The organism is Tardiphaga sp., assembly GCF_028290495.1.
GTDB lineage: Bacteria > Pseudomonadota > Alphaproteobacteria > Rhizobiales > Xanthobacteraceae > Tardiphaga.
This window is the reverse complement of sequence record NZ_JAQGJT010000030.1, coordinates 1-56,467: the sequence shown is the minus strand read 5'-3', so window position 1 is coordinate 56,467 and position 56,467 is coordinate 1. Positions and strand designations below refer to the sequence as shown.

The window sequence follows — 56,467 nt, the reverse complement described above, 5'->3', positions numbered from 1 at the left end:
CGCGTCCGCGCGAACCTGAACATGGATACCCGCACCGCCACCGAATACGGCGTTGTTCGTACCTTCGTGAACACCCAGTTCCAGTGGTCTGACTCAACCGACGGCATCGCCGGCGGTAACAACGAAGTCGACTACGCCTTCATCCAGTTCGCTGGTTTCACCTTCGGTAAGGCCGTCTCGCAGTTCGACACCCAGTGGGTTCTCTCCCATCCGTCGATCTCGTCGGGCTTCACCGGCGGTTCGGATGACAAGACCGGTATCCCGCAGATCGCCTACACCGCTTCGCTCGGTAACGGCCTCTCGGCCACGATCTCGGCTGAAACCACGCGCCCCTACCGCACCGGCGGCATCTATGATGTCAACGATGCGTTGAACGTTCCCGGGACCACCATTTATTCCAGCTCGACCGCTGGCAACATGATGCCCGACATCGTCGCCAACCTGCGCCTTGATCAGGCTTGGGGTTCGCTGCACTTCGCTGGTGCGCTTCACCAGGTTGCAATGACCTACAACGGTGCGAACGAGACGACCGGTCACTTCGATGACAAGCTTGGCTACGCTCTGACCGCCGGCTTCGAAATCAAGAACCTGCCGACCGGCGTGGGCGACACCCTGCGCGGCGACATCACCTACGCGAACGGCGCAACCCGTTACGTGTTCGGTGGTACCTCGCAGGTCAGCGGTGCTGGCTTCGCTCTGTTCAACGGCAACAACGTCGCACTCGGCAACTACATGGACGCCGTGTTCGCGAGCCCGGTTGGCGGCGGCACCGGTACGGACCTGCAGCTGGCGACCGACTTCGGCGCACGTTTGTTCTTCGAGCACTACTGGAACCCGGCATGGCGCACCTCGCTCTGGGGCAGCTACGCACGTCACGAGAACACCGGTGCGGGTAACGCGCTTATGGTCGCTCGGTACAACTCGACGTTCGTTGGCAGCGCTCTCACTGGCGATGCCAACTTCTCGATCTCCGCTGTTGGTTCCCGTACCGCCTGGACCCCCGTCAAGAACCTGACGTTCTCGGCTGAAATCCAGTACGCCTTCGTTCAAACCGGCCTGTCGGGCACGCTCAACACCGCTGGCTTCACCAACAAGACCGGTCTCGCCTCCGTTGGCGGTCAGGGCACGTTTGTTGGCCAGGTTCAGGCTCTGCGCTCCTTCTAATCTGATCGTCTCACGACGGTTCAGCTAGAACAAAGACCCCCGGCAGGAAACTGCCGGGGGTTTTTGCTTTTGATGTTCAATGAAGGCCGTAGCCACAGGCGGATAAGCGAAGCGTACATGGCGGGCGCGTGTCCGCCTCGCGCCGCGAGCGCCGCGTTTGCTAAATTAGTCCTGCGAAAGATCGGTAGAGGTTGGCTATTCGGCGCTGCCGCGCTGCAGGTCGGCTTCGATCTGCAGCTTGGAGCCGCCGCCGAACCGGGCGCGGTAGACCTGCAGGTTTTCCATGATCCGCTGCACGTAGTTGCGGGTCTCGGAGAACGGGATCGATTCGACCCAGTCGACCGCATCGACCTTGGGATCCCTGGGGTCGCCGTAGCGCTCGATCCATTTGCGCACGCTGCCGCGGCCGGCGTTGTAGCCCGCGAAGGTCATGATGTAGGAGCCGCGATAGTCGTCGAGCAGCCCGCCGAGTTCGGCGGCGCCCAACGTGGCGTTGTAGACCGAGTCGGTCTTCAGCCGGTTGAGGTCGAAGGTGCCGCCGTGCCTCTTGGTGACGTATTGCGCGGCGCCCGGCGTGACCTGCATCAGGCCGTAGGCATTGGCCGGCGAGACCACCGCCGGATTGAACGCGCTTTCCTGCCGCGCGATCGAATAGACGACGGCGCGCTCGACCTCGGGGCCGATCGGCTTGAAGGGCGGGATGCCCATGGTCGGGTAGGCGTAGAAATCGAACGGCAGGCCGCGATTGAGCGCCGCCTTGCCGAGCAACAGCATGCCGCGGGCGTCAGAGTTGCGCGAAGCGAGTTCGCCCAGGCCCACCAGCGCGTCGGGATCGCCGTTCTCGCCCATGTCGCCAAAAATGGGAATCGCGATCTCGCGCTCGTCCAGCGCATAGAGCAACTGCACCGCACGGACGACTTCGAGCCGTTCGACGCTGCGGCCGCGCGCGCTTGGCGCGCCATTCAAATCGATCTGCGGCATGCCGAGCTTGGCGCGGGCGAGCTGACCGTAATAGCTGGTGGATTGCTCGGCGGCGGCGGCATAGGCCTGTCGCGCATCCGAAGGGCGGCCGGCGGCTTCGGCGGCGCGGCCCTGCCAGTAGCCGGCCCGCGCCAGCGCCGTCGGATTGACGCTGCCGACGCCGATTCGCGCGAAATGCTGCGCGGCGGTCGCGGGATCCTTCAGGAAGCGCAGCGCGATCCAGCCGGCGGTGAATTCCTGTTCGGTCTTGTAGATATCGCGGGCGGGCAGGGCGGCATCGCGCGCAATGATATAGGCTGAGCGGTGCTCGCCGACGTCCAGCATCTTGCGCGACAGCAGCCGACGCTCGATCCACCATTCGTCGAGATTGTACAACCGCGCGGGATCGCGCGGCGCCGCCATCATCAATCGCGCGGCCTCGCCGAAGTTCTCGTCGCGACGCAGCTGCTGGATTTTCGCGAACATGAAGCCGGGATCGCTGTGCAACTCGCTTGGCACCGCGCCCAGCAGCGCCTTGGCGTTCGGGGATTTCTTGGTGACGCCGATACGCGCACGCGCCAGTGCCATCTGGCCGCTGCCGAGCCGCTTGGCGGCGCGTAACGCCGCGTCGGTTTCGCTGCCATACAGCAGCAGGTCCATCCGCGCCTTGTGGTCGCCACCCGACAGCAACGCGCCGAACAGGTCGAGCGCGAGCGCTTCGGTATCACCGGACATCGAATCGTTGCGCCAGGCGTCGCGCACGTGCCGCTCGGCACTGGCGCGGTCGCCGCGCGCGATCAGTGCGCGCGCCAGCGAAAACTTGCCCTTCGCCGACAGCGGCTTCTCATCCCTGAAATAGGCCAGGACGGTATCGTCGTCGCGGCGGTCGTCCCACAGCGCTGCCTCGGCACGGCGGCGCAGGAAGGTTTGCGATGGCCAGCTCGGATTGGCGGCGAGGAAAGCACGGTAGCGCTCGACCGTGGCGCCATTGTCGTCGCTGCGCAGGATCAGCCATTCGGCCAGTTTTCGCGCGACGGGGTCGCCGATGCCCTGCGCAACCTGCGAGGCATCGACCGGTTTGCGCTTGCGGATCAGCTCGATGACGTTCTCGACCGCCTCGCCGTCAGCCTGCGGCGTGGAGGAGGTTGCGGCCATCGCGGCGGGTGAAATGGTGCGTTTTACCGCAGGCGGCAAAGCGGCATGCTGGCGCGTCGCCGGCTGGATCGCCGGCGCGCGGCTGGTCTGATCGACGGCCGTCGGGCGCGGGGGGGTAATCGCGGCTGTCGTTGCCGGCGCCGCGCTGCGCGCGATCGGCCGTGGCTTCGGCAGCGGAACCTTGGCGAAAGCCTCGACCGACAAAGCGCCGACGCTGACGCCCAGCATCAGGCTGGCGCCGAGCGCCGTCCATCGATGGGTGGAAATGGGGGCGAGTCGCTTCACGGCATTCCCTCGTGGCGAATCACAGCGACGGCCGTTCTTCACAGCTGTATTTGATTGGAAATATGGACAAAACGTCAATTTTTAACCGTAACGCCCTGTCTGCCCGATCACAGCGGCGAAATCGCGGCTGAAACGCCCGCAAAGCCGGATCGGCGGTCTTTCGCCTGACCCGGAGACCCGATAGAAGTTAGTGTTCGGTCCATCGGTTTAGCAGACGGCGCAGGCCGCATCGCGTTCGGAGAATGACATGGCAGCCAAGACAGATTTTCGGGGGTCGTACACTGCCTTGGTCACGCCGTTCAAAGATGGTGCGCTCGACGAGGCCGCGTTCCGCGCGCTGGTCTCCTGGCAGATCGAAGAGGGTACCAACGGCCTGGTCCCGGTCGGCACCACCGGCGAGAGCCCGACGCTGAGCCACAAGGAACACATGCAGGTCGTCGAATGGTGCGTCGATGAGGCCCGCGGCCGCGTGCCCGTGATTGCCGGCGCCGGCTCGAACTCGACCCGCGAGGCGGTCGAACTGGCAAAGCACGCCGAGAAGGCCGGCGCCGATGCCGTGCTGGTGGTGACGCCGTATTACAACAAGCCGACCCAGGAAGGCATGTACCAGCACTTCAAGGCGGTGAACGACGCGATCGGCATTCCGATCCTGATCTACAACATCCCGCCGCGCTCGGTCGTGGACATGTCGGTCGCCACCATGACGCGGCTGTTCGAGTTGAAGAACATTGCCGGCGTCAAGGATGCCACCGCCAACCTCGCCCGCGTCTCGCAGCAGCGCCACGCGATGGGGCCGGACTTCATCCAGCTGTCCGGCGAGGACATGACGGCGCTGGCCTATATGGCGGCGGGCGGCCACGGCTGTATTTCGGTCGTTGCCAATGTCGCGCCGAAGCCGTGCGCCGAGCTGATGGCCGCGGTGCTGAAGGGCGACTATGCCGGCGCCCTCCAGATCCAGGACCGTCTGACGCCGTTGCATGACGCCATCTTCATGGAGCCGGGCCTGGCGGGCGCCAAGCACGGCCTCAAGCTGCTCGGCCGCGTTCACGAGGAAGTGCGACTGCCGCTGTTGGCGGTAACGCCGCCGACCGGCAAGGTGATCCGCGACGCGATGGTCTATGCCGGACTGCTCAACTAGCTCATCGCGTTTTGCGATGGATGTAATTTTGACTGTTTTTGAAACGAGGAATTGCACATGCTGAAGGAATTTCGTGAATTCGCCATGAAGGGCAACGTGGTTGATCTCGCCGTCGGCGTGATCATCGGTGCGGCGTTCGGCGCCATCGTCACTTCGATGGTGGCCGACATCATCATGCCGATCGTCGGCGCCATCACCGGCGGCCTCGATTTCTCGAATTACTTCACCGGCTTGGCGAAGACGGTGACGGCGACCAATCTGGCCGACGCCAAGAAGCAGGGCGCCGTGCTGGCCTGGGGCAACTTCCTCACTTTGACCATCAACTTCGCCATCATCGCTTTCGTGCTGTTCATGGTGATCCGCTTCATGAACAAGCTGAAGCGCAACGATGCGGCAAAGCCCGCAGAGCCGGCCAAGCCGACGCGCGAAGAAGAGCTGTTGACCGAGATCCGCGACTTGCTCAAGAAGGCGTAAGCCTCCGCTTGAAGCGCGCGTTATCGACCTTATGTTTTCAAGATAACGCCGGGGCACCTGAAGATGGCTGAAAAGAAAGAGCGCCCGATCAAGGTGATCGCGGAAAACCGCAAGGCGCGATTCCACTATGCTATCGAGGATACGCTCGAGGCCGGCATTGAACTGACCGGCACCGAGGTCAAATCGATCCGCAACGGCAAGTCGACGATCGCGGAATCCTATGCCGACCCCAAGGACGGCGAGATCTGGCTGATCAACTGCAACATTCCGGAATATCTGCAGGCCAACCGCTTCAACCACGAGCCGAAGCGGCCACGACGGCTTCTGATGCATCGCAAGCAGATCAACAAGCTGATGGGCGCGGTGGAGCGCCAGGGCATGACCCTGGTGCCGCTCAAAATGTATTTCAACGAGCGCGGCCGGGTGAAGCTTCAACTCGCGCTGGCCAAGGGCAAGCAGTTGCACGACAAGCGTGCCAGCGAGAAGGATCGTGACTGGGGTCGCGAGAAGGGCCGTCTCATGCGGGCGCGGGGATAATGGAGCCGTCAGCATGACCCAACCGAGCCTGCTCGAAGTCGACTGGAGCAAGATCCCGGCGCCGGAAGACGACGGTGCTGCTGCCCATCTGGTCGGCATGACGATCCCGCCGGTCTCGTTGCGCGCCACCAACGACACTGCCGTCGTGCTTTCGGAGCTCAAGGGCCGTACTGTTGTGTTCGGCTATCCGCGCACCGGCGAGCCCGGCAAGATCGCCTTGGTCGACGACTGGGACATGATCCCCGGCGCGCGCGGCTGCACCCCACAGACCTGCGCATTCCGCGACCTGTTTGCCGAGCTCAAGGCGGCCGGCGCCAGCCACGTGTTCGGGCTATCGACGCAGAGCAACGACTATCAGACCGAGATGGCGTCGCGGCTGCATCTGCCGTTTCCGGTGCTGTCGGACGAGCAACTTGAGCTTGTGCATACGCTCGACCTACCGACCATGGATGTCGCAGACCTCACCATGATCAGGCGCATGGCCCTGATCATCGACGACGCCAGGATCACCCACGTGTTCTATCCGGTGTTTCCGCCGGACCGTAATGCCGGCGACGTGCTGGAATGGCTGAAGAACAATCCGGCCTGAAGCTGCTGATCCGGCCTCCCGTTGGGCCGGAATTCAACCGGGATCCTGCGCAAGTGCGTTGCGTCCAGGAAACGGGTCTATCCTTTTGCCAAATCCGCTTTTACCCGCGCGAACACGCTGCGGAACATGTCGGGGGTCAGCACCCGCGTGTTCGTGTTGTAGCGCGAGCAGTGATAGCTGTCGTAGAGCTTGAACCGGCCGGCGTCGTGCACCGCTCCGTGGGAGAACGGCGCGAGTACCGCGCGAATGCCGAGCGTCTTCAGCATCGTGTCGTGCGCGACACGGCCGAGCAGCACGATCGCGCGCAGCCGCGGCATCATCTCCATCGTGGCGATCAGGAACGGCCGGCAGGTGGTGATCTCGACGGGCAGGGGCTTGTTCTGCGGCGGCACGCAGCGCACCGCATTGGTAATGCGGCAGTCGTGCAGAATCAGTCCGTCATCGGGCCGCGCCTGGTAGGTACCGGAGGCAAAACCGTATTCCAGCAAGGTGGCGTAGAGCAGGTCGCCGGCATAGTCGCCGGTGAACGGCCGCCCGCTGCGGTTGGCGCCCTGTACGCCGGGCGCGAGGCCGACGATCAGCAGCGCCGCGCTGGAATCGCCGAATGACGGCACCGGCGCGTTGAAGCCCTGGGGATCGCGTTCCCGCACCGCGTGGCGATATTCGACCAGCCGCGGGCAGAGCGGGCAATTGCGGCCGGGATCGGTGGGAGTTCCGGCGGCAGCCGCAAGCGTTGTCGCCGGCACGATCTCAGTCTTCGAATTCGTTGTCAGCGGTGGTAGATTCGTTGCTGACGGGACGCTGCAGGAATTGCGGTGTCTGGTGGCGGGGCGCCGGACGTTCCGCCGGGTCACGGCCGAGCTTGGACTGCAGCTCCGTCAGGTCGGTGAAGACGTCAGCCTGGCGGCGCAGCTCGTCTGCGATCATCGGCGGCTGGCTGGCAATCGTCGAGACCACGGTGACGCGGACGCCCCGGCGCTGCACGGCTTCCACCAGCGAGCGGAAATCGCCATCCCCGGAGAACAGCACGATCTGATCGACATGCTCCGCCAGTTCCATTGCATCGACCGCGAGTTCGATGTCCATGTTGCCCTTGACCTTGCGGCGGCCCGACGCGTCGATGAACTCCTTGGTCGCCTTGGTGACCACGGTGTAGCCGTTGTAATCGAGCCAGTCGATCAGCGGCCGGATCGACGAATATTCCTGGTCCTCGATGATCGCGGTGTAATAAAACGCCCGAACCAGCTTGCCGCGGCTCTGAAATTCCTTGAGCAGGCGCTTGTAGTCGATGTCGAAACCAAGCGTCTTGGCGGTGGCATACAGGTTGGCGCCATCAATAAAGAGCGCGATCTTGTCAGATGTGGCGGACATCAAGTTTCTCACGTGGTTTGTTGTTGTTAATGTTTTTGGCGCGGGGATAATTCTTGCCGCGCGTTGCAAGCAGACATCCATCTGATCACGGTCGGATCGATTCGGTCCGGGTTACCCACTGGATGTAAAAACGGGCGATAGCTCTCTCCTTGCTCGCGCAATGAAGCCTTTTGGTGGTCGCGGCGCGGTTTGGCGGTCGGAGAAGAAGGGCACCTTTGCGGACCCCGATGGGGTACTATGATGGGGTATCAGATAGGGGGGAATTGGCCAATTGCCAATTTGCTTCTTGCAGAAACTGCAAAGCCCCTATACCTAGCACGCATAATCATCATTTCCCGGCCCCCACATAACGGAGCGACAGTTAATGGCGCGCGTCACCGTCGAAGATTGCATCGATAAAGTCGATAACCGGTTCGATCTGGTTCTGCTGGCGGCGCACCGCGCCCGCATGATCTCGTCGGGGGCTCCGCTCACCATCGACCGCGACAATGACAAGAATCCCGTCGTGTCGCTGCGCGAGATCGCCGATTCGACGATTTCGCCGGAAGACCTCCGCGAGGAGCTGGTGCATTCGCTGCAGAAGTTCGTTGAAGTCGACGAGCCGGAGCCGGACACCATTCCGCTGATTGGTTCGGCCGGCGCCAGCGTCGATGCCGACGACACCGAAGTCGCGGTCGAGCGCATGACCGAAGAAGAACTCCTCAAGGGCCTCGAAGGCCTGGCGCCGCCGGAAGAGCAGCCCGAGGAAGACGAGTAACGGTGGTATCTGCATCGTTCGCTTAACCTTCGCGAACATCAATTCTTCGACAAGGCCCGGACAGATTGTCCGGGCCTTTGCTTTTGCGGACACTTTCAGGGCAAACTTGATATGCACAATGAGTTCGCGCTGGCGAACGTGATGAAACGAGGGATCGATGGCGACGCGCCGTAGTTCACGGCAGATGCAGGCGGCTAGCGACATCGTCGCAGCCGAGGCATCGGCGACGCCTGTCGCGCCCGGCACAGTTGCGGTCAAGGCGCCGCGCGCGTCACGCGCACGGATGATACGGCAGTACGATCTCGTCGAGCGGGTGCGTTCGTATAATCCTGACACCGACGAGGACATGCTCAACCGCGCTTACGTCTATGCGATGGTCGCGCATGGCGAGCAGACGCGTGCGTCGGGCGATCCTTACTTTACCCATCCACTTGAAGTTGCAGCGATCCTCACCGACCTCAAGCTCGACGACGCCACCATCGTCGCTGCGCTGCTGCACGACACCATCGAGGACACCGAGGCGACCCGCGCCGAGATCGACCGGCTGTTCGGCGCCGAGATCGGCGCGCTGGTCGAGGGCCTGACCAAGCTGAAGCGGCTCGAACTGGTGTCCCGCGAGGCCAAGCAGGCAGAGAACCTCCGCAAGCTGCTGCTGGCGATCGCCGATGACGTTCGCGTGCTGCTGATCAAGCTCGCCGACCGCCTGCACAACATGCGGACGATGGAGTTCATGCCGCCAGCGTCGCGTCGCCGTATCGCCGAGGAAACGCTCGACATCTATGCGCCGCTGGCCGGCCGCATGGGCATGCAGGAAATGCGCGAGGAGCTCGAGGAGCTGTCCTTCAAGGTGCTCGATCCCGAGGCCTATACGGTGGTGATGGCGCGGCTCGACGCGCTGGCCGAGCGCAACCGCAACCTGATCGGCATGATCGAAAGCCAGCTCTCCAATAATCTGGAGAAGAACGGCATCCTTGCCCGCGTCAGTGGCCGGCGCAAACGGCCGTTTTCGATCTGGACCAAGATGAAGCGCAAGTCGGTCGGCTTCGAGCAATTGTCCGACATTTTCGGCTTCCGCGTCGTCGTGAAGGATACCGAGGCCTGCTACCGCGCGCTCGGCGTGGTGCACACCACGTGGCCCGTGGTGCCCGGTCGATTCAAGGACTACATCTCGACGCCGAAGCAGAACGATTATCGTTCGCTGCACACCACGGTGATCGGGCCGGGCAACCAGCGCGTTGAGCTTCAGTTCCGCGACGAGGACATGAACCAGATCGCCGAATACGGCATCGCCGCGCACGCCTTCTACAAGGATGGTATCGGCTCGCCGACCGAGATGCTGAAGCGCGAATCCAACGCCTTCTCCTGGCTGCGCCATACCATCGGCATTCTGTCAGAAAGCACCAATCCCGAAGAATTCCTCGAGCACACCAAGCTCGAACTGTTCCACGATCAGGTGTTCTGCTTCACACCGAAGGGCAAGCTGATCGCGCTGCCGCGCAACGCCAACGTGGTCGATTTCGCCTACGCTGTGCATACCGACGTCGGCAACAGCGCGGTGGGCTGCAAGATCAACGGCAAGTTTGCGCCGCTGTCATCGGAGTTGCAGAATGGCGACGAGGTCGAGGTGCTGACCTCTGCCGCGCAGCAGGCGCCACCCTCGGCGTGGGAATCGCTCGCCGTCACCGGCAAGGCCCGCGCCGCGATCCGCCGCGCGACGCGCACCGCGGTGCGCGACCAATACGCCGGGCTCGGCCGCCGCATCGTCGAGCGACTATTTGCGCGCGCCAAGATGGAATACGCCGACGACCAGCTCAAGGGCGCGTTGCCGCGGCTGGCGCGGTCCACGATCGATGACGTGATGGCCTCCGTTGGCCGCGGCGAACTGCGCGCCTCCGACGTCGCGCGTGCGATGTATCCGGACTACAAGGAAGAGCGCATCGGCCGCTTTGCCACCAGCAACAGGAAGGCCACGGCGGACAGGGTCAAGACGCCCGACGGCGCCGCGCGCTTCACCTCGATCATTCCCATCACCGGGCTGGATTCGAACCTGCCGATCAAGTTCGCCCCCAATGGCGGCGCCGTGCCGGGCGACCGCATCGTGGGCATCATTTCGCCGGGCGAGGGCATCACCATTTATCCGATCCAATCACCGGCGCTGAAGGATTTCGAGGAAGAGCCGGAGCGCTGGCTCGACGTTAAATGGGACATCGACGAATCCTCGCCGCAGCGCTTCCCGGCGCGTTTGTTCGTGCAGAACGTCAACGAGCCCGGCAGTCTCGCGCAGATTGCCCAGGTCATCGCCGATCACGACGGCAACATCGACAATATCAGCATGCATCGCCGTTCGCCCGATTTTACCGAACAGAACATCGATATCGAGGTCTATGACCTCAAGCATCTCAGCGCTATCATCAACCAGTTGCGCGCCAAGGCCGTCGTTGCCAAGGTCGAGCGCGTCAACGGATAGCGTCTTCTTGAAGATCCCCGGAATGCCGTCATGACCAAGCTTTTGCCGTTGCGCCTCGGCGTCAACATCGATCACGTCGCCACCTTGCGCAATGCGCGGGGAGGGCTGCGTCCCGATCCCGTGCGCGCCGCGCTGGCGGCGATTGAGGCCGGCGCCGACGGCATCACCGCGCATCTGCGCGAGGACCGCCGCCACATCCGCGACGACGACATGATCCGGCTCAAGGCGGAGATCTCGAAGCCGCTGAATTTCGAGATGGCGGCGACGCCGGACATGGTGCGGATCGCGCTGGCGACCAAGCCGCACGCGGTCTGCCTGGTGCCGGAGCGGCGCGAGGAGCTGACCACCGAAGGCGGGCTCGACGTTGTCGGCCAGCGCGAGTCGCTTGCGCCATCGATCGCCCGCTTCGGCGATGCCGGCGTCCGTGTCTCGTTGTTCATTGCGGCGGATCCCAAACAGATCGAGATGGCCGCCAAGCTCGGCGCGCCGGTGATCGAACTGCATACCGGCGCCTGGTGCGACGCCATCACCGATGGCGAGACGGCTAAAGCTGCCAGCGAATGGCAGCGCATCGTCGCCGGCGTCGAACTGGCGCGGTCGGCCGGGCTCGAAGTTCATGCCGGCCATGGGCTGGATTATGCGACGGCCGAGACCATCGCTGCGTTGCCGCAGATCCGCGAGTTGAACATCGGCTACTTCATGATGGGCGAGGCGCTGTTCGTCGGCCTCGGCGAGACCGTGCGCCTAATGCGCGCGGCGATGGCGCGGGGGCGGGGGTGACTGGCCGTCACGTGGCTGCGCCCTGCAATTTTAGCCCGAACAAAGGCCGCAGCCAGCGCGCTCGCCTGACCATTTCGTAAGTCAGCGCGCAACTGGCGGCGGTGGCCGAGATAATGAAGGTCGCTTCCTGGGCGGCGGTGAAGCCTGAATCGCGCAACGCAAAGGCGACGCCGACGATCACCGTTTGGTGCACGACGTAATAGGGAAAGATGGCGTCCGTCAGGTAGCGCCGTGCGGCGGAATCCCGGGTAATCCAGCGCCGTCCGAAGCCCAGCACAGCGACAATACAACTCCATTGATAAAGCCCGTAGGCGGTCCCCTCGTAGAATCGCCAAGCACCGCGAAGCGCGCCGGGCGGCCATTGCCAACGCGCGAGAAGATAGCTGGCGAAGACGGCTACGGAAATCCCCAGCGCTGTCCAGCGCTGCTTGACCATCAAGTCCCACACCGGTTCCGCGCGGGCGATCAGGTAGCCGAGCGTGAACATCGAAAGATACAGGGCGTGGTTGTACCAGTCGCCGACCAGCGCATTGTTCGGGGGGAATAAAGGAAGTAGCGCCAGACGGTACGTCCCGAAAACCATCGCCGGTAGAACCATCAGTCCAACCCCTGACAGCCCACGCACGAGCGCCGATTCTGTGCGTAGCACGCCGCCGGGAAACAAGGTGACGAGCAGCATCGCGATGAGCGTGTAGATCCAGAGATAAGCAACGAACCACAGGTGGTTCCAGGTTGGCAGTATCAGGCAAGGGCCGCTGCTGCAGAACTGCTTGGCGAATGCGAGATAGTGTTGCGTGTAAAATGCCACGAAGTCGTGCGCGTAAAGCTGGCGCGCCACGACCTCCCAGTAGGATTGCGGCGGCACGATCACGAGCATGCCGAACAGTAGCGGCGGCAGCAATCTCAGCGACCTGCTGGCGGTGAGGGCACCCGGCGTCGCATTCGCCGCCATGAACCGGGTCGCGGCGCCGGCAACCACGAACAGCAGGCCGAGTCGCCAAGGGTTAAGCGCGAGCATGAACGGCAGCAGTGCGGGGACCAGATGTGTGCTCTTGACGTGATAATACCACGGCACGAAAACCATGCCGACGTGGTACAGGATCAGCAGGCCGAAGGCGGCGATGCGGATCCAGTCAAGATCGACCCGCCGCTCGACGCGAACTGACTGAACGACCATGCTTCCCCCTGCCGCGCTATCGTAAAGCAGCAAACCGTCTGATGTACACACGTTGAAGAGGCACGCATGATTATCGGTATCGGCAACGACCTGATCGACATCACGCGCGTCGCCAAGGTGATCGAGCGCCACGGCGACCGTTTCCTCGACCGCATCTTTACCGATGCCGAGCGGGCGAAGGCGCAGCGCCGCGCCAAAAACGAGAAGATGCTGGTCGCGACCTACGCGAAGCGTTTCGCTGCGAAGGAAGCCTGTTCCAAGGCGCTCGGTACCGGTATTCGCCAGGGCGTCTGGTGGCGCGACATGGGCGTGGTCAATCTGCCCGGTGGCCGCCCGACCATGCTGCTGACCGGCGGCGCGCTGACCCGGCTGCAGGAGCTGACCCCGGCCGGCTTTGAGGCGAGGATCGACCTGACCATCACCGACGACTGGCCGCTGGCGCAGGCGTTCGTGATCATTTCGGCGGAGATCGCCGTTTAGGGCTGAACCGCGCCACCACCGGCCGAAATTGCCCGATCAGCTTAAATTTCATCGATTTATCATAACTTTAGCCGGTTTTACCGAACCGGATAACGGTTCCGTTGATTGCGGCGCAGCCAACAAACCGCTAAAAGCTGGCATCTGCCTGCAGCCGGGTCGAATGCGTCTGGACCCTCTGGGTTTGCGCCGCCATTCGCTCTAAACATCAGAATCATAGCCTTTTCTCATCGCGTCGCCATTTTCGCGTGAGACACATCACCAGCGGCGCGGCGACCGCGACGGAAATCGGGAAAGCCATGAGTGTGACATCCGGAACCAAGACCGAAGGCGGCGTCGGCGAGACCATCCGCGTCGTCATTAACGCGCTGCTGATTGCGCTGGTGATCCGGACTTTCCTGTTCCAGCCGTTCAACATCCCGTCGGGCTCGATGAAGGCCACCCTGCTGGTCGGCGACTACCTGTTCGTCTCGAAATATTCCTATGGCTACAGCCATTATTCGATCCCGCTGTCGCCGCCGATCTTCTCCGGCCGCATCTTCGGCTCCGAGCCTTCACGTGGCGACGTCGTCGTATTCCGGCTGCCCAAGGACGACACCACCGATTACATCAAGCGCGTGATCGGGCTGCCCGGCGACCGCATCCAGATGAAAGAGGGGCTGCTCTACATCAACGAGAAGCCGGTGCAGCGCGAGCGGCTGTCCGACTTCGTCGGCGAGGATCCGTGCGGCTCCGACGCCACCGCGCGCGTCAAGCGCTGGAAGGAGACGTTGCCCAACGGCGTTACCTATGAGTCGCTCGATTGCGTCGACAATGGATTCTACGACAACACCAACATCTACACCGTGCCGCCCGGCAACTTCTTCATGATGGGCGACAACCGCGATAACTCCACCGACAGCCGCGTGCTGTCGGCCGTGGGCTACGTGCCGTTCGAGAACATCGTCGGCCGCGCCCAGATGATCTTCTTCTCGATCGCCGAGGGTGAGCAGGCATGGCAGATCTGGCGCTGGCCGACGGCGGTGCGCTGGAATCGCATCTTCTCCATCGTGCGATGAAGGACGACAGCAACATCCCCAACGATACCGCGCCGAGAGCCGACGAAGCGAGTCTGCCTGTCGACGCCATCCCGGAATCCGCCGCGGCGAAAAAGAAGCGCAAGAACGCTGCGCTGAAGGTCGCCGCCGCCGAGATCGAAATCCGGATCGGCTACGTCTTCAAGGACGCCACGCTTCTCTCCACCGCCTTTACCCACGTCTCGGCGCTGAAGTCGGCGCGCAACCGCGGCGACAGCTACCAGCGGCTTGAATTTCTCGGCGATCACGTGCTCGGCCTCGTGGTCTCCGACATGCTGTACCGCGCCTTTCCGGCCGGCGACGAAGGTGAACTCTCCAAACGGCTAGCCGATCTCGTTCGCAAGGAAACCTGTGCCGATGTCGCGCGCGCGCTCGGCCTGCTCGACGTCATCAAGCTCGGCAGCGTCGGCGCGGGCGCCGGGGCGAGATTGCGCAAATCGGTGCTTGGCGACATCTGCGAGGCGGTGATCGGCGCGATCTTTCTCGATGGCGGCTATCCCGCGGCGGAAGAATTCGTGCAGCGCAACTGGGTCGAGCGGATGCGCAAGCCGGTGCGGCCGTTGCGCGACGCCAAGACGGTGTTGCAGGAATGGGCGCAGGGCAGGGGCCTGCCGACGCCGGTGTATCGCGAGGTCGAGCGCTCCGGCCCCCACCACGATCCGCATTTCAAGATCGCGGTGGATGTCAAAGGCCTCGATCCAGCCGAAGGTGAGGGCGGCAGCAAGCGTGCCGCCGAGAAAGCAGCCGCGCAGGCGATGATCGCGCGCGAAGGCGTCGCCAGTGGCGGCAATGAAGGATGATTTTGTGACCGAAGCCGAACACGACGACGAATCCCACACCGAGGCGCATGAGGAAGCTCACGCGATGCCGGCAGACACCCGCTGCGGCTTCGTCGCGCTGATCGGCGCGCCCAATGTCGGCAAGTCCACGCTGGTCAATGCGCTGGTCGGCTCCAAGGTCACGATCGTGTCGCGCAAGGTGCAGACCACGCGCGCGCTGATCCGCGGCATCGTCATCGAGGACCACGCCCAGATCATCCTGGTCGATACGCCCGGCATCTTCCTGCCGAAGCGCCGGCTCGACCGCGCGATGGTCAAGACCGCCTGGAGCGGCGCGCATGACGCCGACCTCGTCTGCATCCTGCTCGACGCCCGCGAGGGTATCGATGAGGAGGCAGAGGCGATCTTCTCCAGGCTCGAACAGGTCAATCATCCGAAATTCCTGGTCATCAACAAGGTCGACATCGTTTCCAAGGAGAAGCTGTTGAAACTGGCGCAGGCCGCCAACGAGCGCATGAAGTTCGTCGAGACTTTCATGATCTCCGCCATGACCGGCGACGGCGTCGACGATCTGCGCAAGCGGCTGGCGAAGGACGTGCCGGACGGCCCGTATCACTACCCCGAAGACCAGATGTCGGACGCGCCGATGCGGCATCTCGCGGCCGAAATTACCCGCGAAAAGATATTCCGCCAGCTGCATCAGGAATTGCCGTATCAGTCGACGGTGGAGACCGACAGCTGGACCGAGCGCAAGGACAAGTCGATCCGCATCGAGCAGACGATCTTTGTCGAGCGCGAAAGCCAGCGCAAGATCGTGCTCGGCAAGGGCGGCGCGACCATCAAGTCGATCGGCGCGGACTCCCGCAAGGAGATCGCCGAGATCGCCGGCGTGCCGGTGCATCTGTTCCTGTTCGTCAAGGTGCGCGAGAACTGGGGCGATGACCCCAACCGCTACCGCGAAATGGGCCTCGAATTCCCGAAAGAATAGCAGTCAGACCTGATGGCGATTTCCAGCAATAATGGTCCGCACAGCTCGTCGAAGAACTTGCCGAAAAACGTCTTCTATTTCGAAGTTCTGCTGTATGCGTCGCTGACGCTCGACGCGGTGTCGATCGCGTTTCAGGACCGTACGAGCGATGCGGGCATGAGCGAGAGCACCGTTCTGGCGGCGAATATCGTCGCCGCCAGCATGCTGCTGCTGTTCGTGTTTCTGGTGAATCTTGCAGCGCGGGGCCGCAAGAGCTGGCCGCGCTGGATGCTGACGGCGTCATTGGTGTTCTCGGTGCTGTCGCTGCTGCAGATTCTGGGCATCTATGGCCTGCAGTTCGACAGCGTGATTGAGATCATCTCCTGCGCGCTGACGGGAGCAGGGCTGTATTACGCCTTCACCGGCGACGCGAAAGACTGGTTCAACGCGTAATCGCCGGCCCTCGCGCAAGGACCGTTCCGGCCTCGCAGCTTTGCCCGCAAGATGGTAAAAGACGGTCATGGAATGGACCGACGAAGGCATCGTGCTAGGGGTGCGCAAGCATGGCGAGTCCTCGGCCATTGTCGAGCTGCTGACCCGCGACCACGGCCGCCATCTCGGCATGGTGCGCGGCGGCGCGGGGTCGAAGATGCGGCCGATGCTGCAGCCCGGCAACAGCGTGCGCGCAACCTGGCGGGCGCGGATCGACGAACAGCTCGGCTATTACCTGATGGAAGCTACAAGGATGCGCGCTGCCACCGTGCTGGCGTCCGGCCATGCGGTCTATGGCGTCACGCATCTGGCGTCACTGGCGCGGCTGCTGCCGGAGCGTGATCCGCATGAGGATATTTACGAGATGCTGGAACGCATCCTGAATGATTTCGACGATGTCAGCGAGGCCGCGATTCACGTTGTGCGCTTCGAGCTGGCGATGCTCACCGAACTCGGCTTCGGGCTCGATCTGGAGAACTGCGCCGCCACGGGCGCCACCACCGATCTGATTTACGTCTCACCAAAGTCCGGTGGCGCGGTGTCGCGGATCGCCGGCGAACCCTGGCGCGACCGCCTGATGCGGCTGCCGCCGTTCTTGCGCGAAAGCGGCGGGGGCGGACAGAACAGCTGGTCCGACCAGGACCTGCAGGACGGCTTCGACCTCACCGGCCGCTTTCTGCTGCGCAACGTGCTGGAACCGCGCGGGAAGGGGCACTCCGATGCCCGCGACGGGTTCATCAATACCGTATTCAGGCATCTGGCGCGTTCGGCTGCTATTTGAACCAAAATGTTGTTCGATTCATTTCTTGCCCCGTAGGCCATCTGACGCTAACCCCTGCGCATGGGAAAAAGACTGATTCCGCCGGAGCCGGCTGAGATCCACGAGGTGATGCTGCGCGACGCGCTCGAGGAGCGTTATCTCGCTTACGCGCTCTCGACCATCATGCATCGCGCATTGCCGGACGCCCGCGACGGGCTGAAGCCGGTGCATCGCCGCATCCTTTACGGTATGCGGCTGCTGCGGCTGGACCCCGGCACGCCGTTCAAGAAATCCGCCAAGATCGTCGGCGACGTGATGGGCTCGTTCCATCCGCACGGCGACCAGTCGATCTATGACGCGCTGGTGCGTCTGGCGCAGGACTTCTCCTCGCGCTATCCGCTGGTCGACGGCCAGGGCAATTTCGGCAATATCGACGGCGATAGCGCTGCGGCCTACCGCTACACCGAAGCGCGGATGACCGATGTCGCCCGCCTGCTGCTGGAGGGGATCGACGAGGACGCCGTCGAGCTGCGCCCGAACTATGACGGCCAGACCAAAGAGCCCTCGGTGCTGCCGGGCGGCTTCCCGAACCTGCTGGCGAACGGATCGCAGGGCATTGCCGTCGGCATGGCCACCGCGATTCCGCCGCACAACGCCGCTGAACTGTGCGACGCCGCGCTGCATCTGATCGAGAAGCCGGACGCCAAGTCGAAGGCGCTGCTGCGCTGGGTCAAGGGTCCGGATTTCCCGACTGGCGGCATCATCATCGATTCCAAGGAGAGCATCGCCGAGGCCTACGCGACCGGGCGCGGCTCGTTCCGCACCCGCGCCAAGTGGCACCTGGAGGAGGGCGCCCGCGGCATGTGGACCGTGGTCGTCACCGAGATCCCCTGGCTAGTGCAAAAGTCTCGGCTGATCGAGAAGATCGCCGAATTGCTCAACGACAAGAAGCTGCCGCTGCTCGGCGACATCCGCGATGAGTCCGCCGAGGACGTCCGCATCGTCATCGAGCCGAAATCGAAGACGGTCGACCCCGAACTGGTGATGGAATCGCTGTTCCGGCTCACCGAGCTCGAGAGCAAGATCCCGCTGAACCTCAACGTGCTGGTCAAGGGCCGCATCCCCAAGGTGCTCGGCCTCGCCGAAGTCTTGCGTGAATGGCTCGACCACTTGCGCGACGTGCTGCTGCGCCGCTCCAACTACCGCAAGGGCCAGATCGAGCACCGCCTCGAAGTGCTCGGCGGCTATCTGATCGCGTACCTGAACATCGACAAGGTGATCAAGATCATCCGCACCGAGGATGAGCCGAAGCCCGTGCTGATGAAGGCGTTCACGCTGACGGACATCCAGGCCGAAGCGATCCTCAACATGCGGCTGCGCAGTTTGCGCAAGTTGGAAGAATTCGAGATCCGCACTGAGGACAAGAAGCTTCGCGACGAGCTGAAGGGCATCAACGCGATCCTGAAGTCCGAGACCGAGCAGTGGGGCAAGGTCGGCGAGCAGGTGCGCCGTGTGCGCGACCTGTTCGGGCCGAAGACGCCGCTCGGCAAGCGCCGCACCATGTTTGCGGACGCACCGGAGCACGATCTGGCTGCGCTGGAAGAGTCGCTGGTCGAGCGAGAGCCGGTCACGGTGATCATTTCCGACAAGGGCTGGGTGCGTACGCTGAAGGGCCACGTCGCCGACACGTCCGGCCTCGTGTTCAAGACCGACGACAAACTCGACAAGGCGTTCTTTGCCGAGACCACCTCCAAGCTGATGCTGCTGGCCACCAATGGCCGGTTCTACGCGCTGGATGTGTCGAAGCTGCCTGGCGGTCGCGGCCATGGCGAGCCGATCCGCATGTTCATCGACATGGAAGGCGACGCCGCCATCGTCTCGCTGTTCGTGCACAAGGGCGGCCGCAAGTTCCTGATCGCCAGCCATGACGGCCAGGGCTTCATGGTCAACGAGGATGATTGCGTCGGCAACACCCGCAAGGGCAAGCAGATCCTCAATGTCGAGATGCCGAACGAGGCGCGGGCGCTGACGGTGGTCGCAGAAGGCAGCGACCAGGTCGCCGTCATCGGCACCAACCACAAGATGGTGATCTTCCCGCTCGCTGACGTGCCGGAGATGACGCGAGGCCGCGGCGTGCGGCTGCAGAAATACACCGGCGCGGGCCTGTCGGACGTCGCCACCTTCAATGCGAAGGAAGGTCTGAGCTGGAAGGATTCAGCGGGTCGCGAGCGCTCGATGACCTGGAAGGAACTGGCCGACTGGCGCGGCAATCGCGCCGATGCCGGCCGCATGGCGACCGGACTGCCGACGTCGAACAAGTTCGGCCGGGTGATCGAGTAGACATCGCCCGCGATGACGATCACCATCTTTCACAATCCGGCCTGCGGGACATCGCGCAACACGCTTGCGATGATCCGGCAGAGAGGGGTGGAGCCGATGGTGGTCGACTATCTGAAGTCCCCGCCGGATCGTGAGCAACTGGTTGCGCTGATCGACGCCATCGGTGGCGGCGCGCGGGCACTGTTGCGCGACAAGGAGCGGATCTATGGCGAGCTTGGGCTCGGCGATCCCTCGCTCGGCGACGACGCCCTGATCGACGCCATCCTTGCGCATCCGGTCCTGATGAACCGGCCGATCGTCACGACACCGAAGGGCACGCGACTGTGCCGCCCGGCGGACATGGTGCTTGAGCTGCTGTAGCTACAAGGATTGTGTCCCGGACGCGGTGCGGCGCTGTTGGCGCCGCTCCGCAGAGCCGGGTACGGGCAGACGTCGATCACCCCACCGGGGCAAATTTGAACAGTCGTTCCGGGTTGGTCACCAGCAGCTTGCGCTGGACCGCGGCGTCCGGCGCATAGAGCGGGATCAGGTCCACCAGCGTGCCGTCATTGGGCATGATCTTGACATTCGGATGCGGCCAGTCGGTGCCCCACAGCACGCGGTCGGGCGCGTTATCGATCAGCTGTTTCGCGAACGGCACGGAATCGTGGAACGGCGCGCCGCCGGCCGAGGCACGTTCGAGGCCGGTGATCTTCATCCAGCACTTGTCGTCGCTGGCCTGCAGTTCGAGCAGCGCCTTGAACTCGGGATCGTCGAGCCCCTTGGCGGCGCTGATGGTGCCCATGTGATCGACCACGTAGGTGACCGGAAGCGCCTTCAGGATCGGCGTGAATTCGCGGATCGTTCCGGCTTCCAGATAGACATCGACGTGCCAGCCGATCGCGGCAACGCGATCGACCAGGGTGCGGAACACCTTCATGTCGCCGACGCCGCCCAGCCGTTTCACGAAGGCGAAGCGGCAGGCGCGGATACCCGCTTTGTCCAGCGCCAGCAGTTCGGCATCCGTCATCGCGTTGTTGACGTTGGCGACGCCGCGATACTTGCCGTCGCTTTGCGCGATGGCGTCGGTAACGACGCGGTTGTCGAAGCCGTGCACGGTCGCATTGACGATGACAGCGCGCTCGACGCCGATGTCGGCGTGAAGCTTGCGAAACATTTCCAGCGAAGCATCGGGCGGCGAGTAAGGGCGGGTCGGCGAAAACGGATAGACCGCGGCGGGGCCGAAAATATGCGTATGGGTGTCAACGCTTCCAGCGGGCGCGCGAAATGTCGGCGGCGTCGTATTGAGATCCGGGCCGGCGATCTTGGGAATGGACGCCTCGTCAGCGGCGAAAGAGTTCCGGTTGCCGATGGCAGTTGTCAGGCCGAGCGTCGCCATGCCGGCGAGTACGTCGCGTCGAAGCATTCCTCATCTCCCTTGGTGTACCTCGAACGCTTTGGAGCCTGCACAACACCGCAGACGGTGAGCGGCAGCCTGAGCGTTTCGCTTGAGGCAGTCTTGTTGCTGACCGCTGCACCTGATGCGCAACGGCCTTTATGCGGGCAGAGGTAGCGGGGTGCTATTTATGAGGCAAATGAAATATCTTGGATAATAATGCGGTCGTCTTCATATGTGATGGGTGCGTGCTTTGAATGAGGCGATGCGCGCCTCACCCCAGCGCGATTTCCTCCGCGTGGTTCGCCAGCACCTTGTCGATGCGGCGGCCGTCGAGATCCATCACTTCGAAACGCCAGGCGTGAGCCACAACGTGGTCGCCGACATCGGGGATCTTGCCGAATTCCTGCAGCAGGAATCCCGCGAAAGTCTGGTACGGCCGCTGCTGCAGCGGCAGTTCGATGTTGAGCAATGCGGCGAATTCGATCGCCGGCATCCAGCCGGAGATCAGGTAACTGCCGTCTTCGCGTTGGTGAAAGGCGGGTTCGGCCGGACCATCCTCGGTGTGGAACGAGCCGACGATCGATTCCAGGATATCGGCCGACGTCACCACGCCCTGGAACACGCCGTATTCGTCGTGAACGAGCCCCATATGCACCGGCGAGTCCCTGAGGATTGCGACAACGTCGCGGGCGTCCACCGAATCCGGGATCACCGGCGCTTCGCGAACCAGCGCGCGCAAGTCCGGCGTCTGACCGGTGAGGTAGACATCAAGCACGTCCTTGGCCCGGATGATGCCGATCGCGGAGTCGCCATCGCCGTCGAACACCGCGAAGCGCGAATGATTGCTGCCGGAAATCACCGCATGGATGTCGGCGATCCCGTCGGCAAGGTCGATCATGGATACTTCGTGGCGCGGCGTCATCATCGCGCCGACCGGGAGATCGCCGAGCCGCATCACGCCGGCGATCATTTCCTTCTCGCCGGGCTCGAGCACGCCGGCGGTCTCCGCCTCCGTGACCAGCGTGCGGATTTCATCCTCGCTGATTTTTTCCTCGGCCTCGCCGCGGTGCCCGAGCAGCCACAGAAGCGCCTTGCCGGATCTGTCGAGCAACCACACCAGCGGCAATGACACTTTCGCCAGCATCACCATTGCGGGCGCAACGCGTACTGCTACGGCCTCCGGATCGCGCAGGGCGATCTGCTTCGGCACCAGTTCGCCGACGATGAGCGAGGCGTAGGTGATGATGCTGACCACGATGCCGACGCCGAGCGTATCGGCTAGCGTTTTGGATACACCGAGTTCGAGCAGCAAGTCGGTCAGGCGCAGCCCCAGCGTGGCGCCGGAAATCGCGCCGGACAGCACGCCGATCAGCGTGATACCGATCTGCACGGTGGATAGGAACTTGCCGGGATCGGACGCCAGCGCCAGTGCGCGGCGCGAACCCCTGACGCCTTTCTCGACAAGGCCGGCGAGCCGGGCCGGGCGGGATGACACGATCGCCAGCTCCGACATCGAGAGCAGGCCGTTGACGACGATCAGGACCGCGACGATCCCGAGTTCGAGAGATAACACGCGTTTTCCTTTATGGATGAAGGGGCTGCATCCTAGCGTATTATCCGGCCGCTGCCCACGGGTCGGCTTCGCGCTCCTGACGCGCGCGTTTGCAGCCCAGGCGACCAGGTTTGTTTCAAATGCTGCGGATCGCCCCATTGTGCGCAAGCACAGGTCGGTTTGGTGGCGCTGCATTATATTTGTACTTGAAGCAGGCCGCAGATGTACCAATATCAATGTTCACCGTGCGCTAGCGTTAGCGGGGGTTGTGTTTTGGAAAATTCCGAGAAGCTGTCACGATTTCGTGACGACGCTATTCGACGTTGTGGGCTATCGCCGGGTGCTATGGTGCTGGCGCTGTTGATGCTCGCAGGCTGCGGCAAGAAGGAAGAAGCGGCGGCGCCCCCGCCGCCGACCGTGACGGTCGCGCCGCCGACCAAGCGCCTCACCACCGACTGGGATGAATTTACCGGTCGCTTCGATGCGGTTCAGCAGGTGCAGGTGCGCGCGCGCGTCACCGGTTTTGTCACCAACGTGGCGTTTGTCGATGGCGCGGTCGTCAAAACAGGCGATCTGCTATATGAGATCGACCCTCGGCAATATGAAGCCGCCGCCGAACAGGCGCAGGGCCAGCTCGACGACGCCAAGGCCAAAGTACTGCTGGCACAGCGCGAGCTCGACCGCGCTGCCACACTGATCAAGACCCAGGCCATCTCCGAGAACATCGTCGATCAGCGCGCCCAGTCGTTGTCCGCTGCGCAGGCCTTGGTGCTGCAGGCCGACGGTGCGCTGAAGCAGGCGCAACTGAATGTCGAATATACCAAGGTGGTCGCGCCGATCGATGGTCGCGTCAGTCGCCATCTGGTCTCCGTCGGCAATCTCGTGCAGGGCAGTGAATCCGGCGCGACGCTGCTGACGTCGATCGTCTCGATCTCGCCGATCTATGTCTATTTCGACATGGACGAGACAACCTATCAGCGCAACAGCCGGCTGTGGTTCGAAGGCAAGCGGCCGAGTTCGCGTGATACGCCCAATCCCGTCGAGATCACGCTGGTCGGCGAGACCAAGCCGTCGCACACCGGCGAGATGGACTTCCTCGACAACCGCCTTGATGCCGGCACCGGCACGTTGCGTGGTCGCGCTGTCGTCGACAACACGGACCAGTCGATCCTGCCCGGCCAGTTCGGGCGCATCCGCGTGATTGCCAGTGGCCAATACGAAGCGCTGTTGATTCCAGACGCCGCGGTCGCCACCGACCAGTCGCGCAAGATCGTGATGGTAGTTAAGCCTGACGATACGGTGGAAGCGCGGCCGGTCACGCTCGGCCCGCTGGACCGCGGCCTGCGGGTGATCCGCGACGGCCTCAAGCCCGATGACCGTGTGATCATCGATGGACTGCAACGCGCGCGGGTCGGCGCCAAGGTGACGCCGAAGGCGGCTGCCCAAGCGACGCCTGCCGCGGCCGCTCCAACCGCTGGCGCCAAGCCATGAACCTCGGCAGCCTCTCCATTAACAGGCCTATCCTCGCGATGGTGCTGTCGATCGTGCTGCTGATCGTCGGCGCGCTGGCCTATACAACGTTGCCGGTCGCGGAGTATCCGCAGGTGGCTCCGCCCACCGTGGTGATCACCACGCAATATCCCGGCGCCTCCGCGCAGACGGTGTCGGACACCGTCGCGACGCCGATCGAGCAGGAGATCAACGGCGTCGAGGACATGCTGTACATGTACAGCCAGGCCACGTCGAACGGCCAGCTCAACATCACCGTGACTTTCAAGCTCGGCACCGATCTGGACAAGGCGCAGGTGCTGGTGCAGAACCGCGTCGCGATCGCGCAGCCGCGGCTGCCGGAAGAGGTGCAACGCGTCGGCGTCGTCACCCGCAAGAACAGTCCGGACCTGCTGATGGTCGTGTTCATGCTGTCGCCCGACGACACCTACGACCAGCTCTACATTTCCAACTACGCGCTGCGTCAGGTCCGCGACCAGTTGCTGCGGCTCGACGGCGTAGGCGACATCACCATCTTCGGTGCGCGCGACTATTCGATGCGGCTTTGGCTCGATCCCGACAAGATTGCCACGCTCGGCCTGACCGCGGGCGAGGTGATCGCCGCGGTGCGTGCGCAGAATTTGCAAATTGCCGGCGGTCAGATCGCCGAACCGCCGATCACCGATCGCGCCTTCGCACCGAACCTGATCTTTACCGGCCGTCTGAAGGATATCAGGCAATTCGAGAACATCGTCATCAAGGCAGGCGCTGAGGGCCGCACCACGCGGCTGCGCGATGTCGCGCGCATCGAGCTCGGCGCGCTGGCTTATGCCACCAACAGCTTCCTGTTGAAGAAGCCGGCGATCGGCCTCGCTGTCTCGCAGCGCCCGGGATCGAACGCGCTTGGCACGGCCAAAGCGGTGTCCGACACGATGGCGCGGCTGAAGCAGGATTTCCCGAAAGGGCTTGAATACAATATCGGCTACAACCCGACCGAGTTCATCGCGCAGTCAGTCTCCGAACTGATCAAGACGATCTACGAAGCGATGGCGCTAGTGGTCGTCGTCGTGCTGGTCTTCCTGCAGGGCTGGCGTCCGGCGATCATTCCGATCATCGCTATCCCGGTGTCGCTGGTCGGTACCTTCGCAGTCATGGCGGCGCTGGGATTTTCGATCAACAACCTCACTCTGTTCGGCCTCGTGCTGGCGGTCGGCATCGTGGTCGACGACGCCATCGTCGTGGTTGAGAATGTCGAGCGGCATTTGTCGGAAGGCAAGAGCAGGCGTGACGCGGCGTTGCGGACGATGGAGGAGGTCGGCGGCGCGCTGGTCTCGATCGCGCTAGTGCTGTGTGCGGTGTTCGTGCCGACTGCCTTCATCGGCGGCATTTCCGGACAGTTCTTCCAGCAATTCGCCATCACCATCGCGGTCGCCACGGCGATCTCCTGCTTCTGTTCACTGACGCTGTCGCCGGCATTGGCGTCGTTGATCCTGACGCCGCATCACGAGAAGCGCGAACCGGCGCGCTGGAATGTTCTGGCGCGTGGCTGGGGTGCCTTCACCGGCGCGTTCAATCGCGGCTTTGACAGACTGTCGCACGGCTACGGCACCGCCGCGGGGTGGGTCATCAAGCATTCGGCGGTCATGCTGCTGATCTATGTGGTGCTGATCGGTTCGGCCGGCTGGCTGGTCTATTCGACGCCGCAGGGCTTCATTCCGGCGCAGGACCGCGGCTACGTCATCGTCGTCGTGCAATTGCCCGGCGCGTCGTCGCTGACCCGTACTACCGAGATCGTCCGCGAGATCGAGCGCATCGCGCTGGAGGTGCCGGGTGTCGTCAGGGTGCCGTCCTTCGCCGGCTTCAACGGCGCGACGCGTACCCAGGCCAGCAATGCCGCTGCCTTGTTTCCGGTATTCGACGATGCCGAGGAGCGCGCCAAGCATGGCCTGACCGCCAACGGCATCACCGCCGAATTGCGCAAGCGCCTCGCTGCGATTCAAGGTGCGGTCGTGATCGTGGTGCCGCCACCCGCGGTGCCGGGCATCGGCACCGGCGGCGGCTTTGCGATGCGCATCCTCGACAACCAGGGCAGGGGCGCCGACCTGCTGGCGGCGGCGACCGACGAACTCGTCAACGCCGCACGCAAGGCGCCCGGCCTCACCGCGGTGTTCTCGCCTTTCACCGCCAATACGCCGCAGGTGTTCGTCGAGGTCGATCGCCAGAGGGCGCAGATGCTCAACGTGCCCGTGCAGAACGTCACCGACGCGATCGAGACCTATTTCGGCTCCTCCTATGTCAACGACTTCAACATCCTCGGCCGCACCTATCACGTCACCGCGCAGGCCGACTTGCCGTTCCGCAAGGAGACCTCTGATCTGGCGCGACTGCAGACCCGCAACACCGACGGCAACATGGTGCTGCTCGGCAGCGTCATCAATTTCAGGGATACTGCAGGTCCGGACCGTGTGGCGCGCTACAATCTCTATCCGGCGTCCGAAATCCAGGGTGACACGCTGCCCGGCGTCTCGTCTGCGACGGCGCTGGCGACGATGAAGAAGCTCGCCGACGACACGTTGCCGAGCGGATTCACGTTTGAATGGACCGACCTGTCGTACCAGCAGGCCACCGGCGGCAATTCCGGGCTCTACGTGTTTCCGATCTGCGTGCTGTTCGTATTCCTGGTGCTGGCCGCGCAATATGGCAGCTGGTCGCTGCCCTTCGCGGTGATCCTGATCGTGCCGATGTGCCTGCTCGCCGCCACCATCGGCGTCCGCATCATGGGGCAGGACATCAACATCCTGACCCAGATCGGCTTCGTTGTGCTGGTCGGCCTTGCCGCCAAGAACGCGATCCTCATTGTGGAATTCGCGCGCGACATCGAGTACGAGGGCAGGCCACAGCTCGAGGCCGTGATCGAGGCCTGCCGGCTGCGCATTCGGCCGATCCTGATGACGTCGTTCGCTTTCATTCTCGGCGTGCTGCCGCTGGTGATCTCGTCCGGCTCCGGCTCCGAAATGCGTCAGGCGGTCGGCGTCGCGGTGTTCTTCGGCATGCTCGGCGTGACGTTGTTCGGACTGATCTTTACGCCGATCTTCTACATTCTGATCCGCCGGCTGTTTCCGGGCTCGGTGGTGATTAGCCAAAAAGGGAGGGGCGAGCATATCTGAGCCAACGCGCGCCCCAGTCTCCATCCAGGCGGCGCGCTCTTGTGCGCGTGTCGAAGGATGGGTGTAGGGTATGCAATCCTTCATCCTGATGGTTCGGGACGGCGCGGTGACGCTGCCTTACCTTGGGTGTGCGTCCGGAATGATTGATGAACACGATACGACGCCTCGAATTGATGAACTGGCTGGCCAGCGCCGGGCTCACCGCGTTGCCGGAAAACGACCTGATCCGCGGCTTTTGTGAGCGCGCCCGCGACGGCGGCGTGCAGATCTCGCGCGGCCTTGTCTTCATCGACACGCTGCATCCGATTTTCGAGGGGCGCGGCTTTCGTTGGAACGACACTGAGACCAATGAGAGCGACGCCTTCGAATACGGATCGACCGACCAGGGCGAGGCGGCCGCCAATTGGCGGCGCTCGGCGTTTTTCTACATGCTGGAAAACGGCCATGACGAGCTGCAGATCAGCGTAGCGGACATCGACAGTCAGCAATTCTCGATCATGGGGGACTTCGTCAACAGCGGTCACAAGCACTGTATCGCCTTCGTGCACCGTTTCGGTGAGGCCGGCTCAATGGGCCAAATGGATTGCCTGTATTCGTACTGGGCGACGCGTCGCGACGACGGCTTCAGCGCGCCGGAACTGGCGGCGCTGCGTGATCTGGTCCCTGTGCTCGGCCTCGCTATCAAATCCGCTGCGCAGGCAGAGATCGCGCGCACGCTCGGCCGTGTCTATCTCGGCCGCGACGCCGCCGAACAGGTGCTGCGCGGAAAAATCAGCCGCGGCGTCACCGAGCGCATCAAGGCGGTGCTGTGGTTTTCCGACCTGCGCGGCTCCACGGGGATCAGCGAGAAGATCGGTCCCGACGAAATCATCCCGTTCCTCAACGACTATGCGGAAGCCTCGATCGCCGCGATCCACGATTCCGGCGGCGACGTGCTGAAGCTGATCGGCGACGGCGTGCTGGCGATGTTCACCCATGAGGACATGGGCCATGCCAAGCACTGCGCGCTGCGCGCCGAGCACCAGTTTCGCCGCAATATGATTGAGCTCAACGAACGGCGCGAAGCCGATGGCCGCCCGGTCACCACGGCCTATGTCGGCCTGCATGTCGGCGAGGTGTTCTACGGCAATATCGGCAGCGACGACCGGCTGGATTTCACCGTGGTCGGGCCTGCGGTCAACGAGGTCAGCCGCATCGCCTCGATGTGCTCCTCGGTCGATCGGCCGCTGCTGGCTTCGGAGGCTTTTCGCGGTGGCCTCGATGCCGCCGGCCGTGCGCATCTCGTCTCCACCGGCCGGTTTGCGCTGCGCGGCATCGGCGGCGCGCAGCATCTCTACACGCTCGATCCCGACATTGCTGCAGATGAGGTGGTGCGCGGCAAATATGAGCGCTATCTGGCGGGTTAGGGCCGGGCGTCGCTGTCCGGCGTGGCCTTCGTCCGCGGCGGCCTCGTGCGCAGCAGGCACAACGCGAGTAACGCGGATAGGCTCAGCGCAGAGGACACGATTAGCACGCGGCTGCCGATCACGTCGATCAGCAGGCCGAACGCCAGCGGCGCTGCCGCCTGCGCCATCCGCGCGGGGGCGCCAAGCAGGCCGAGGCGATAGCCGTAATTTTCGGAGCCGAAGATCGCCAGCGGCAGCGTGCCGCGTGCGATCGTGAGGATGCCGTTGCCCGCGCCGTGGAACAGCGCGAACACGCCGGCTGCGCCGCCGCCGGCCAGTGCGAGGATGCCGACGCCAACAGGGTGCGTCAGGCAGGCCAGTCGCGTCGAGACCAGCGGATGATAGCGACTGAGGAAGCCGGCCTCGATGATGCGCGCCAACACCTGTGCCGGGCCGATCAGCATGCCGGCGGTGATCGCCTGCAGCGGCGTCGCGCCAGCGGCTTCCATGATGCGCGGCAGATGCGCCGCCATTGCGCCGGTGACGCTCCAGGCTGCTGCGAAGGCGAAGGCCAGCAGGATCATGCTGCGGTCGATCGGCAGATGAGGCTTCACCGCGACGACCGCGGCGGCCTTGGCGCCCTTCACCGCGGGCAGGAAGATCAGGTTGAGCGGAAGCCCGATCAGGATATGGGCGGCGGCCCACGCAAAGCAGGTCTCGCGCCAGCCGATGGTTTGCAGGCCCCAGGCGGTCAGCGGCCAGCCGATCGTGCTGGCCAACCCGGCGAGCAGCGTGATCCCGGTGATCGAGCGCCGTGCCTGATCGCCATAGATACGGCCGAGGGTTGCGAAGGCGGCGTCGTACAGTCCAAGCCCCATGCCGACGCCGAGCAGCAGCCACGCCACGATCAGCACCGGGATCGAGCCGGCGAGGCCCAGCACGGCCAGTCCCGCCGCCAGGATGATGTTGGATGCCGACAGCACCTGACGGCCGCCGAACAGGTCGATCTGCCGGCCGACGCGCGGACCGAGCAGCGCCGAGATCACCAGCGATGCGGAAAACGCCGCGAACAGCCAGTTGCTGGAGATACCCAGATCATGCGCGATCGGATCGGCGAGGATCGCGGGCAAATAGTAGCTCGACGCCCAGGCCAGCGTCTGCGTGGTGCCGAGGGCGAGGATAATGGGTAACTGGCGCGGGGGCATTCGGTCGTAATTCCTGTCGTCCGAGTCGGGTTAGATTGACAGCTAAATCATATATCGATAATTCTGGATATATGGAATCAGATGAAATCATTCTCTCCCTGACGGCGCTGGCGCAGTCGACGCGGCTCGACGTGTTTCGGCTGCTGGTGAAGCACGAGCCGGAAGGCCTTGCGGCAGGAGATATCGCCACGGCGTTAGCCGTGCCGCAGAACACCATGTCATCGCATCTGGCGATCCTCTCCCGTGCCGGGTTGGTGATCGGCGAGCGTCACGGCCGCTCGATTGTCTATCGCGCGGCGCTGTCGCATCTCGGGGACGTCGTCAATTTTCTGATCGCGGATTGCTGCGGCGGCCGCATGGATATTCGTGCGCCTCTGGTAGAGAGTCTCAGGTCATGCTGCGAGCCGGCCGTGAAGAAGCGGTCCCGTGCCGGTGTTTGACCTGCGCCGCCGTCTGGTCGCGGAGACCCTCGGCACCGCGCTTCTGGTTGCCACTGTGGTCGGCTCCGGCATCATGGCGGAAAATCTCACGCGGGACATGGCGCTCGCGCTGCTTGCCAACACGATGGCTACCGGCGCGATCCTCGTCGTGCTGATCAGTCTGCTCGGGCCGATATCCGGCGCGCATTTCAACCCGGTTGTGACGCTGGTGTTCGCGTTCAATCGCGAGCTGCCGGTGCGGGATGCCTTGCTTTACGTCGTGGCGCAGATCTGTGGCGGCATTGTCGGGACCCTTGTCGCGCATGCTATGTTTGAACTGCCTCTGCTGCAGAGTTCGCTGAAGATCCGCAGCGGCTATGCGCAATGGCTTGCCGAGGCAGTCGCGACGTTCGGCCTGATCGCGACCATTCTTGCCGGGCGGCGTTTTTCCCGCGCGTCCTTGCCGGCGCTGGTCGCGCTCTATATCGCGGCGGCCTACTGGTTCACCGCATCGACCAGCTTTGCCAATCCGGCGGTGGCGATAGCGCGGTCGTTGAGTAATACGTTTTCCGGCATACGCATGCAGGACGTGCCGGGTTTTATCGCTGCGGAGTGTTGCGGCGCCGTGATCGCGTGGGCGCTGCTGAACTGGTTGTTGCGTGAACCGGTCATGGAAGAAGCCACCAAAGGAGCGCGCATATGACGGTCACGATCTATCACAATCCCGGCTGCGGCACCTCGCGCAACACGCTGGCGATGATCCGCGCCTGTGGCGAGGCGCCCGTCGTGATCGAATATCTAAAGAGCCCGCCGGATCGCGCGCGTCTCGCAGGTCTTGTTCATGCGATGGGCGTCTCCGTTCGTGCGCTGTTGCGCGAAAAAGGCACGCCCTATGCGGAGCTTGGCCTCGCCGATCCCTTGCTGAGTGACGACCAGTTGATCGACGCGATGCTCGCCCATCCGATCTTGATCAATCGGCCGATCGTCGAGACACCGAAGGGAACGAGGCTCTGCCGGCCTTCCGAACTCGTCCTCGATTTGCTCGAAAATCCGGTTTCATCCTTCGTCAAGGAAGACGGCGAGGTAGTCGTCAGAGTAGTTTCACATGATTGACCTGCCGAATATCGATTCAGATTGTTTTGCAATTCCCGATGTGGGGTCTCTGCGTCCGCCCATGTTTCGGCACCGGCCGCGAATTTTGCTGCTCTATGGCTCGTTGCGCGAGCGCTCGTTCAGCCGGTTGCTGACACAGGAGGCGGCGCGTCTTCTTGAGGCGCTTGGTGCGGACACCAGGATCTTCAATCCGTCAGGGCTGCCATTGCCAGATGATGCGCCGGTGGATCACCCCAAGGTGCAGGAGTTGCGCGCGCTGTCGGCGTGGTCCGAAGGCCAGGTCTGGTCGAGCCCGGAGCGTCATGGCGCGATGACCGGAATCATGAAGGCGCAGATCGACTGGATCCCGCTTTCGCTCGGCGCGGTCCGGCCGACCCAGGGCAAGACGCTGGCGGTGATGCAGGTCAGTGGTGGCTCGCAATCGTTCAACGCTATCAATCAGCTACGTGTGCTCGGCCGCTGGATGCGGATGATCACCATTCCGAACCAATCCTCGGTCGCCAAGGCCTATGAGCAGTTCGACGATCACGGTCTCATGAAGCCATCGGTCTATTACGACCGCGTTGTCGATGTGATGGAAGAACTGCTGAAGTTCACCCTGCTGACACGGGACGCATCCGCGTATCTCACCGATCGCTACAGCGAACGGAAGGAAGACGCCGCACGGGCGTCAGCGCGGGTGCGTTTGGGCGCGCATTGATAAAAAACGCCTTAGGCCGACTTCGCCCGCAGCGTATAGAGCACGCCTGCCAGCAAGGTCGCCAACACCAGCACGATGCCCAGCGCCAGTGAGGCTTGCGGCACGATGGCGGCAGCGAGGCCGACGCCGATCGCGGCGCCCATCATTTGCCAGAAGCCGAGCAGGGCCGACGCCGCGCCGGCGTGGCTGCCGAACGGAGACAGCGCCTGCGCCGTGCCGAGCGGATTGACGATGCCCATGCCGAGCAGGAACACGCAATTCGCAATGATGAAGGCGACGACATTGCCGTGGAAATACGCGACCGCGAGCACGGCGACGCCCCCGATGAAGGCCAGCCACAATCCGATGCGGATCGCGCGGTCGAGCCCGATGCGCGGCGCCAGGCGCGCTGCCAGCATGCCCGAGCCGAACACCATCACCACGGAGCCCGCGAAGAACAGCCCGAGCGCGATCGGTGTGAAGCCGAAGCCCTCGATCAGGATGCGCGGCGCGGCGGAGAACATCGAGAACAGCCCGCCCATGATCAGGGCCACGGTCGCGGCCGGAATCAGGAAGTGGCGGTTGATGGAAAGCTTGCCATAGGTCTTGCCGATCGCCAGCGGATTGAGCGGGATCCGCGTCGAAATATGCGTCTCGCCGAGCACCAAGGCGAACGCGCCGGCCGACAGCAGCGCGAAGATGCCGACGAACACGAAATCAGCGCGCCAGCCGAAATAGTAATCCAGCCCGCCGCCGAGCAGCGGCGAGAAGCCGGGAGCGGCGGCCTGCGCGATCATCACCAGCGTCAGAGCACGCGCCAGCGCCGGGCCGGTGAACAGGTCGCGGGCGATGGCGCGCGACAGCACCGAGGTGGAACAGGCGCCCGCCGCCTGGATCGCGCGGCCGACCAGCAGCGTCGGCAGGTCGTATGCCATTCCGCACCAGATGCTGCCGGCGATGAAAACCGCGAAGCCGGCCAGCACCGGCACCCTTCGGCCGTAGCGATCGGAGATCGGGCCGACCAGCAATTGACCGAACGCGAACACCAGAAGGAATACGGTGATCGAGGTGGTTACTGCCGGGGTGGTCACACCTAGCGACGCCGCCATCTGGGGCAGCGAAGGTAGCAATATGTTGGTCGCCAGCGTGCCGATCGAGGCCAGCGCCGCCAGCACTGCGATCTGTATCCCCGTGGAAGTCGCCTGCGGCGCGGCCGCCGTCGCGTCGATGGTTCCGTCGGTCATGCTGTTGCACCTCGTGATTTATAAGATGATGTACATCATATTAATCGGGTTGGGAAGGCCGCGGCAGCCCTGGCGCGCCGCTCGCGATCAACCGGAGGCCTCGCCGACCATCTCCGGCTGCCGCGCCAATACCGCTGCTGGCGATTTCAGGATGACCACGGCCTGCCAGGCGAAGCCCGCAACTGCGAGGTAGAGGCAGGCTTCGGCGTTGTAGAAGCCGCCGACCAGCGCCGCGAGGCCGGTGCCGACTGGGCGCGCGCCGTAGCTCAGGATGTTGATCGCCGAGACCCGCCCGAGCAGGCGCGGCGGCGTTACCGATTGACGCAAGGTGACGGTTGAGATCACCCAGATGATCGGGCCGACGCCGAGCAGGAAGAAGCTGAATCCAGCCAGCGCCGGCGAGGGCAGCCAGATGGTCAGCACCATCACCAGCGAGGCGACGAGTCCTGTGACCGGACCGAGTGCGACGACAATGCCGAACGGCAGCCATCGCATCACGCGCGTGGCTGCGAGCGCGCCGACCACCATGCCGACGCCGTACATCGCCAGCGTCAGGCCGATGCCGGAGGCGCTGAGGCCGAGGTGGCGGACGGCGTAGGGCACGAACACCGCAAGGATCATGAAGGCCGCCGCGCCAAAGATCAGTTGCGTTACAAAGACCGGCCGCAGCAACGGATGACCGGCGACAAAGGCCAGTCCCTCCGCGATGTCCTGTAGCGGCTGTCGCCGCGCGACTGTGGCGCGCGCGGGTTCATGGATGCCAGACAGCAGTGCCACAGCGACGATCGACAAGGCCGCCGCACATCCGAATGCCGGAGCAGCACCAAGGAAGCCGACCAGCGCGCCGCCGAGCGCCGGCCCGCCGGCAAAGGCGATGGTGCGCGCTAATTCGATCCGCGCATTGGCTGCGGACAACAGCGAGGAGGGTACCAGCGAGGGCACCAAGGAGGGTGCGGCGACGCTGTACATCACGGTGCCGCACACCGCGACGAAGCCGAGCAGCGCCAGCAGCGGCAACGTGAGCAGGCCGCTCCAAATCAGCGCCAGGATCACCAACAGAGACATCGCGCGCAACGCTTCCGCCAAGGCCATCAATCTGCGCCGCGAGATGTGGTCGGCGAGCAGTCCGGCCGGGATTGCAAACAGCACGAAGGGTAGCGTCAGCGCGGTCTGCAGCAGACCGGTCTGGCCTTCGCCGACGCCGAGCAGCAGCACGGCCACGATGGGCGCCGCGGCCAGAGCGATCTGCTCGGCCGATTGCGCCGCGAGGTTGGACCAGGCGAGGCGGTTGAAGGTGGTGGGCAGTTGGTCGTTGGATGAGTGAGGCATGATGGTTCCTGTATTTGAAACCACCCTCTCAGCCGGAAGCCTGCGCCGCCACCCGATTTCCGGGCGATGAAGTCATGCGAATGGGAGGCGATGCGCATGAAGACGTTAAAACAGGAGCGCTTGAGTCAACGAAACCGCAATGAGCGACTGCTGGAATAGTATGCACGCACAGCGGGTGCGAAGGGCCTGGAGCCGTGAGTATAGACAACAAGAAGCCCGAGACCTCGCTGGATCATCTGTTCTCGTCCGCAGGCGTGGTGCGCCGTCGTGATTTTCTGGTGGCCGGCGCGGCCACGCTCGCATCTGTTGGCGTCGGTGCCGGTGATGCGTTGGCCGCAACGTCGAAGGTCGCAAGGGCGCCACCATGTTCACCAGCTGCGAATGCTGCCCGATGTGCTGTGCGACTGCCTATTGGGCGCGGATCGGCAAGATCTATTACGCGGCGTCCTGGACGGACTATGCCGACCTGTTCGACGACTCCAACATCAACATCGACATGAAGCGCCCCTATGCGAAGCGCACTGCCCGTCGCCCAGATGATGCAGAGCGATGCGCAGAAAGTCTGGCTGGAATATCGCAAATTGCCGGAGAAGACCAAGTACTGAGCCGAGGGAGCAAGTCCCGCCTGCGCCGTCCCGGATTTTACGGGGCGGCAGGGTTTTCATGAGCGAGCTCGGCCTTCGCCACGCGCAGGACCTCTACACTCGGTCCTGACATCGCCGCGGAGGAGGCAGATGGAGCGCTAGTTTCTGCGCGATTTTCGGGCCTCTGGATGGGTCACGACAATCGTGCCGGGGCCAGGGCTGGCGGGCGCAAACAACGCGTCGCAGACGTAGTCCCCGAAGGTGGTCGTGCCGTCGTCGGTATAGGTCTGGCCTTCGGTGATCGGATACTCCGAGTCGAAATCGATATCGATCAGAAGCGAGCGTTTCGCGATCCACGTTTGGTTGGGCATCTCTTGGACTCCTGGTCTTCCGGCGGTTCGGGCTTGCTCTGTGATCCGGCGCTTCTTCGCGCCGCGCAGCATGACGCCATGCGTCCCCGGTTCCAGGCGCGATGGCGGCCTCGCGCCCCTCAGAGCTGTCTTGTTCACCGGACCAATGGAGGTTCGACGCGAAGCTGTAAAGACCTCTCCGATGAGACCTTGAACGGTAGGCCTGCCGCCCGCGAATGATCAGGAGCCATCCGCTCCGCCGATCCTTGGAATCGAAATTCGTTCCTTTATGCGAACCCCAGATGCAGTTGCAAGTGAGTTGCAATAGGCCGAAAGATCGGCCATCCTGGTGAAATGGATGCAAAAACGCCTGCCATCACCGTCGATCCCGCTCCCGGGCTGAACGAGTTCGTCGGCCAGCCCGGCGGCTGGCGTACGGAACGCGGCGACCCGTCGCTGCTGGGCATGTTCGGCTCGGTCCGGACGGTCAAGAACGGCTCGTTCTGGCGCAAGCTGCTGGCGTTCCTCGGGCCGGGCTATCTGGTCGCGGTCGGCTACATGGACCCCGGCAACTGGGCGACCTCGCTGGCGGGCGGCTCCAAGTTCGGCTACGCGCTGCTGACCATCGCGCTGCTTTCCAACCTGATGGCCATCGTGCTGCAGTCGCTATGCGCGCGGCTTGGCGTCGGCGCCGGGCGCGATCTGGCGCAGGCCTGCCGCGATGCCTATCCGCGCATGGTGTCATGGGCGCTGTGGCTGTCGGCGGAGATCGCGATTACCGCCACCGACCTCGCCGAGGTGATCGGCACCGCGATCGGGCTGAACCTGCTGTTCGGCATTCCGCTTGAGATCGGCGTCATCATCACCGCCGCCGACGTGTTTCTCATCCTCGCGTTGCAGGCCTTCGGCTTCCGCTGGATCGAGGCCTTCGTGGTGACGCTGCTTGGCGTCATCGCGGTGTGTTTTGCGGTGCAGATTGCGATGGCCGATCCCGACTGGGGAGAGGTGATCCGCGGCTTTGCGCCGACCACCGAGATCCTGCGAAACCGTGAGATGTTGTTCCTTGCGCTCGGCATTCTCGGCGCAACGGTGATGCCGCATAATCTCTATCTGCATTCCGGGCTGGTGCAGACTCGCGGCTATGGCGACAGTGTTGCAGAGAAGAAGGAAGCGATCCAGCTTTCGACTTGGGATTCCACCATCGCTCTGTGTCTGGCGCTGACCATCAACGCCTCGATCCTGATCCTGGCTGCTGCGACCTTCCACAAAATAGGCAAGACCGACGTCGCCGAACTCGATCGGGCGCACGCCTTTCTGGCGCCCTTGCTCGGCTCGTCGCTGGCGCCGACCTTGTTCGGCATAGCGCTGCTGTGTTGCGGGCTGAACTCGACGATCACGGCGACGCTGGCGGGCCAGATCGTGATGGAGGGGTTCATCAATCTGCGCGTTGCGCCGTGGCTGCGCCGCATGATCACGCGGATGATCGCGATCGTGCCGGCGGTTGGCGTCACCATCTGGTTCGGCGAGAAGGCCACCGGGCAGTTGCTGATCCTCAGTCAGGTCGTGCTCAGTCTGCAACTGCCGTTCGCGGTGGTGCCGCTGGTGCTGTTCACGGCGAGCCGGCGCAAGATGGGCCCGTTCGTGGCGCCGCGCTGGGTCACCGCATTGGCGGCGCTGACTGCGGCGATCATCATCGCGCTGAACCTGAAGCTGGTGGTGGATTTCTTCGGCGGGTGAAGAACCCTCATGGTGAGGAGGCGCTGTTGCGCCGTCTCGAACCATGAGCTGGTTGGCGCATCCTTCGAGACGCCGCGCAAGTGCGCGGCTCCTCAGGATGAGGATGGAGTCAGTCCTGCGGCTCGCTCAGGCTTTCGCCTGACGCGTCCACGCGCAGCCAGCCGGAGGGCGCCAGCCGCTGCTGCGGCAGGTAGCGCCCCTTGTAGTCCATCTTTTTGGAGCCTTCGATCCAGTAGCCGAGATAGACGTAGGGCAGGCCGAGCCGCCTCGCGCGGGCGATGTGGTCGAGGATCATGAAAGTGCCGAGCGAGCGGCTTTCCTCGGACGGCTCGAAGAACGAATAGACCATCGACAGCCCGTCGCTGAGAACGTCGGTCAGCGCCACCGCGATCAGGTCCTCGCCGCGGCCGGTGATGCCGCTGTCAGGGCCGCGGCGGCGATATTCGATCAACCGGGTCTCGACATGGCTGTCCTCGACCATCATCGCATAGTCCAGCACGGTCATGTCGGCCATGCCGCCGTTGCGATGGCGCTGGTCGAGATAGGCGCGGAATACGGAGTACTGCTCGGAAGTCGGCACCGCGTTGCGCTGTTCGCTGATGATGTCGGCGTTGCGCGCCAGCACCTTCTTGAAATTGCGCGACGGGCGAAATTCGTTGGCGATGACGCGGATCGAGACGCAGGCGCGGCACTGGTCGCACGCCGGGCGGTAGGCAATCGACTGGCTGCGCCGGAAGCCGCCATGGGTCAGCAGGTCGTTGAGATCGCCGGCCTTGTCGCCGACCAGATGGGTGAACACCTTGCGCTCGTGCCGGCCCGGCAGATAGGGGCAGGGCGACGGCGCTGTCAGGTAGAATTGCGGCGTGTCGCGGGAGTGCTGGGTCACGGTTGGTGTCAGTCTCCGAAGCAGGTGTGGCCAGCATCGCGCTGCCCGGGCCGACGGTCAATCCGTCGGCCGCTCTGTCAAAAAGTTCTTCCGGCCGGCTGCGCCATCTGCATTTGCGCGGAATTGTTGACGACGACGGTGCCGAGCACGAGGTCGTGCAGCAGCTGGCGGCGGCCGTTGAGCAGGCCGACCACCAGCACCAGCGGCGTCAGGAACGACACCGAGGCCCAGAACAGCACGGCATGGGCGCAGCCGAGCACGAAATAGCCCGGCGTGCCGGAGAAGGTGCGCATCTGCAGGTTCATCACCCGCATGCCCCAGGTGGCTGAATGCGGGCCGCCGAGCGACATGCCGTAATAGATGATCGGCCAGATCACCGTGGCCGGCGAGACCAGCCAGAACAGACCCCAGCCGAGCCCCAGCGTGACCAGTCCGAACACCGCGATGAAGATCACCGCCAGAACCACCGGGATCGAGATTACGAGGAGATCGATCAGGAACGCGAAGGTGCGCCGCGTCAGCACGCCGCTGAACAGCTGCGGGTTCGTCCACGGGTCGTATGCGCCGCCCGGTGCCGGGCCGCTGCGCCAGGTGGTGTTCGACGTGCCGTTTGAATTGTTGTCAGACATCACGACTCCTCCGCCTGCACCATCACAGATGCAGCACATGGATATCACCGAACCCCGTTGCAAGTGTCAGGAATTGCAACAGACTGAACAGGATGGGCATCGAGCAGCGAGAAATCAGCGCTGCTGGCGAAGCTTTTCGGCGGCGGCGGGGGCGAAGTAGCTCAGCACGCCGTCGGCGCCGGCGCGCTTGAAGGCGAGCAGGCTTTCCATCATCGCGCGGTCGCCGTCGATCCAACCGTTGTTGGCGGCTGCCATGATCATCGCGTATTCGCCGGACACCTGGTAGGCGAAGGTCGGCACCGCAAAGGTATCCTTCACGCGCCGCACGATATCGAGATAGGGCATGCCGGGCTTGACCATCACCATGTCGGCGCCTTCAGCGAGATCAAGTTCGACCTCGCGGATCGCCTCATCGGAATTGGCCGAATCCATCTGGTAGGTGCGCTTGTCGCCGGTCAGCGTTTTGGCCGAGCCGATCGCGTCGCGGAACGGGCCGTAGAATGCCGAGGCGTATTTTGCGGCATAGGCCATGATCTGGACATCGAGGAAGCCGGCGTCGTCCAGCCCCTGGCGGATCGCGCCGACGCGGCCGTCCATCATGTCGGACGGCGCGATGATGTCGCAGCCGGCCTGCGCCTGCACCAGCGCCTGCTGCACCAGCACCGCCACGGTCTCGTCGTTCAGAATCCGGCCGTCGCGGATCAGCCCGTCATGGCCGTGGCTGGTGAACGGATCGAGCGCTACGTCGCAGAGTACACCGAGATCCGGGAATTCCTTCTTGATGGCGCGCACCGACTGGCAGACCAGGTTGTCGCCATTCCAGGCTTCCGAACCGATGTCGTCGCGCAGCGACGGCTCGGTATAGGGGAACAAAGCGATGCAGGGGATGTCGAGCTTCATGGCGCGTTCGGCGTCGCGCACCGCCTGGTCGATGCTGAGGCGCTGCACGCCGGGCATCGAAGCTATCTCGGCGCGCACGTTGTCGCCGTCGATCACGAACAGCGGCCAGATCAGGTCGTCGGTGGTGACGACGTTCTCGCGCACCATCCGGCGCGCCCATTCCGACTTGCGGTTGCGGCGCGGGCGGCTGACCAGATCGAGCGGCGGGGCGGTATAGACGGAGGGGCGCGGGGGGGCGTCACGCATTTCGATGGGACGCCCGAATTTGATGGCCATATGACCTGTCTCCCGAACCGGTAGATTTGATTTGTTCCAGTCTAGCATCTCCACGCCGCTTCGTCACCGCGCGCGGGATATGGCTGGGTGATTGATTTTGCGGCCCCGAAGGCTCACAAAACGCTCCATGAATCGCCCCATCCCCACATCGCGCCCGGCCGGAGCGCACCGGCATGTCTGAGCCCGCAGCGCGCGACCCGTCGTCGCGGGACCATGCCATCTCGGTGGCAGCGATCTCGTCGGAGCGCGAGATCTCCGAGGAGAACGTCTGGACGCGCCGGCTGGTGCTGTTCCTGCGCATTATGGCCGTGATCTCGATGGGCCAGGGGCTGTACCACTGGGCGCAGGTCACCGGCTTCGTCGGCACCGAGGACGAGGCCTTCGAGGTTCAGACGATGGCCTGGCAGACCGCTACGGTCTATTTCGCGGTCATCGAACTGGTCGGCGCGGTCGGGCTGTGGCTCGCGACGCCGTGGGGCGCCGTGGTCTGGCTGACCACCGTGGTCTCGATGGGCGTGATCGAGCTGATGTTCCCCAACATCTACGGTGGCAATCTGGCGATCGTCGGGCTGCAGGCGGCATTTCTGGCCGCCTATCTGGCGCTGGCCTGGATGGCCGCTCGCGAACGGCCGCCATAGCGCGCGCCCGCTGCCATTACGCAAGAGCCTCGAAGAAGGCCGTGTAGAACCATCAGGGAGGATACCATGAACCCGCTTTATTCCGGCGGCACCGCCGGCAGTCTGATCGTCAGCGCGATCGCCCGCCACGGCGACCAGCCCGCGCTCGCCGACGGTACGGTGCGCTGGAGTTACCGCGAATTCGGCGATGTCGTCGCCCGCCTGATCACCCTGTTTCGTCAGATCGGCCTGAAAAAGGGCGATGCACTCGCCATCCTGTCGGGTAACCGCGCCGATGCCTGGGCTGCGATATCGGCCTGCATGGTGATGGGGATGCGCTACACGCCGTTGCACCCGATGGCCGCGGAAGATGACCATGCCTTTATCGTCGAGGATGCCGGGATTGACGCGCTGATCGTCGAGGCCGGCAAGTTCAGTGCTCGTGGCACGGCGATCCGGGCGCGCGTTCCCGGCCTGACGCATCTGCTGTCGTTCGGTGCGATGCAAGGCGCGCGCGACCTGCTGGCGGAGTTGCCGAACGCCGTGCCGGCGCCGCTGGTCGACGACAGCGCCGTCGATGACATCGGCTACCTCGCTTACACCGGCGGCACCACGGGGCGCTCGAAGGGCGTGATGCTGCCGCACCGCGTGCTGGTGGCAATGTCGCTGGCGATCGTCGCCGACTGGGACTGGCCGGCCGAGATCCGCTTTCTCGCCGCAACCCCGATCAGCCACGCAGCGGGGATCACGCTGTTTCCGGTGATGCTGCGCGGCGGCTTCAGCCGGCTGGTGCAGGGATTTGACGCGGAGAATTATTGCCGCGCCGTGCAGGAAGATGGCATCACCGCCACCTTCCTGGTGCCGACGCTGATCTATGCGCTGATCGACGCGGCGCAGCTGCGCGAGAAGTACGATGTGAGCAGTCTGAAGACCATCGTCTACGGCGCCGCGCCGATGTCGCCGGACCGCCTGCGCGAGGGCATCGCGATCTTCGGCAATTCCTTCGTACAGCTCTACGGCCAGACCGAAGCGCCGCAGATCATCACGACCATGCGCAAGATCGATCACGACGACAGCAAGCCCGGGCGTCTGGGCTCCTGCGGCCGCGCCAATCCGATGGTCGAGGTGAAACTGTTCGACGCTGACATGCGCGAGGTTGCGGTGGGCCAGCCCGGCGAGATCTGCGTGCGCGGCTCGCTGGTGATGGATGGTTACTGGAACAGGCCGGACGCCACCGAGGAAGCGTTGCGCGGCGGCTGGCTGCACACCGGCGATGTCGCGGTGAAAGATGCCGAAGGCTATTTCTACATCGTCGACCGCACCAAGGACATGATCATCTCCGGCGGCTTCAACATCTATCCCCGAGAAGTCGAGGACGCGTTGATGTCGCATCCCTCGGTTGCTTCCGCTGCGGTGATCGGCATTCCAGACGACAAATGGGGTGAGGCGGTGAAAGCCTTTGTCGTGCTGAAGCCCGGCGCCAACAATGCCGCGGCCGAATTGCAGGCGCATGTAAAAGACAAGCGCGGCGCGCCGTGGTCGCCGAAGACGATCGACTTCCTGGCGGAGATTCCGGTCACGGGCCTTGGCAAGCTCGATCGCAAGGCGTTGCGCGCGCCGTATTGGGAGGGCAGGGGGCGCGGCGTCGCGTGACGCGTGCAGATTTTTTCCGTCAAACTGTCGAAAAATTTTCGGCGTTTTTCCGGTAAGGATTGAGTCACCCTAACGCTGCGGTCATCTCCGTTACGGCAACCTTTAAGATTTGAACGATGCTGTTTCGCAATGCGACAGAATTCGCGGACAAAGCTGGAACACGGGCGTTTCAGCGTGAATCAAAACTTGCGAAAAGCCCTTTATTCATTGGCTTAATACGCGATTCACTGTCTCGAATTCATGATCTCTTTATTGTCTTATTTAAGCGGTTCTTCAAACGCGACGCTTAGGTTGGCCCTATCAGACGGGACAAAAGTTTCGTCGAATAAGTCGCAAAAAACGACAACAGGGGTTAGTGTCATGATGAAAGCCGTATTGACGGTTGAGAACGTGGATCTTGTTCCCGGACAGGCACCGGTTCAGCCATTGTATCTCGAAGCTCTCACGCTGGTGGAGCGTCTGCATCGCCGCCTGCTCGATGTCATCAAGGACGAGTTCGACCGCCGCGGTCGCGCTGATATCAACTCGGTTCAGGCGCTGCTGCTGTACAACATTGGCGACAAGGAATTGACTGCCGGCGAACTGCGCACCCGCGGTTACTATCTCGGCTCCAACGTTTCCTACAATCTCAAGAAGCTCGTCGAACTCGGCTTCCTCGATCACCAGCGTTCGCGCGTCGATCGCCGCTCGGTTCGTATCCGCCTCACCGACCAGGGCCAGGAAATCCGCCACATCGTCGATGCGCTGTATCGCAAGCACGTCAAGACCGTGGAGCAGGTCGGCGGCATTTCGAACGAAGAATTCGCCACGCTGAACAAGTCGCTGCACCGCCTCGAGCGTTTCTGGACCGACCAGATCCTGTATCGCCTTTGAGAATGAATTGAGGAAGCGCACCAAGGTGTCCGCGCGGCGATGCACCGCAGCGACGGGCTCCGGCCACAAGGCCGGCCACGTGCCGCTTCCTCCCTGTTGCCCTCGATGATCGACAACACGCCGGCCAACGGCGGACGTCTCCTGCGATTGACCTTGATCGGCCTTCTGGAAACAGCGGGCCGATTTTCTTTTGGAGGTCGCCTTGAACGCCCGCCGGTGCGTGAAGCGACACTCGGCAAATTCAACGACAGGTGTACGATAGTCTTTGCCGGGAGGTTTCTTTCAGGGAGGTTTCAATGCCTCGTTTGATAGCCATTTTCCTGCTTGGAACGACTGCAGCCGCCCACGCTCAGGTTCGAACTGAACTGAAATGGTCCGACCTGACCGGCACGAATATGGAAATCGTTGCCGTGGAGGTGAAGCCTGGCGAGATGCTGGCGAGACATGTTCATCCGGGAGAAGAGATCGTCTACGTCCTTGAAGGTGCGACTCTTGAACTGCCTGATGGCACAGAGCGCCCGTTTCCGGCAGGAGCGGTGGTGATCAACAAGCGCGACATCCCTCATGCTGGATTCAAGATCGCGGGGGACAAGGTCCTCAAGATGCTGAATGTGTTCGTCGTTGATAAGGGCAAACCACTCACCGAAGCGGTCAAATAGCAAAAAGCCCCGCCGAGCTTGCTCGGCAGGGCCTTCGCGACGGGAGCAGGGGCGGGCTCGACCGTCAGAATCCTGAGGTAGTTGTCTTTGACCGGGTTTCAAGTGGGCTGATAGCAGCCAATGGCTGGCGCCTCCAATGATTGCCTCCCTGATCGGCCGGCTGGAAACAGCGGGCCGATTTGTCGTTGAGGCCTCCAAGACGATGACGGGTTTGCCGCGCCCGCAAATAAGTCTGCGCCGATGGAACTTGTGGCCGACCCCGCGCTTTATCGTTGCAACTGGAGAGACTTGCTATGTTGGTCGAGCGCGGATTGCAGGTAATGAACGTCGAGGTGGTGGGCGACGCCTATGCCATCGCCTCCAATTATCTGCGCAGGACTGGCGCTATCCCGGAGACCTATCTCACCCATGATCGCCTGCTCGAAATCATCGTGCAAATGTTTGACCGCGGTGAGGTCAACAGGATCCGCCTTGCCAACAAGGCGATCGCTTCGTTCGAAGCTTCCCGGCTCGCAACTGATGTCTGAAGGAGAAGACCGTCTTATGCAGACCACCATCGACCGCATCATGAAGACCTACGAGATGATGTTGAACCAAACCCATGCCGCCAATGAGGAAGCCCGGATCAAGGTGTCGGCCTACGTGCAGTCGCTGTTCGACGGCGGCGAAACCGATCCACACCGCCTGACCGTGTGTGGTTTGACCTACCTGCGCGAACTCGACGGCAGCAATGATCCCGTGAAGGCGGGCTTTACCGGGCTCTAAGGGCACGCGCCACGATCCCCATAGCTGTCAGTCCGCATTTGGCGTCATCCAGCGAAGGCGAGAGCCCGCGCGCTCGGCCTCGTTCAGACGGCGCGAGGCAGTAGCATCGATTTTGGCTTTCAGGGCTAAGGCTTCCTTCGCACGAGACGATCCGGTGTGGGGCGAGACTCCGTACCCATCTGATACTTTAGTCTCGCTCCAGAGGGGTGCCCCACCGCGACGAATGTTGCGTCCGGGCCACAGTCCCCCCAAGATTTAACCCTCTACACAACCGGTCCTTGCGTGCGCCGCTATTTAGCCACACGCCTCCGTGAAATCATCTGGCATCAGCAGATGGCCACGACGCTCGCGCAGGTGATGGAAAAACGGGTCGTTTTCCAGGGCGACGGACGGTCGGGGATACCAGGTTCGAGATGGACGCCAGGACGCCAACCACGGATGTGAATTTGCCGCCGAGCGGTTTCGTGACAAATGGTCCGGACCGCGCGGCGCGGCGCTCCCATTTCCGTGCGATGACCCCGGTCGACCGGTGCTTCATCTCGTTCGCCTCTTTCGCCACCGCTGAAATCTTCAAAAAGACACCCAGTGTCCCGGATTCGAAACCGGGCGGCCGTGATGTCGCCAAAGACATACTCGAAACAGGTAGTGTGCCGTTGCACGGCACACTTGACGTAAAATTGACTGACGAAGAAGGGGCCGCGCGCCAGACCAAATGGCTGCCGCGCGCGACCAACCACTCGTCGGGGGCTGTTTGGACGATTGCCCAGCGGGTTGAACCGACTGCCGACGCGGCAGCCAGCCATCCGGGCAGGGCGCACGAGAAACAATGTTATGCGGATTGAGCGTACATTCTTGGTAGCGTTGGTGTTGGGTGCCGCATCCGTGGCAACCCCGGCACTGTCCTTTGATGGCGCACCTGTCGGATCGGATGCGACCATCCCGGTGGTCACGGCAATGCCGGGCGTCGCGCCCGTCCTGAAGAAAGCCGCCCGGCCCGAAACCTCGCTGACCGCCCTGCAATACGCCGCCGAGGGCGGCCATCCGATCGCGCAGTGGAAGCTCGGCCGGATGTATGCCGACGGCAACGGCGTCGCTCAGGACGATCTGCGTGCCTTCGAATATTTCAGCCGCATCGCCAATGCGCATGCCGAAGACAGCCCGTCGGCTCCGCAGGCGGCCATCGTCGCCAACGCCTTTGTGGCGCTCGGCCGCTATTACCTCGACGGCATCCCGAATTCACGCGTCAAGGTCGATACCGAGCGCGCCCGCGAGATGTTCTCTTATGCCGCGTCCTATTTCGGCAATGCCGACGCGCAATACGACCTCGCCCGGCTGTACTTGAAGGGCATCGGCGCCCCGCGCGACACCAAATACGGCGCACGCTGGCTCGGCCTCGCCGCGCAGAAGGGCCAGCATCAGGCCCAGGCGCTGCTCGGCCAGATGCTGTTCAACGGCGAGCAATTGCCCAAGCAGATGGCCCGCGGCCTGATGTGGCTGACGCTGGCGCGCGACAACGCCGCGCCGGATGAGACCTGGATCCAGGAAAGCTACAACCGGGCCATCAGCAAGGCCTCCGAAGACGACCGCGCCATGGCGCTGCAGATGCTCGAGCACTGGGTGCAGGGCAAGCGGGACTGAGTTCTTTGCTTCCCGGCCGCGGTTGGCGACTACGCCGCCTCGAGATCGAGATCCACCCAGACCGGCACATGGTCGGACGGCTTTTCCCAAGCCCGCACATACTTGTCGATGCCGACATCGACCAGCCGGTCGCTGGCCTGTGGCGACAGCAGCAGGTGGTCAATGCGGATGCCCCAGTTCTTCTGCCAGGCGCCCGCCTGGTAATCCCAGAACGTGTACTGCCCGGGTTCGTCGGTGACGGCGCGCAGCGCGTCGGTCATGCCCAGCCCCAGCAGCGCCTGAAAACTCTCGCGGGTCTGCGGCTTGAACAGCGCGTCATTGGCCCAGGCGGCGGGATTGTGGACGTCGGCCGCAGCTGGAATCACGTTGAAGTCGCCGGCCAGGATCAGCGGCTCCTCGGTCTTTAGCCGTAACCTCGTGAATTCGTGCAGCCGCGACATCCATTTGAGCTTGTAGGGATACTTCTCGGTATCCACCGGATTGCCGTTCGGCAGATACAGACAGGCGACCCGCACCACGCCGGATTTCAGCGACACCACGCCTTCGATGAAGCGCGCATGCAGGTCATCGTCGTCGCCGGGCAGCCGTGGCGTGGCCTCCTCGAGCGGGTATTTCGACAGCAAAGCGACGCCGTTGAAGGTCTTCTGGCCGTGGGTGATGACATTGTAGCCGAGCGCCTCGATCGCCTCGCGCGGAAACGCTTCGTCGACGCATTTGATCTCCTGCAGGCAGACAATGTCCGGCGCGCAGTCGCGCAGCCAGGTCAACAGATGGTCAAGCCGCTGCCGGACCGAGTTCACGTTCCAAGTGGCGATGCGCATGCGTTGTTCCTGCCGAGACCTGATTCAAACCGATGTCGTTATAGCGACTTGCACCGCCGCTGCCATCGGCCGGCTGGGAGCGCTCGGGCTACGGCTCGGTGCAGGCGATGGCGCGAAAGCGATGGTCCGGCCGAGAGCCCGTTACCGGTAATAATGATGGCGAAATCTTGTTGGCGTGCATACCATGCCTCACCCGGCCGTGATAGGCTGGGACAAAGCGCATAAGTCGCTGTCAGGGCTGGAATAAGGACGGTCCGAGTTTCCGGTTCTGTTGACGTGGGATGTGATGAAGAAACGTACACCGATTGTCTTGATCCTTGTTGTGGGCGCAGCTTCTGCCGCTGCCTATCTGACGCGTGCATCGTGGAACGGCAGCAATGCCAGTGCCCAGGCTCCGCCGCGCGTGCGGGTGGTGGCCGTCGAACTCGCCAAGGCCGAGCGCAAGCCGGTCCCGGTCGAGGTCGATTCGATTGGCATGGTGACGCCGATCTCCAGCGTGGCGCTGAAATCCCGCGTCGAGACCACCATTATTTCTGTGCATTTCGAGGACGGCGCCAAGGTGAAGGAGGGCGACCTGCTGTTCACCCTCGATGCCCGCCAGATCGACGCCCAGATCGAGCAAGCCGAAGGTACGCTGGCCAAGGACCGCGCCCAGCTCGCCGGCGCGGAGCGCGACCTCAAGCGCTACAGCGACCTGATTGGCAAGGGCGCCACCACCCAGGTCAATGTCGATAACGCCAAGACCCAGTCCGATATTCTCACCGGGACCATCCAGGCCGACCAGTCTGCGCTCGACAATCTCAAGGTCCAGAAGAGCTTCACCCTGATCCGCGCGCCGTTCGCCGGCCGCATCAGCCAGGCCAACGTCAAGGTCGGCAATTTCGTGCGCCCGGCCGATCTCACGCCGCTGGCGACCATCAACCAGATGGCGCCGGTCTATGTCTCCTTCGCGATCCCGCAGCGTGTGCTCGGCGATCTCCGCGAAGCGATGGCGGCGGGTTCGACCAAGGTGATCGCGACCATCCCCAACAGCGGCCGCTCGGAAGACGGCAAGGTCGCCATGCTGGAGAATACGGTGGATTCGACTACCGGCATGGTCACCGTGCGCGGCATCATGAACAATCCCTCGGAGACCCTGTGGCCGGGCACTCTGGTGCAGACCAAGCTGATTGTGCGCACCGAGGATGGCGTCGTGGTGCCGACCGTCGCCGTACAGCGCAGCCAGACCGGCAATTTCGTCTTCACGGTAAAGGATGGCACAGCCCATGTGCAGCCGGTCGAAGTGAGCCGGACGTTTCAGGGAATTTCAGTCGTCACATCCGGCCTGAGTGGCAATGAGGATGTGGTTGTCGACGGCCAATTGCTGCTGATGCAAGGTACGCGGGTTGAAGCCCGGGTGCGCAAGGCCGGGGCATAAACCATGACCCTCTCGGAGCTCTGCATCCGCCGCCCCGTGATGACGACGCTCATCATGGCGACGATCGTCGCGTTTGGCATTTTCGGTTTCCGGCTGCTGCCCGTGTCGGCGCTGCCGAAGGTGGACTTCCCGACCATTGCGGTGACGGCGACGCTGCCGGGCGCCAGCTCCGATACGATGGCGGCCTCGGTCGCCGGCGTCATCGAGCGCCAGTTGTCGACCATCGCCGGCATCTCCTCGATGTCGTCGAGCTCGTCGCAGGGCATCAGCTCGATCACGATCCAGTTCGACCTCAACCGCAACATCGATGCCGCAGCGCTCGACGTGCAGACCGCGCTGACCATTGCGCAGCGCCGGTTGCCGATCGAAATGACGATCCCGCCGAGCTTCCGCAAAGTGAACCCCGGCGATTTCCCGGTATTGTTCATTGCCCTTACTTCCTCGACCCTTCCGCTCTCTGCCGTTAACGAATTCGGCGACATCACTATCGGGCAGGCGCTGTCGCAGATTCCCGGCGTGGCGCAGGTGCTGATCTACGGCACGCAGAAATTCGCCATTCGTGTTCAGGCCGATCCGGAAGCCGCCGCAGCCCGCGGACTGTCGCTGGAAGATATCCGCACCGCGGTGTCGCGCGCCAATTCATCGACGCCGGTCGGCACGCTGAATGGACCGAAGCAGGATATTTCGCTGCAGGCGTCTGGCCAGATGTCGAAAGCTGCCGATTACGATCAGATTGTCGTTGCCTGGCGTAACGGTTCCCCGGTCAAGCTCAACGAAGTCGCCAAGATCTATGACGCCGTCGAGAACGACAAGGTTGCGACCTGGCTGAACGGCGAGCGCGCCATTGTGCTTGCGATTCAGAAGCAGCCCGACGCCAACACCGTCGCCGTGGTTGATGGCGTTCGCGCCAGGCTGCCGTCGCTGCGCGCGCAGTTGCCGCCGTCGATCGAAGTCAAAACCATGATGGACCGCTCGGTCTCGGTGCGCGAAGCCGTCGCTGACGTGGAGGAGACGCTGCTGATCGCCGTCGGGCTGGTGATCATCGTGATCTTCCTGTTCCTGCGCTCGGCCTCCGCGACCTTCATTCCGGCGCTGGCTGTTCCGATCTCGCTGCTCGGCACCTGTGCCGTCATGTACATGATGGATTACTCCATCAACAACATGACGCTGCTGGCGCTGACGCTGTCGGTCGGCTTCGTGGTCGATGACGCCATCGTCATGCTGGAGAACATTGTCCGGCACATCGAACTCGGCATGAAGCCGTTCGACGCGGCGCTGAAGGGCGCGCGTGAAATCAGCTTCACCATCGTGTCGATCACCTTCTCGCTGATCGCGGTGTTCATCCCCGTGCTGCTGATGGGCGGTATTGTCGGCCGCGTGTTCCGTGAATTCGCGGTCACGATCGCTGTCGCCATCATCGTGTCGGGCTTCGTCTCGCTGACGCTGACGCCGATGCTGTGCGCCCGCGTGCTGAAGGCACATGATCCCGAGCACAAGGAAAATTTCGTTCTGCGCGCCTTCGAGCGGATGTTCTCCGCATGGCTGCGTGGTTACGAATGGGCGCTCGATCATGTGCTGGCGCACAAGGCGCTGATGCTGGTGGTGACGCTGGCGACGCTCGGCGGCACCGTCTATCTCTACATGGTCGTGCCGAAGGGTTTCTTCCCGCAGGAAGACACCGGCTTTCTAAGCGGCACCACCGAGGCCGCCACCGATACGTCATTCGAGGCCATGTCGGCGCGGCAGCAGGCGTTGGCTGCATTGCTGAAAACCGATCCTGCCGTCGAGTATATCAACAGCACGGTGGGTTCCGGCGGTCCGAACGCGACCGCGAATTATGGGCGGCTGTTCGTGGCGCTGAAGCCGGCAAAGGAGCGTGATCCCGCGCAGGTAGTGATCGCGCGGTTGCGCCAGAAATCGCTGGCGATCCCGGGGCTGCAGGCCTTCTTCCAGAGCATCCAGAACCTGAACGTCGGCGGCCGTCCGTCGAAGAGCCAGTATCAGTACGTCCTGCAAGGCAGCGACACCGAGACGCTGTATCGCGTGTCGCCCGAGATGCGTGACCGCATCGCCAAGGTGCCGGGCCTGCTCGATGTGACGACGGATCTCTACATCAAGAACCCGCAGATGACGGTCGACATCGACCGCGAAAAGGCCGCGGTCTACGGCGTCACTGTCGATCAGGTCCGCAACCAGCTCTACAATGCGTTCGGTGCGCGGCAGGTCGGCACCATCTACATGCCGACCAACGACTACCAGATCATCCTGGAGGCGCAGCCGCAGTTCCGGATCGATCCGTCGGATATCGACCGGCTCTATATGAAGACCGGTAACAACCAGACCATCCCGCTCAGTGCAGTCGCGCGTCTGGTGCCGACGGTCGGGCCGCTGCAGATCAACCATCAAGGCCAGCAGCCCGCTGTGACGATCTCGTTCAACCTGGTGCCTGGCTATTCGCTGGGTTACGCGGTCGATGAGATTACAAAGATCGAGTCTGATGCGAAGCTGCCGGTGACCATCGCCACAGGCTTCTCCGGCACCGCGCAGGTGTTCCAGGAATCGTTGCGCGGGCAGGGTGTGCTGATCCTCGCCGCGGTGTTCGCCGCCTTCGTCATCCTCGGCATTCTCTACGAGAGCTTCATCCATCCGATCACCATCATCTCGGGTCTGCCGTCGGCCGGTATCGGCGCGATCCTGACCTTGATGCTGTTCAACATGGAGCTGTCCGTGATCGCGATGATCGGCATCGTGATGCTGGTCGGCATCGTCAAGAAGAACGCCATCATGATGGTGGACTTCGCGCTGGAGCGCCGCCGCGTCGGATTGAGCGCCGAACACGCCATTCGCGAGGCAGCCCTGCTGCGGTTCCGTCCGATCATGATGACCACTTTCGCGGCGATCTTCGGCACGCTACCGATCGCGATCGGCGCCGGCGCCGGTGCCGAGCTGCGTCAGCCGCTCGGGGTCGCCGTGGTCGGGGGTCTCTGCGTGTCGCAGCTGCTGACGCTGTTCATCACCCCGGTGATCTATATCTATCTCGACCGCATCGACCGCCGCCTGAAGCGCCGCCTCGAGCCGCAGGCCGACGAGGTCGAGAATGTCGAGCGGCCGCACGTGGTCGCGGCGGAGTAATGGCGCGAAGCTGAAGATGAGATCTCGCCGCGGGCGTCTTGCCATCCTGATCGCAGCGAGCCTGCTCGCGGCGCTGGGCCATGCGGCTCAGGCCGACGAACCGATCGAAATCTTCGACGCGCACCTGCACTACAATTGGGAACCAAAACCATTCTACCAGCTCGACGAGGTGCTGGCGCTTTTCAAAAAGCATCGCGTCACCGGCATCCTTGCGACCAGCCGTCCCAATACCGGCACCCATGCGCTGGTCGATGCCAAAGCGGATGGGCTGCAGGTGGTGCCGTTCCTCCGTCCGTACCGCGTCCGCGCCGATATCAACAGCTGGTTCAGCGATCCCGCCATCTTCGATCTCGTGCAGGACGAATTCAAACGCGGCTATTACCGCGGCATCGGCGAGTTTCATCTGTCGGGCAAGTCGGCGGAGAACGCGTGGGTGAAGAAGACCGTCGACTTCGCGGTGGCCCACGATCTCTATCTGCATGCCCATGCCGACGACGAGGCCGTCGAAATCCTGATGCGGCACAATCCGAGGGCGCGCATCATCTGGGCGCATACCGGCTTCGGTCTGCCGACCGGCCGCGTCGCGGCGATGCTTTCAAAATACCCGAAGCTGTGGGGCGAGTTGTCCTATCGCAGCGGTATCACCGATGGCTCCGGCAGACTGACGCCGGAATGGCGGGCGTTATTCGAACGCTACCCTGACAGGTTCCTGCTCGGTTCTGACACCTGGGTACCTGAACGCTGGGCCGCTTACGGCGATATCATGGCCGGCTATCGCGCCTGGCTGGCACAGCTTCCACCTGACGTCGCCCGGCAGATCGCCCATGGCAATGCGAGGGCGCTGTTCGCAAAGCCGTAGCGCCGGCTGATGCGTATTATTACGGGGCGCCAAATTAACGCCGTCGAAGCGCCGCGGACTGTTCCCTTGTGCGGCACAGAGGTCTCGGGGAGCATGGAACGGTCCGGTAATTTGGCGATCGGCAAGGCAGCCGCAGGCGTCGGGCCGTCGGTCGCGCCGGTTGACTGGCTCGGCGGCATTTTTGCCCGAGCCCGGTTTGAACCGGGCGACGTCAGCGAGCGCGAAATGCGGCGTATCCGCGCCAAGCAGATCGACGCGATAACGCGCCTCGTCCCGATCACCATGACCATCAATCTTTTCAATGTCGCGATTGTCCTGTTCGTTTTCTGGAACAGCGGTTCGAACATCTTTCTCGGCGCATGGGGGCTGACCATCGCTTCCGCTGCGGCATTGGCGATGCGGTCGTGGGCGCGGTCGCGCAAACGCGTGCCCAACGAAGCGTCGCGGAACGCCATCAGGCGGCTGACCATTCAATCATTTATCCTGGCGTTGGCCTGGGGAGCGATGGCGGTGGTGCTGCTTCCCGCGATCGGGCCGACGCATCAATTGATCGTGGCGTGCCTGATGGCGGGAATGATCTCCGCCGGCGGGTTCACGCTCTCCACGGTGCCCAGCGCAGGGCTGGCATACACCTGGACAATGGCTTCCGCCTCCGCGTTGGCCCTGGTGCTTTGCCGGGTCGATGCCTATCTCGTCACAGCGGTTTTTCTGCTGATCTACGCCGTCTTTATCTCCCGCAACCTGATCTCCAACGGCAAACTGTTCTTCGACAATTTGCGGGCGCAGTTGCAACTCGAACGTCAGACCGAGACGATCTCGCTGCTGCTCAAGGAATTTCAGGAGAACGCCAGCGACTGGCTTTGGCAGACCGACGCAGAGGGGCGGTTGATCCACGTTCCGGAGCGGTTCGTCGAAGTGGCGCAAACCCCACGTCGGTTGCTGCAGGGGGCTTGCTTCGCCAGCGCGCTGGAACAGCTTTGCCCCTCGGATGGGCCAAATGTGGCAGCCATTGCCACGTTGATGAAAAACCGCGAACCGCTGCACGAAATCATCGTTCACGTCGTCGCCGGCGGTCAGCCCCGTCTCTGGGCGCTGACGGCAAAGCCGACGCTCGATCACAACGGCAATTTCGCCGGCTATCGCGGTGTCGGCCACGACGTCACCGAACGCTGGCGAGCGGAGCAGGCCGAGGCGGAAAACAAGGCGAAGTCGGGCTTCCTTGCCATGATGAGTCACGAGATCCGCACGCCGATGAACGGTGTGCTCGGTTTGGCAAGCATGCTGCTGGAAACGAGGCTCGATCCGGAGCAACACCACGCGGTGGCTACCATCCAGGAATCCGGCGAACATCTGCAGCGCATCCTCAACGACATTCTCGACCTGTCGAGGCTCGAAGCCGGCCGATTTGAGTTCGAGACCATCGATTTTTCGCCGGCCGCATTGGTCGACGCCGTCGCCGCGATCATCGGCGCGAGCGCCAAAAGCAAGGGACTGACCGTCAAAGTCGAAATCGATCCGGAGCTACCGTCCGCCCTGAGCGGAGACGTCGCGCGAATCCGTCAGGTCCTGCTCAATCTCGCCTCCAACGCCGTGAAGTTCACCGAGCGCGGCGGCGTGACGATCGGGGTTGCCTGCACGTCGCGAGAGGGCCGCGCCGCTATGGTGGAATGGAGCGTCTCCGACAGCGGCATCGGCATTCCGCCGGATCGTGTCGACCGGCTGTTCACGGATTTTGCCCAGGCCGACGTTTCGATCAACCGCCGCTTCGGCGGCACCGGCCTTGGTCTGGCCATCAGTCGGCGCATCGTCGAGCAAATGGGCGGGACGATCGCTGTGGTTTCCCGGGCAGGCCAGGGAGCCACTTTCCGATTCAGCCTGACGCTGCCCTCGAGCGACAAGGTGGTGCTGGAACAACGCACGGATCGCGTCGGCGCCGCAGACCTGAAAGCCCGCATCGCGGCGCTGGGCCGTCCGTTGCGTGTGCTGGTCGCGGAGGATGACGCCACCAACCGGTTGGTGGTGGTGAAGATGCTGCAGGAGTTCACGGTCGAGATACGGATTGCGACCGATGGTGTGCAGGCGGTGCAGGCTGTCCCGGAGGCCGACTTCGACCTCGTGCTGATGGATGTGCGGATGCCGGAGATGGATGGTCTCGCCGCGACAAGGGCGATCCGCGACCTTGGCGGCCGCTGCGCGACGCTGCCGATCATAGCCCTGACCGCGAACGCCTTCGCGGAAGATATCAACCTGTGCCGGGATGCCGGAATGTCCGACTTTCTGGCCAAACCGCTGCGCAAGCCGGCGCTGATCGCCGCGGTATTGCGGGCCATCGGCGGCGCGCCGATCGCTGCTGCGGACTTGCCGGCGGAGCCTGCTTCAACCTTTGTGCCTGCGCCGCTCGACCGGACCACACTGGTCCACCTCACCGCCGCGATCGGTGAAGATGGGGTGCGGCAGACCTTTGCGGTGTTCGCGCGCGAGACCGAGGCGCGGCTGGCGATGTTCGGCCTGTTCACCGAAGGCAACGACCGCAACCTGCTCGAGATCGAAGCCCATGCGCTCAAAGGATCGGCCAGGACGCTCGGCGCCAGCGAAATATCCGATATCGCGAGCTTGATCGAACGCCGGGCGGCGGCCATCGGCGCCGGCGAGTTGCTGGACGCCGTCGCGCGTCTGGAGATAGCCTATCGCAGCATGCGCCGCGAGTTCGAGGCCGACCTCGTGCAGATCGCTTAGGGATATTCACTGCGTAGGGTGGGCAAAGGCGCGCTCTTCGCGCCGTGCCCACCAAATAATTCATCGCATGAAGATGGTGGGCACGGCGCAAGTGCGCCTTTGCCCACCCTACGGTCTCATATCGAAAAACTCGTCCCGCAGCCGCAGGACGCCGTCGCGTTGGGGTTGACCACCCGGAACGAGGCGCCGATCAGATCGTCGACGAAATCGACTTCCGAGCCGGCCAGGAACGGCACCGAGGCCGGATCGACCAGCACCACGGCGCTGTCGCGCGCGATCACCAAATCGTCTTCGGCCTGCGCCCGCTCGACGTCGAATTTGTACTGGAAGCCCGAGCAGCCGCCGCCCTCGACGCTGATGCGCAGCATGGCGCCGTCGCCCTCGGTCTTGAGAATCTCCCCAATGCGGCGGGCCGCCCGCTCGCTGATGGTGACGGCTGTCATTGCGGCTGTCGTCATGAGAGCTCTCCGTCTCGCCGCCAACCCCAAATTATTTGGTATCCGGCGCTCCCCATAGTTAAGTGCGCAAGCCCGTGGAATCAATTGGATAAGGATTAAAACACCGTGTCGGTCGGAATGGCAGCCCCTCGCGCGATCTATGCCTGCGACCCTGAACGCAGCCGCGGGCGGCTGTTCCAGGAGCCGCCGAGCAAGACCCGAAGCCCGTTCCGCCGGGATTGCGACCGGGTGATCCATTCCACCGCCTTTCGACGCCTGAAGCACAAAACCCAGGTCTTCGTGTTCCACGAAGGCGATCACTACCGCACCCGGCTGACCCACAGCCTGGAAGTGGCGCAGATCGCCCGCGCGCTGGCCCGGCAACTCGGCCTCGACGAGGATCTGACGGAAGCGCTGGCGCTGGCCCATGACCTCGGCCATCCCCCGTTCGGGCACGCCGGCGAGCGGGCGCTGGATGCCTGCCTGCAGGCCCATGGCGGCTTCGACCACAACGCGCAAACCCTACGCGTCGTCACCTCGCTGGAGCATCGCTATCCCGAGTTCGATGGGCTCAACCTGACCTGGGAGGCGCTGGAAGGCATCGTCAAACACAACGGGCCGCTGACCGAACCCAGCGGGGCGGCGGCGGGGCGTTATCGTGGCCATGGCATTCCCGCCGGAATCTCCGACTACATGGCGACATTCGATCTGGAACTGTGGAGTTTTGCGTCGCTGGAAGCGCAAGTGGCGGCGATCGCCGACGATATTGCCTATGACGCCCACGATATCGACGA

General features: G+C 63.4%; 53 protein-coding genes (1 of these 53 cut by a window edge). 38 read left to right on the top strand and 15 right to left on the bottom strand.

Annotated elements, in window-relative coordinates:
• Positions 1-1,164: the 3' portion of a porin gene (locus JWQ24_RS05915; protein WP_299805566.1), read on the top strand. It extends 285 nt beyond the left edge of the window; 1,164 of the gene's 1,449 nt are visible here — the last part of the coding sequence; the start codon falls outside the window, past its left edge; the stop codon is at positions 1,162-1,164.
• Positions 1,165-1,359: 195 nt separating this feature from the next.
• On the opposite strand, the gene JWQ24_RS05910 is transcribed toward JWQ24_RS05915, so the two are convergent.
• On the bottom strand, positions 1,360-3,507 hold the full coding sequence (locus JWQ24_RS05910; protein WP_299805580.1) for a lytic transglycosylase domain-containing protein: 2,148 nt from the start codon (positions 3,505-3,507) through the stop codon (positions 1,360-1,362).
• A gap of 304 nt (positions 3,508-3,811) precedes the next feature.
• On the opposite strand from JWQ24_RS05910, the gene dapA reads away from it, so the two are divergent.
• The 4 genes from dapA (at position 3,812) to JWQ24_RS05890 (ending at position 6,302) form a co-directional block, all read left to right on the top strand.
• Positions 3,812-4,702 carry a 4-hydroxy-tetrahydrodipicolinate synthase gene (dapA, locus tag JWQ24_RS05905; protein ID WP_299805564.1) on the top strand — a complete coding sequence of 297 codons (891 nt, stop codon included), beginning with the start codon at positions 3,812-3,814 and terminating at the stop codon, positions 4,700-4,702.
• 57 nt (positions 4,703-4,759) lie between these two features.
• Positions 4,760-5,176, top strand: a complete 417-nt coding sequence (gene mscL / locus JWQ24_RS05900; RefSeq protein ID WP_299805562.1) for a large conductance mechanosensitive channel protein MscL — start codon at positions 4,760-4,762, stop codon at positions 5,174-5,176.
• Between the two features lie 63 nt (positions 5,177-5,239).
• A complete protein-coding gene (gene smpB / locus JWQ24_RS05895; RefSeq protein ID WP_299805560.1) occupies positions 5,240-5,713 on the top strand; it encodes an SsrA-binding protein SmpB in 474 nt (157 codons plus the stop codon).
• A 13-nt stretch (positions 5,714-5,726) separates the two neighbouring features.
• Entirely contained in the window at positions 5,727-6,302 is a 576-nt protein-coding gene (locus JWQ24_RS05890) for a peroxiredoxin (protein ID WP_299805558.1), read from the top strand.
• 77 nt (positions 6,303-6,379) lie between these two features.
• Here JWQ24_RS05890 and JWQ24_RS05885 read toward each other — a convergent pair whose 3' ends face one another.
• Together JWQ24_RS05885 and JWQ24_RS05880 are read right to left on the bottom strand one after the other, a co-directional pair.
• Positions 6,380-7,048 carry a uracil-DNA glycosylase gene (locus tag JWQ24_RS05885; protein WP_299805556.1) on the bottom strand — a complete coding sequence of 223 codons (669 nt, stop codon included), beginning with the start codon at positions 7,046-7,048 and terminating at the stop codon, positions 6,380-6,382.
• 4 nt (positions 7,049-7,052) lie between these two features.
• Positions 7,053-7,673 (bottom strand): NYN domain-containing protein, encoded by a 621-nt coding sequence (locus JWQ24_RS05880; RefSeq protein WP_299805554.1) that lies wholly within the window; start codon positions 7,671-7,673, stop codon positions 7,053-7,055.
• A gap of 364 nt (positions 7,674-8,037) precedes the next feature.
• On the opposite strand from JWQ24_RS05880, the gene rpoZ reads away from it, so the two are divergent.
• From rpoZ to JWQ24_RS05865, 3 genes are all read left to right on the top strand, one after another.
• Positions 8,038-8,430 (top strand): DNA-directed RNA polymerase subunit omega, encoded by a 393-nt coding sequence (gene rpoZ, locus JWQ24_RS05875; RefSeq protein ID WP_299805552.1) that lies wholly within the window; start codon positions 8,038-8,040, stop codon positions 8,428-8,430.
• 157 nt (positions 8,431-8,587) lie between these two features.
• Entirely contained in the window at positions 8,588-10,897 is a 2,310-nt protein-coding gene (locus JWQ24_RS05870) for a bifunctional (p)ppGpp synthetase/guanosine-3',5'-bis(diphosphate) 3'-pyrophosphohydrolase (protein ID WP_299805550.1), read from the top strand.
• A 30-nt stretch (positions 10,898-10,927) separates the two neighbouring features.
• Complete coding sequence (locus JWQ24_RS05865; protein WP_299805547.1) at positions 10,928-11,677, top strand: pyridoxine 5'-phosphate synthase; 750 nt, start codon at positions 10,928-10,930, stop codon at positions 11,675-11,677.
• Positions 11,678-11,684: 7 nt separating this feature from the next.
• Here JWQ24_RS05865 and JWQ24_RS05860 read toward each other — a convergent pair whose 3' ends face one another.
• The gene (locus tag JWQ24_RS05860; protein ID WP_299805544.1) at positions 11,685-12,854 is read right to left on the bottom strand and encodes an acyltransferase family protein; all 1,170 of its coding nucleotides are present in this window, start codon (positions 12,852-12,854) and stop codon (positions 11,685-11,687) included.
• A gap of 66 nt (positions 12,855-12,920) precedes the next feature.
• Here JWQ24_RS05860 and acpS point away from each other — a divergent pair, with 66 nt between their 5' ends.
• The 8 genes from acpS to arsC (JWQ24_RS05820) all read left to right on the top strand — a co-directional run bounded on the left by acpS (position 12,921) and on the right by arsC (JWQ24_RS05820) (position 20,105).
• Positions 12,921-13,334, top strand: a complete 414-nt coding sequence (acpS, locus tag JWQ24_RS05855) for a holo-ACP synthase (protein WP_299805542.1) — start codon at positions 12,921-12,923, stop codon at positions 13,332-13,334.
• A gap of 296 nt (positions 13,335-13,630) precedes the next feature.
• A complete protein-coding gene (gene lepB / locus JWQ24_RS05850; protein WP_299805539.1) occupies positions 13,631-14,389 on the top strand; it encodes a signal peptidase I in 759 nt (252 codons plus the stop codon).
• Positions 14,386-15,207, top strand: a complete 822-nt coding sequence (rnc, locus tag JWQ24_RS05845) for a ribonuclease III (RefSeq protein ID WP_299805578.1) — start codon at positions 14,386-14,388, stop codon at positions 15,205-15,207. The genes lepB and rnc overlap by 4 nt, the downstream gene beginning before the upstream one ends.
• A gap of 64 nt (positions 15,208-15,271) precedes the next feature.
• Positions 15,272-16,174, top strand: coding sequence for a GTPase Era (era, locus tag JWQ24_RS05840; protein ID WP_299805576.1), 903 nt, complete (start codon positions 15,272-15,274; stop codon positions 16,172-16,174).
• 12 nt (positions 16,175-16,186) lie between these two features.
• Positions 16,187-16,606, top strand: a complete 420-nt coding sequence (locus JWQ24_RS05835; protein WP_299805536.1) for a hypothetical protein — start codon at positions 16,187-16,189, stop codon at positions 16,604-16,606.
• 67 nt (positions 16,607-16,673) lie between these two features.
• Positions 16,674-17,426 (top strand): DNA repair protein RecO, encoded by a 753-nt coding sequence (gene recO / locus JWQ24_RS05830; protein ID WP_299805534.1) that lies wholly within the window; start codon positions 16,674-16,676, stop codon positions 17,424-17,426.
• 60 nt (positions 17,427-17,486) lie between these two features.
• Complete coding sequence (gene parC, locus JWQ24_RS05825) at positions 17,487-19,745, top strand: DNA topoisomerase IV subunit A (RefSeq protein WP_299805532.1); 2,259 nt, start codon at positions 17,487-17,489, stop codon at positions 19,743-19,745.
• Between the two features lie 12 nt (positions 19,746-19,757).
• Entirely contained in the window at positions 19,758-20,105 is a 348-nt protein-coding gene (arsC, locus tag JWQ24_RS05820) for an arsenate reductase (glutaredoxin) (RefSeq protein WP_299805530.1), read from the top strand.
• Positions 20,106-20,181: 76 nt separating this feature from the next.
• Here the strand turns inward: arsC (JWQ24_RS05820) and JWQ24_RS05815 are convergent, their stop codons facing one another.
• Positions 20,182-21,150, bottom strand: a complete 969-nt coding sequence (locus tag JWQ24_RS05815) for an amidohydrolase family protein (protein WP_299805527.1) — start codon at positions 21,148-21,150, stop codon at positions 20,182-20,184.
• 244 nt (positions 21,151-21,394) lie between these two features.
• Positions 21,395-22,696, bottom strand: a complete 1,302-nt coding sequence (locus JWQ24_RS05810) for a hemolysin family protein (protein WP_299805524.1) — start codon at positions 22,694-22,696, stop codon at positions 21,395-21,397.
• 342 nt (positions 22,697-23,038) lie between these two features.
• On the opposite strand from JWQ24_RS05810, the gene JWQ24_RS05805 reads away from it, so the two are divergent.
• The 3 genes from JWQ24_RS05805 (at position 23,039) to JWQ24_RS05795 (ending at position 28,736) form a co-directional block, all read left to right on the top strand.
• Positions 23,039-24,166 (top strand): efflux RND transporter periplasmic adaptor subunit, encoded by a 1,128-nt coding sequence (locus JWQ24_RS05805; protein ID WP_299805574.1) that lies wholly within the window; start codon positions 23,039-23,041, stop codon positions 24,164-24,166.
• Entirely contained in the window at positions 24,163-27,330 is a 3,168-nt protein-coding gene (locus JWQ24_RS05800; protein ID WP_299805521.1) for a multidrug efflux RND transporter permease subunit, read from the top strand. Before JWQ24_RS05805 ends, JWQ24_RS05800 begins: the two co-directional genes overlap by 4 nt.
• Positions 27,331-27,476: 146 nt before the next feature.
• Entirely contained in the window at positions 27,477-28,736 is a 1,260-nt protein-coding gene (locus tag JWQ24_RS05795; RefSeq protein WP_299805519.1) for an adenylate/guanylate cyclase domain-containing protein, read from the top strand.
• On the opposite strand, the gene JWQ24_RS05790 is transcribed toward JWQ24_RS05795, so the two are convergent.
• On the bottom strand, positions 28,733-29,920 hold the full coding sequence (locus JWQ24_RS05790; protein WP_299805517.1) for an MFS transporter: 1,188 nt from the start codon (positions 29,918-29,920) through the stop codon (positions 28,733-28,735). The genes JWQ24_RS05795 and JWQ24_RS05790 overlap by 4 nt on opposite strands.
• Positions 29,921-29,991: 71 nt before the next feature.
• On the opposite strand from JWQ24_RS05790, the gene JWQ24_RS05785 reads away from it, so the two are divergent.
• The 4 genes from JWQ24_RS05785 to arsH are packed head-to-tail and all read left to right on the top strand — an operon-like array spanning position 29,992 to position 32,152.
• Entirely contained in the window at positions 29,992-30,360 is a 369-nt protein-coding gene (locus JWQ24_RS05785) for a metalloregulator ArsR/SmtB family transcription factor (RefSeq protein ID WP_299805514.1), read from the top strand.
• Positions 30,347-31,042, top strand: a complete 696-nt coding sequence (locus JWQ24_RS05780) for an MIP/aquaporin family protein (RefSeq protein WP_299805511.1) — start codon at positions 30,347-30,349, stop codon at positions 31,040-31,042. The genes JWQ24_RS05785 and JWQ24_RS05780 overlap by 14 nt, the downstream gene beginning before the upstream one ends.
• Positions 31,039-31,452: an arsenate reductase (glutaredoxin) gene (arsC, locus tag JWQ24_RS05775; RefSeq protein ID WP_299805509.1), complete on the top strand. Its 414-nt coding sequence runs from the start codon at positions 31,039-31,041 to the stop codon at positions 31,450-31,452. Before JWQ24_RS05780 ends, arsC (JWQ24_RS05775) begins: the two co-directional genes overlap by 4 nt.
• Complete coding sequence (arsH, locus tag JWQ24_RS05770) at positions 31,445-32,152, top strand: arsenical resistance protein ArsH (protein WP_299805506.1); 708 nt, start codon at positions 31,445-31,447, stop codon at positions 32,150-32,152. Before arsC (JWQ24_RS05775) ends, arsH begins: the two co-directional genes overlap by 8 nt.
• Positions 32,153-32,163: 11 nt before the next feature.
• Here the strand turns inward: arsH and JWQ24_RS05765 are convergent, their stop codons facing one another.
• Complete coding sequence (locus JWQ24_RS05765; RefSeq protein WP_299805503.1) at positions 32,164-33,375, bottom strand: multidrug effflux MFS transporter; 1,212 nt, start codon at positions 33,373-33,375, stop codon at positions 32,164-32,166.
• 87 nt (positions 33,376-33,462) lie between these two features.
• Positions 33,463-34,704 (bottom strand): MFS transporter, encoded by a 1,242-nt coding sequence (locus JWQ24_RS05760; RefSeq protein ID WP_299805500.1) that lies wholly within the window; start codon positions 34,702-34,704, stop codon positions 33,463-33,465.
• A 364-nt stretch (positions 34,705-35,068) separates the two neighbouring features.
• On the opposite strand from JWQ24_RS05760, the gene JWQ24_RS05755 reads away from it, so the two are divergent.
• Positions 35,069-35,371, top strand: coding sequence for a hypothetical protein (locus JWQ24_RS05755; protein ID WP_299805498.1), 303 nt, complete (start codon positions 35,069-35,071; stop codon positions 35,369-35,371).
• A gap of 75 nt (positions 35,372-35,446) precedes the next feature.
• Here JWQ24_RS05755 and JWQ24_RS05750 read toward each other — a convergent pair whose 3' ends face one another.
• Positions 35,447-35,659, bottom strand: a complete 213-nt coding sequence (locus tag JWQ24_RS05750) for a hypothetical protein (protein ID WP_299805496.1) — start codon at positions 35,657-35,659, stop codon at positions 35,447-35,449.
• Positions 35,660-35,992: 333 nt separating this feature from the next.
• Between JWQ24_RS05750 and JWQ24_RS05745 the strand changes: the two genes are divergently transcribed.
• Positions 35,993-37,375: an Nramp family divalent metal transporter gene (locus JWQ24_RS05745; RefSeq protein WP_299805494.1), complete on the top strand. Its 1,383-nt coding sequence runs from the start codon at positions 35,993-35,995 to the stop codon at positions 37,373-37,375.
• 109 nt (positions 37,376-37,484) lie between these two features.
• Here JWQ24_RS05745 and JWQ24_RS05740 read toward each other — a convergent pair whose 3' ends face one another.
• The 3 genes from JWQ24_RS05740 to hemB form a co-directional block, all read right to left on the bottom strand.
• Positions 37,485-38,261, bottom strand: coding sequence for an arginyltransferase (locus JWQ24_RS05740; protein ID WP_299805492.1), 777 nt, complete (start codon positions 38,259-38,261; stop codon positions 37,485-37,487).
• A 77-nt stretch (positions 38,262-38,338) separates the two neighbouring features.
• Positions 38,339-38,890, bottom strand: a complete 552-nt coding sequence (locus JWQ24_RS05735; protein ID WP_299805490.1) for an RDD family protein — start codon at positions 38,888-38,890, stop codon at positions 38,339-38,341.
• 114 nt (positions 38,891-39,004) lie between these two features.
• A complete protein-coding gene (hemB, locus tag JWQ24_RS05730) occupies positions 39,005-40,066 on the bottom strand; it encodes a porphobilinogen synthase (protein ID WP_299805487.1) in 1,062 nt (353 codons plus the stop codon).
• 173 nt (positions 40,067-40,239) lie between these two features.
• Between hemB and JWQ24_RS05725 the strand changes: the two genes are divergently transcribed.
• From JWQ24_RS05725 to JWQ24_RS05690, 8 genes are all read left to right on the top strand, one after another.
• Complete coding sequence (locus JWQ24_RS05725; RefSeq protein ID WP_299805485.1) at positions 40,240-40,704, top strand: DUF6163 family protein; 465 nt, start codon at positions 40,240-40,242, stop codon at positions 40,702-40,704.
• Between the two features lie 66 nt (positions 40,705-40,770).
• Positions 40,771-42,336 (top strand): AMP-binding protein, encoded by a 1,566-nt coding sequence (locus tag JWQ24_RS05720; RefSeq protein WP_299805482.1) that lies wholly within the window; start codon positions 40,771-40,773, stop codon positions 42,334-42,336.
• Positions 42,337-42,696: 360 nt separating this feature from the next.
• Entirely contained in the window at positions 42,697-43,209 is a 513-nt protein-coding gene (locus JWQ24_RS05715; protein WP_299805480.1) for a MarR family winged helix-turn-helix transcriptional regulator, read from the top strand.
• Positions 43,210-43,505: 296 nt separating this feature from the next.
• Positions 43,506-43,868 carry a cupin domain-containing protein gene (locus JWQ24_RS05710; RefSeq protein ID WP_299805477.1) on the top strand — a complete coding sequence of 121 codons (363 nt, stop codon included), beginning with the start codon at positions 43,506-43,508 and terminating at the stop codon, positions 43,866-43,868.
• Positions 43,869-44,161: 293 nt separating this feature from the next.
• On the top strand, positions 44,162-44,395 hold the full coding sequence (locus tag JWQ24_RS05705; protein ID WP_299805475.1) for a hypothetical protein: 234 nt from the start codon (positions 44,162-44,164) through the stop codon (positions 44,393-44,395).
• Positions 44,396-44,411: 16 nt separating this feature from the next.
• Positions 44,412-44,633: a hypothetical protein gene (locus tag JWQ24_RS05700; RefSeq protein WP_299805473.1), complete on the top strand. Its 222-nt coding sequence runs from the start codon at positions 44,412-44,414 to the stop codon at positions 44,631-44,633.
• Positions 44,634-45,046: 413 nt separating this feature from the next.
• Positions 45,047-45,475, top strand: a complete 429-nt coding sequence (locus tag JWQ24_RS05695; protein ID WP_299805471.1) for a hypothetical protein — start codon at positions 45,047-45,049, stop codon at positions 45,473-45,475.
• Positions 45,465-46,271, top strand: coding sequence for a tetratricopeptide repeat protein (locus JWQ24_RS05690; protein WP_299805467.1), 807 nt, complete (start codon positions 45,465-45,467; stop codon positions 46,269-46,271). Before JWQ24_RS05695 ends, JWQ24_RS05690 begins: the two co-directional genes overlap by 11 nt.
• A 29-nt stretch (positions 46,272-46,300) precedes the next feature.
• Here the strand turns inward: JWQ24_RS05690 and xth are convergent, their stop codons facing one another.
• A complete protein-coding gene (xth, locus tag JWQ24_RS05685) occupies positions 46,301-47,092 on the bottom strand; it encodes an exodeoxyribonuclease III (RefSeq protein WP_299805464.1) in 792 nt (263 codons plus the stop codon).
• 286 nt (positions 47,093-47,378) lie between these two features.
• Between xth and JWQ24_RS05680 the strand changes: the two genes are divergently transcribed.
• From JWQ24_RS05680 to JWQ24_RS05665, 4 genes are all read left to right on the top strand, one after another.
• Positions 47,379-48,509, top strand: a complete 1,131-nt coding sequence (locus JWQ24_RS05680) for an efflux RND transporter periplasmic adaptor subunit (protein WP_299805461.1) — start codon at positions 47,379-47,381, stop codon at positions 48,507-48,509.
• Between the two features lie 3 nt (positions 48,510-48,512).
• Complete coding sequence (locus tag JWQ24_RS05675; protein WP_299805459.1) at positions 48,513-51,641, top strand: efflux RND transporter permease subunit; 3,129 nt, start codon at positions 48,513-48,515, stop codon at positions 51,639-51,641.
• Positions 51,642-51,657: 16 nt separating this feature from the next.
• Complete coding sequence (locus JWQ24_RS05670; RefSeq protein ID WP_299805458.1) at positions 51,658-52,500, top strand: amidohydrolase family protein; 843 nt, start codon at positions 51,658-51,660, stop codon at positions 52,498-52,500.
• Positions 52,501-52,593: 93 nt separating this feature from the next.
• Positions 52,594-55,236: an ATP-binding protein gene (locus JWQ24_RS05665; RefSeq protein WP_299805456.1), complete on the top strand. Its 2,643-nt coding sequence runs from the start codon at positions 52,594-52,596 to the stop codon at positions 55,234-55,236.
• A 116-nt stretch (positions 55,237-55,352) separates the two neighbouring features.
• On the opposite strand, the gene erpA is transcribed toward JWQ24_RS05665, so the two are convergent.
• Positions 55,353-55,694 carry an iron-sulfur cluster insertion protein ErpA gene (gene erpA, locus JWQ24_RS05660; protein WP_299805453.1) on the bottom strand — a complete coding sequence of 114 codons (342 nt, stop codon included), beginning with the start codon at positions 55,692-55,694 and terminating at the stop codon, positions 55,353-55,355.
• A 105-nt stretch (positions 55,695-55,799) separates the two neighbouring features.
• Between erpA and dgt the strand changes: the two genes are divergently transcribed.
• A partial coding sequence (gene dgt / locus JWQ24_RS05655) for a dGTP triphosphohydrolase (protein WP_299805451.1) occupies positions 55,800-56,467 on the top strand: 668 nt, incomplete at its 3' end.

What these genes read in the sequence shown, in the direction of transcription:
- JWQ24_RS05910 (WP_299805580.1), bottom strand. Translation starts at nt 3,507, where the DNA reads ATGCTGGGCGTCAGCGTCGGCGCTTTGTCGGTCGAGGCTTTCGCCAAG.
- dapA (WP_299805564.1), top strand. Translation starts at nt 3,812, where the DNA reads ATGGCAGCCAAGACAGATTTTCGGGGGTCGTACACTGCCTTGGTCACG.
- mscL (WP_299805562.1), top strand. Translation starts at nt 4,760, where the DNA reads ATGCTGAAGGAATTTCGTGAATTCGCCATGAAGGGCAACGTGGTTGAT.
- smpB (WP_299805560.1), top strand. Translation starts at nt 5,240, where the DNA reads ATGGCTGAAAAGAAAGAGCGCCCGATCAAGGTGATCGCGGAAAACCGC.
- JWQ24_RS05890 (WP_299805558.1), top strand. Translation starts at nt 5,727, where the DNA reads ATGACCCAACCGAGCCTGCTCGAAGTCGACTGGAGCAAGATCCCGGCG.
- JWQ24_RS05880 (WP_299805554.1), bottom strand. Translation starts at nt 7,673, where the DNA reads ATGTCCGCCACATCTGACAAGATCGCGCTCTTTATTGATGGCGCCAAC.
- rpoZ (WP_299805552.1), top strand. Translation starts at nt 8,038, where the DNA reads ATGGCGCGCGTCACCGTCGAAGATTGCATCGATAAAGTCGATAACCGG.
- JWQ24_RS05870 (WP_299805550.1), top strand. Translation starts at nt 8,588, where the DNA reads ATGGCGACGCGCCGTAGTTCACGGCAGATGCAGGCGGCTAGCGACATC.
- JWQ24_RS05865 (WP_299805547.1), top strand. Translation starts at nt 10,928, where the DNA reads ATGACCAAGCTTTTGCCGTTGCGCCTCGGCGTCAACATCGATCACGTC.
- JWQ24_RS05860 (WP_299805544.1), bottom strand. Translation starts at nt 12,854, where the DNA reads ATGGTCGTTCAGTCAGTTCGCGTCGAGCGGCGGGTCGATCTTGACTGG.
- acpS (WP_299805542.1), top strand. Translation starts at nt 12,921, where the DNA reads ATGATTATCGGTATCGGCAACGACCTGATCGACATCACGCGCGTCGCC.
- lepB (WP_299805539.1), top strand. Translation starts at nt 13,631, where the DNA reads ATGAGTGTGACATCCGGAACCAAGACCGAAGGCGGCGTCGGCGAGACC.
- rnc (WP_299805578.1), top strand. Translation starts at nt 14,386, where the DNA reads ATGAAGGACGACAGCAACATCCCCAACGATACCGCGCCGAGAGCCGAC.
- era (WP_299805576.1), top strand. Translation starts at nt 15,272, where the DNA reads ATGCCGGCAGACACCCGCTGCGGCTTCGTCGCGCTGATCGGCGCGCCC.
- JWQ24_RS05835 (WP_299805536.1), top strand. Translation starts at nt 16,187, where the DNA reads ATGGCGATTTCCAGCAATAATGGTCCGCACAGCTCGTCGAAGAACTTG.
- recO (WP_299805534.1), top strand. Translation starts at nt 16,674, where the DNA reads ATGGAATGGACCGACGAAGGCATCGTGCTAGGGGTGCGCAAGCATGGC.
- parC (WP_299805532.1), top strand. Translation starts at nt 17,487, where the DNA reads ATGGGAAAAAGACTGATTCCGCCGGAGCCGGCTGAGATCCACGAGGTG.
- arsC (WP_299805530.1), top strand. Translation starts at nt 19,758, where the DNA reads ATGACGATCACCATCTTTCACAATCCGGCCTGCGGGACATCGCGCAAC.
- JWQ24_RS05815 (WP_299805527.1), bottom strand. Translation starts at nt 21,150, where the DNA reads ATGCTTCGACGCGACGTACTCGCCGGCATGGCGACGCTCGGCCTGACA.
- JWQ24_RS05805 (WP_299805574.1), top strand. Translation starts at nt 23,039, where the DNA reads ATGCTCGCAGGCTGCGGCAAGAAGGAAGAAGCGGCGGCGCCCCCGCCG.
- JWQ24_RS05800 (WP_299805521.1), top strand. Translation starts at nt 24,163, where the DNA reads ATGAACCTCGGCAGCCTCTCCATTAACAGGCCTATCCTCGCGATGGTG.
- JWQ24_RS05795 (WP_299805519.1), top strand. Translation starts at nt 27,477, where the DNA reads ATGAACACGATACGACGCCTCGAATTGATGAACTGGCTGGCCAGCGCC.
- JWQ24_RS05790 (WP_299805517.1), bottom strand. Translation starts at nt 29,920, where the DNA reads ATGCCCCCGCGCCAGTTACCCATTATCCTCGCCCTCGGCACCACGCAG.
- JWQ24_RS05785 (WP_299805514.1), top strand. Translation starts at nt 29,992, where the DNA reads ATGGAATCAGATGAAATCATTCTCTCCCTGACGGCGCTGGCGCAGTCG.
- arsC (WP_299805509.1), top strand. Translation starts at nt 31,039, where the DNA reads ATGACGGTCACGATCTATCACAATCCCGGCTGCGGCACCTCGCGCAAC.
- arsH (WP_299805506.1), top strand. Translation starts at nt 31,445, where the DNA reads ATGATTGACCTGCCGAATATCGATTCAGATTGTTTTGCAATTCCCGAT.
- JWQ24_RS05765 (WP_299805503.1), bottom strand. Translation starts at nt 33,375, where the DNA reads ATGACCGACGGAACCATCGACGCGACGGCGGCCGCGCCGCAGGCGACT.
- JWQ24_RS05760 (WP_299805500.1), bottom strand. Translation starts at nt 34,704, where the DNA reads ATGCCTCACTCATCCAACGACCAACTGCCCACCACCTTCAACCGCCTC.
- JWQ24_RS05755 (WP_299805498.1), top strand. Translation starts at nt 35,069, where the DNA reads ATGTTCACCAGCTGCGAATGCTGCCCGATGTGCTGTGCGACTGCCTAT.
- JWQ24_RS05750 (WP_299805496.1), bottom strand. Translation starts at nt 35,659, where the DNA reads ATGCCCAACCAAACGTGGATCGCGAAACGCTCGCTTCTGATCGATATC.
- JWQ24_RS05745 (WP_299805494.1), top strand. Translation starts at nt 35,993, where the DNA reads ATGGATGCAAAAACGCCTGCCATCACCGTCGATCCCGCTCCCGGGCTG.
- JWQ24_RS05735 (WP_299805490.1), bottom strand. Translation starts at nt 38,890, where the DNA reads ATGTCTGACAACAATTCAAACGGCACGTCGAACACCACCTGGCGCAGC.
- hemB (WP_299805487.1), bottom strand. Translation starts at nt 40,066, where the DNA reads ATGGCCATCAAATTCGGGCGTCCCATCGAAATGCGTGACGCCCCCCCG.
- JWQ24_RS05725 (WP_299805485.1), top strand. Translation starts at nt 40,240, where the DNA reads ATGTCTGAGCCCGCAGCGCGCGACCCGTCGTCGCGGGACCATGCCATC.
- JWQ24_RS05720 (WP_299805482.1), top strand. Translation starts at nt 40,771, where the DNA reads ATGAACCCGCTTTATTCCGGCGGCACCGCCGGCAGTCTGATCGTCAGC.
- JWQ24_RS05715 (WP_299805480.1), top strand. Translation starts at nt 42,697, where the DNA reads ATGATGAAAGCCGTATTGACGGTTGAGAACGTGGATCTTGTTCCCGGA.
- JWQ24_RS05710 (WP_299805477.1), top strand. Translation starts at nt 43,506, where the DNA reads ATGCCTCGTTTGATAGCCATTTTCCTGCTTGGAACGACTGCAGCCGCC.
- JWQ24_RS05705 (WP_299805475.1), top strand. Translation starts at nt 44,162, where the DNA reads ATGTTGGTCGAGCGCGGATTGCAGGTAATGAACGTCGAGGTGGTGGGC.
- JWQ24_RS05700 (WP_299805473.1), top strand. Translation starts at nt 44,412, where the DNA reads ATGCAGACCACCATCGACCGCATCATGAAGACCTACGAGATGATGTTG.
- JWQ24_RS05695 (WP_299805471.1), top strand. Translation starts at nt 45,047, where the DNA reads ATGGACGCCAGGACGCCAACCACGGATGTGAATTTGCCGCCGAGCGGT.
- JWQ24_RS05690 (WP_299805467.1), top strand. Translation starts at nt 45,465, where the DNA reads ATGCGGATTGAGCGTACATTCTTGGTAGCGTTGGTGTTGGGTGCCGCA.
- xth (WP_299805464.1), bottom strand. Translation starts at nt 47,092, where the DNA reads ATGCGCATCGCCACTTGGAACGTGAACTCGGTCCGGCAGCGGCTTGAC.
- JWQ24_RS05680 (WP_299805461.1), top strand. Translation starts at nt 47,379, where the DNA reads ATGAAGAAACGTACACCGATTGTCTTGATCCTTGTTGTGGGCGCAGCT.
- JWQ24_RS05675 (WP_299805459.1), top strand. Translation starts at nt 48,513, where the DNA reads ATGACCCTCTCGGAGCTCTGCATCCGCCGCCCCGTGATGACGACGCTC.
- JWQ24_RS05670 (WP_299805458.1), top strand. Translation starts at nt 51,658, where the DNA reads ATGAGATCTCGCCGCGGGCGTCTTGCCATCCTGATCGCAGCGAGCCTG.
- JWQ24_RS05665 (WP_299805456.1), top strand. Translation starts at nt 52,594, where the DNA reads ATGGAACGGTCCGGTAATTTGGCGATCGGCAAGGCAGCCGCAGGCGTC.
- erpA (WP_299805453.1), bottom strand. Translation starts at nt 55,694, where the DNA reads ATGACGACAGCCGCAATGACAGCCGTCACCATCAGCGAGCGGGCGGCC.